Below are 53667 nucleotides of genomic sequence, written 5' to 3' on the forward strand. Positions count from 1 at the left end.
GGGGCGATGCCAAGGCGGGGGCGATCCTCATCATCACGTTGGAAAAGGGAGTCAATTCCGGCGCGTTCGAGCGCGGAATCGGGCCGGACGGGGCCGTTCAGCTGCTTCGCGTTGGGCCGCAAACCATTGAAGGTCCATCAGAAATAACCGAATATTGGCGGCGGAGACGCAGCCGCGATCCCGATTTATGGGTGATCGAACTGGATATCGCGTCGGCGGAACGATTCGCCGCAGAAACGATGTTGTCGGGTTGACTTGAACGCACCCGGCACCGAAAGCCCGCGCTCAGTCACGCGCGTTGTGCCGTGCCGGGTGCGATCCGGCTAGGTTACGCAGTCGGGGGGACGTCCGGGGCGATCGCATTTTCTTGATCCGATCAGCTTCCGCACACCACCGCATTTTTCGAAGTTTTAATGACGTTTTTCACTCGCGCCGCAGCCATCGCGGCGATGTCCCTGACCATCACCAGCCTGATCGGCGCCAGCACGCCGGGCTTTGCCTTTGAGCTCGACAGGTCCCTTAAACTCCCGACCGTCGTTCCAGTTCCCGTTGCCAGCCCCACACCCGAAGCCGCCGCCATGCCGGCGCCGCTCGCGGAAGCTGCCGACTCCGTCGCCAAGACCGACGCCAATATTCCCACCATTGTCCCTGCCGAGCAGGCCGATGAAGACTATGACAGCCTGGCCGACGCCGTTGCCGCGCAGGATACCGATGCGCGCGACCGTGACCTGACCTGCATGGCGGGCGCCATCTATTTCGAAGCCAAGGGTGAGCCGCTGTCGGGCCAGCTCGCGGTCGGCGAGGTCATCCTCAACCGCACCAAGTCGGGCCGCTTCCCCAAGTCGATCTGCTCGGTCGTGACTCAGCCGGGCCAGTTCTCGTTCGTTCGCGGCGGCCGCGTGCCGGTCATTGCCAACAATGCCGCCTATCGCACCGCCGTGGCCGTCGCCCGCGTCGCGATGGCCGATGCCTGGGACAGCCCGGCGCCGAACGCGATGTACTTCCACGCCCGCCGGGTTTCGCCGGGCTGGCGCATGACCAAGATCGCCGCGATCGGCAATCACGTCTTCTATCGTTGAGGCGATAATACTCCCTTCAACGATGCGCGGATTTGACCCGCGTTCGTGAAATGTTCTAGATCGGGGGTATGCTGCAGCGTCCCCCCGAATCATGTGTAGACGCCCCCGGATCGCCGCTCTGCGCGGCGGATGTGGCGCGGGGCACGGTGCGCATGCTGCTCCGCCACGATCTGGTCGCCATGGCCGAGGTGCCGCTCGATGGCGGTCGGCGCGCCGACCTGATGGCGCTCGATTCGCGCGGCACTATCATCATCGTCGAGATCAAGGTGTCGCGCGCCGATCTGCTCGGCGACGGCAAATGGATGGATTATCTTGCCTGTTGCGATCGCTTCTACTGGGCGATCCCGGCTGGCTTCGATGCGTCGCCGCTGGACGGCGAGGCTTTCCTGCCGGCGCGTACCGGGGTGATCGTCGCCGATCGCTACGACGCGGCGATCATCCGCGAAGCGCATACCGATCCGCTGTCCAGCGCGACCCGCAAGCGAAACACGCTCGCCTTCGCGCGGCGCGCCGGCCGACGACTGACCGGATTGATCGACCCCGAGGCCGGGGCGCTGCTTTGAGGATATTCTAGAGGCTGGGGCCCGATACGGCGCGGCGGGCCTTTTTGGGGTTCTCGGCCATCAGCTTGGCCATCGCCGTGGATCGCGCGTCTTCCGTCGCATAATCGCGCGCCGATTTGCCGGCAATGACGTCGGACTGGTCGGGATCCGCCCCGGCGGCGAGCAAGGTGCGCGCCAGGCCGAGATCGCGCCGCTGGACGGCGCGGATCAGCGGGGTCTCGCCGCTCGAATTGGCGAGATTCACATTGGCCTTCTTGTCGAGCAGCGCCTGGATTAGATCCACCTCGCCAAGGCTCGCGGCCACCAGCAACGGGGTATTGCCCTTGCCGTCGCGGATATTGGGGTCGGCGCCCTGCGCCAGCAGATAGCGAAGATAGGTCGCGTCGCTGCGCTTCACGACGATGTGCAGCGCGCCCTCTCCGGTCGAAATGTCGCGCGTGTTGAGCACCGTCGTACCTGGCACCCGCAGCATCTTCTCGACATCGGAACCCTTGGCGTCCTTCACCGCCTGGAGGAATTTATAGCCTTCGGACTGGTTCTGCGCCTGAGCGGGAATGGCGGTGCCGAGCAACGCGGCGGTAAACGCGATGCCGAATGTACGAGCGATCATCTGGTGGACGGGCCCCTGTAATGCCGGAGGCGCCTTGCGATGGCGCCTTCGGGTCCAACTTGCGCGGAGGCCCTTAACAGATCATGGCTGGCCACGCCATGAACGAGATAGCCCGCGTGCCCGCAATCATCCTCCGCCGAACCCTCGTCGCCCTGCTGCTGATCGCGCCCCTCGCCGCCTGTTCGGGTTCCGGCGCGCCGGCCAGGCCGCCGCTCGACGGCGCGCGCATTGGGGGCCCCTTCACCCTGACCAATCAGGACGGCAAGCAGGTCACCGACCGCGATTTCGCGGGCAAATACCGTATCGTCTATTTCGGCTACACTTTCTGCCCGGACGTCTGCCCGGTCGACGCGCGCAATATCGGCCTCGGCCTGAGCGCGGTCGAGAAGAGCGATCCGGCGCTGGGCGCGAAGATCGTGCCGCTGTTCATCACGATCGATCCGGCGCGGGATACGCCCGAGGTGCTCAAGAGCTTCGTCGCTAATTTTCACCCGCGCATGGTCGGGCTGACCGGCAGCGCGACCGCGATCGACGCGACGGCGAAGGAATATGCGGTCTATTACAAGAAGGGCGAGTTGAGTCCGGGCGGCGGCTATATGGTGGATCACAGCCGGGTCGCCTATCTCATGGACCCCGAGGGCAAGCCGATGGCATTGCTGCCGCAGGATCAGTCGCCCGAGGCGATTGCGACCGAGATCAAACGCTGGGTGAAATGAGCGACCGCTTCTGGGAAACGACTCCGATCGACGCGCTGGACCGCGGCCAGTGGGAGGCGCTGTGCGACGGCTGCGGCAAATGCTGCGTCCACAAGCTGGAGGATGAGGAAACCGGCGAGCTGATGGCGACCAACGTTTCCTGCCGCCTGCTCGACCGCAAGACGGCGCAATGCTCGGATTACCGGCATCGCCACGCCTATGTCAGCGAGTGCGTGCGCCTGACGCGCGACAATGTCCGCGAGATCGACTGGCTGCCTTCGACCTGCGCCTATCGTCTGCGGGCGGCGGGCGAAACGCTGCCCCGCTGGCATTATCTGGTCTGCGGGGATCGCGACGCCGTTCACCGGGCCGGTGAGTCCGTGAAGGGCTGGACCGTCTCGGAAGACGATGTCGGCGATCTGGAGCATCATCTGATCGACCGCCAATTGTGAGCGCGCCGGTCGAGGTCGTCCGCAACGCCCGGGCTCGCCGCGCGAAGCTGTCGGTCGATCCGGCCAGCGGCCGGGTGCGGCTTACCTTGCCGACTCGCGCGCCGGTCAAGCCGGCGCTGCTCTGGGCCGAAGGGCAGAAGGCCTGGATCGATGCCCAGCGTGCGCGCCTCCCGAGTCCGAGGCCGCTCGCGCCGGGCGGCGTGGTGCCGTTCGGCGATAGCTGGTTGACGATCGACTGGAGCGAGGGCGGGCCCCGGCGAATCGAGCGCGACGGCGATATCCTGCGGTGCGGTGGCTCTCGCGAGGGTCTGTCGCGCCGGATCGAGACCTGGCTCAAGCGTGAGGCGCTGCGTATCCTGAGCGCCGAGACCGCCGAATTCGCGGCGCGCGCCGGCGTCGGCGTCACCAGGGTCGCGATCGGCGATCCGCGCGGACGCTGGGGAAGCTGCACGTCAAGCGGGGCGATCCGGTACAGCTGGCGGTTGATCCTGGCGCCGGACTTCGTACGGCGGGCGACCGTCGCGCATGAGGTCGCGCACCGGGTGCACATGAATCACGGACCGGATTTCCACGCGCTGGTCGCACGGCTGGACGAAAGCGATCCGGCACGGTCCCGGGCATGGCTGCGCGCCAACGGCGCCGCGCTTCACTGGATCGGGCGCGAATCCTGAGGCCGCTCGGCCGGCCGGTCTGACGGCGGTATCGCAGGGGCGCGTTCGCGTTGTGGTGCGGGCCGCCCGGGCGGCGGGGTGCGGCCAAGCGCACGATCCATCCATTCCTGGTCGAGCCGCTCGGGTCGTTCCTCCGGCCGGGCGGTACGTGCGGCGCGTTCCTGTTGATCCGGCGGCAACGGGTTGCCGTCGGGGTCGACCAGGGGCGGCCCCGGATCGGACGGCGCGGTCGTGCCGGGTTCGACCGGATTGCCGTCCTCATCGACGAACAGGCCGTTATCGGGTTCGCCGAAATAGGATTCCTGATCCGGTTCGAGCTGCCATTCGGGCAGAGTAACCTGCGTGTCGAACGCTTCGACCGGGCGATTGGCAACGGCGGGTTTCATGAAGGCGGCAAAGGCGCGCGCTGGCGCGGTGCCGCCCTGCAGGCCGGGGACCGCCTTCGCATCGTCGCGACCCATCCAGACGCCGGTGGTGAGGCCGCTGGAAAAGCCCAGGAACCAGCCATCCTTGTTCGACGTGGTCGTGCCGGTCTTGCCGGCAACCGGACGGCCGATCTGCGCTGCCTTGCCGGTGCCGGTATTGACCGCGGTCTGCAGCAGGTCGGTCATCTGCGCCGCGACATAGGGCGCGACCAGCACATGGCTGCGGTCGACCTGCTGGGCATAGATCGTCTCGCCATTCGCGGTCACCTTGGTGATGCCATAGGGCGTCACGGCGACTCCCTTGTTGGCGACGCTGGCAAAGGCGCGGGTCATGTCGAGCAGCCGCACGTCCGAGGTGCCGAGCACCATCGCTGGATGCGTGTCGACCTTGGTCGTGATGCCGAAGCGCCGGGCCATGTCGGCGACGGTGCTGAAACCGACTTCCTGGCCGAGCTTGGCGGCGATGGTGTTGACTGAATAGGCGAAAGCGGTGCGGATCGTCATCTCGCCGCGATTGGCGCCCGAGCTGTTGCGTGGGCTCCACCCGTTGATCGAGATCGGTTCGTCGACCAGCGTATCCTCGGGCTTGTGCCCTGCCTCGAGCGCCGAGAGATAGACGAACAGCTTGAACGCCGATCCGGGCTGGCGGACCGCCTGAGTCGCGCGGTTGTAGATCGAGGAGACATAATCCTTGCCGCCGACCATCGCGCGCACCGCGCCGTCGCGGTCGATCGCAACCAGCGCGCCCTGGGCGTTGGCCGGCGCGTTGGCGCGGATCGCTGTATCGGCATCGCGCTGCATGTTGAGGTCGAGGGTGGTCCACACCTCGAGCGGCCGGCTCGTCTCGTCGATCAGCAGCTCGAGCTGGGGCAAGGCCCAGTCAGTGAAATAGCGCACGCTGTTCTGTTTGGGCTCGGGCGCCAGCGCGACGCTTTTCGGATCGGCCGACGCGGCTTCGGCGGCGGTGATCTTGCCCGTTTCCTGCATCAGGTCGATCACCACGCCGGCGCGGCCCACCGCGGCCTCGGCATCGGCGGTCGGCGAATAACGCGAGGGCGCCTTGACCAGGCCGGCGATCACCGCGGCTTCGGACAGGGTCAGCTTGTCGGCGCCATGGCCGAAGAATTTCCGCGCGGCGGCATCGATGCCGTATGCGCCACCGCCGAAATAGACCTTGTTGAGATAGAGTTCGAGGATCTGGTCCTTGGTGAACTTGCGCTCTATCGCCAGCGCGAGCAGCGCTTCGCGCGATTTGCGGCCGACATCATATTTGTTCGACAGGAAGATGGTGCGCGCGACCTGCTGGGTAATGGTCGACGCCCCCTGGAAACGCCGGTCGGTGCCGCGATTGACGAAGGCGAGCTTCACCGCGCGCATGACGCCGATCGGGTCGATGCCGAGATGCGAGCGGAACCGGCGATCCTCCACCGCGACCATCGCATCGCGCATGACCGGCGGAATCCGGTCATAGGGCAGCCATTCGCCATAGCTCGGCCCCATCGACACGATCACCGTGCCGTCGGCGGCATGGACGCGGATCATCTGGCCGTTGGGCGAGGACTTCAACTCCTCGAAGCTCGGCAGCTGCCCGCGCTGGACATAGACCGCGACGACCAGGGCGATCAGCCCCAGCAGGATGAGCACGCCCGAGATGCGCAGCGCCAGCATCAGCCGGCGACGCCAGATCGGGGACGGGGATGGTCGGGAACGGCTGGCCATGGGGCTCCGCGGGGATAGGCTCTATTGAGGAAGCAAACAAGCGACCTGCGCATGAGCATGTGGTGCAGGCGCGATGAAGCGCGGGTGAACTGATTTCGTCAGGCGACCGAGTCGCCACCGTTTTCCGGCGTGCGACCGCGGAAATCGAGGCTGAGCGAGTTCATGCAGTAGCGCAGGCCGGTCGGCGGCGGGCCATCGGGAAAGACATGCCCGAGATGCCCGTCGCAGCGGGCACAACGTGCCTCGGTCCGGATCATGCCGTGGCTGACGTCGCTATGTTCGGTGACGCGTTCGGGTGCGATCGGCCGGGTGAAGCTGGGCCAGCCCGATCCCGACTCATATTTATCGGCGCTGTCGAACAGCGGCGTGGCACAACCGGCGCAGCGATAAATGCCGTCGGCCTTGTTGTTGGTGTAGCGGCCGGAAAAGGCGGGTTCGGTGCCGGCCTCGCGCAGGACATGATATTGTTCGGGGCTGAGCCGCTTGCGCCACTCGCCCTCGGAAAGAGTGAACTGATCCATGGTCCTCAGCTTTCCCGCGCGCTGGCGGAACGGTCAAGGTGCGAATGGTTGATCCGGGTCAGGCGCGCGACAACATCGACCAGCAGCGGCAGAGTCCGCGCGACTGGGACCATTGCGGCGGCCATGCCGGGGCGTTCGGCGAGGCCGCGAATCAGCCCGGCAAGACCGATCGGCCGGGCGAGATCGCGGGCGAGCCGATGCTGGAAGGAAATCGCGGCGGCCGCGCCGCCGCCTTCATGGGCCCGCGCGGCGCGGATGCCGCTTGCGATAGCGATGCCCATGCCTTCGCCGGCCAGCGAGGGAATCACACCGGCCTGGTCGCCCAGTCGGAACAGGCCCGCCACGCCCTCGCGGACGCGCCAGCCATAGGGAATGTTGGCGACCGCATCGATCGTCTCGCCGCCGCGGCGCCAGGCGAGCCGTTCGGCCAGCCTCGGCGATTCCGCCGCGATCGAATCGAGCAGCCGCTCGGGGTCGCCCGACTCGGCCAGGCGGGACCGGTGGACCGCCAGGCAGCAATTGGCGCTGCCATCCTCCTGCAGCACGATTCCCATATAGCCGCGGTCGAACAGATGCAGTTCGATCGCGTCGCCGATCAGCCGGTCGAGTGCCGGTGCGGGGGACAGCCGGATGCGCAGGCCCAGGCTCGGATCTCCGCCGCGCGCTTCGGCCGGGCGCGCAAGGCCGCGAATGTCGTGCTTGCCGCTGGCCAGGAACAGTGCGTCCGCCGCGATCGTGCCACCGTCCTGCAGCCGCGCGGTGGTCCCCTCGATTGCCTTGACGGCGATGCCGCGCTCGATGGCCGCGCCGGCGCGTGCCGCCCGGTCGAGCAGCAGCGAGTCGAGATGAAGGCGCGACACCCCGATCGCCGGACGCGGCAGGCGCGCTTCCGCCGTCCGCGCGCCGGCGAACAGCCGGACCCGGGTGACGCGGGCCTGGCCGAGCGCGTCGGGCTCGATCCCCAGGCTGCGCAGCGAGTCGAGCGTCCGCCAGCTGAGGAAACCGCCACACAGCGCGTCGCCGGTTTCGCGGCTGCGCTCAACCAGCAGATGCGGGATGCCCGCGCGGGCAAGCAGGATCGCCGCGCTCGCCCCTGCCGGCCCACCGCCGACGATCAGCGCAGGCGTTCGACGCACAGCCTGAAGGGAAAGGCGCGGTAGATGCGGGCCTCCACCCCAGCCTCGGCAAGGATCGGCGGCCATTCCGACGGCCGATAGGACCGGGCGATCGACAGCGTGCCGTCGAGTCGCACGATCCGGTGCCAGCCCGCGATCCGGGCGAGGATCGGGAAACCCCAATGCGCGAAGCCGTGGCGGTGGAGATCATTGACCAGCCAGCCGCGCCGGGTCTCGCTGTCCATGAAACGGAGAAAGGCGATCAGCTGAGCATGAGTCATGTGATGCGCGACCAGGCTCGAGACAACGAAATCCCAGTTGCCGCCGGCAAGGCCGGCATAGTCGCCGGTGACGTAGTGGATGCCTAGATCGGCGGGCGTATGAGCGGTCGCGGCGAGCGCGCTGCGCGGGTTGAGGTCAACGCCCGTCAGGTCGGCGGCGAGGCCCCGCTTCCGCGCCCAGCGCGCGATCCGGCGGAGCATGTCGCCGTCGCCGAAACCCACATCGAGCAGGCGGAAGGAGGTCATGCCCCGCGTCGCGCGGGTCAGGAAATCGAGTGTCGGGCGCCCGGCCATGGTGACGATATTGACCTTCGCGAGGTCGCCCACGACCTCGGCATAGGTCGCCGGGTCGAGGTCGTCGGCGTCCATCAGCTCCTCGGCGATGGCCCGGGTCGCGAGGCTCATGCCGCGCTCCGGAAGCCGAAACCCTCGGCGGCGAGGCCGGGGCCGAAAGCAAGCGCGACGCCGTCCCTGACCGGCGGACCTGCCAGCAGCCGCGCCAGCACGAACATCAGGGTGGCGGAGGACATGTTGCCATTGTCGGCCAGCACGCCGCGGGAGGCGGCCAATGCTTCCGGCGACAGGCCAAGGCTGTGTTCGACCGCGTCGAGGATCGAGCGTCCGCCGGCATGGACCGCCCAGCCATCGATCTCCCCCGGCGCACGTCCGCCGGTCGCGGCCGAAGCGAAACGGGGATCGGCGAGGCCGGCGGCGATCCGGCCGGGCACTTCGCCCGACAAATGCATCGCAAAGCCGCTGTCGGTCACGTCCCAGCGAATCAGGTCCTGCGAATCGGGCAGGGTGGTGGCGAAGGGCTGGCCAATCATGAAACCCGTCGGTTCAGCGGTGACCATCGCCGCGGCGGCGCCGTCGCCGAATTGCAGCATCGCCAGCAGCGGCTCGACCGCGCTTTCCGCCTGGAGGTGGAGCGTCGAGAGCTCCACGCACAGCACAAGCACCCGCGCGTCGGGCTCGGACCGGACGATGTGACGCGCCGTCCGCAGCGCCGCGACCGCCGCGTAGCAGCCCATGAAGCCGATCAGCAGCCGCTCGGTGGAGGCCGGCAGGCCGATCCGCCGCGCGATGATCTGGTCGACACCGGGCGCGACGAAACCGGTACAGCTGGCGACGACGAAATGCGTGATGCCGGCGATCGGCCGCTGCGCGGCGAGCGCTTCGATCGCGGCGATGCCCAGCGTCGGCGCCTCCTCGGCATAGAGTCGCATGCGCTCGGCGGTGCCGGGCAGATGCGGCTTGGCATAAAAGCCCTCGGCTGAAACCGGCGATCCGCCGCCATTGGTACGCCTCAAGACCGACCAGCGATGCTCGATGCCCGATCGTCCCGCCATGCGCGCAAACAGCTTCGCGGCGCGTTCATCCTCGATCCGGCCCTGCGCCCAGGCGATGAAGGCGTGGTGGATGTCGTGATCGGGGACGGCAGTGCCGATCGCATTCAGATAGGCGGCTTCGGACAAGATCGGCTTTCGAGGAGCGCGAAGGGATCGCGCTTTCAGTTGCACAACGCCACTCTATCGTGGACGATCCGTTGACGCCAAAGCATTATACGAAGGTTCGGGGCCGGCCAAATCGGCCGGGTCGACCATGCCGGAGAACGGGAAAGGGACGGACAAATGTCCGTCCCCGCCGATCAGGGTCTGGCCCTGCAGAAGAAAGTGGTGCGGCCGAGAAGACTCGAACTTCCACGGGCTTTCGCCCACAACGACCTCAACGTTGCGCGTCTACCAGTTCCGCCACGGCCGCACGTGAAACACCGCCGGACAAGCCCCGGCAGCTGGTAGGGGAGCGCCCCTAGCAAGGCATTGCGGCAATGGCAACTGCTCTATCCCGCACAGCGTTCGATCGCTAGCAGGGCGCGATGCCCGGCTCGCCCCTCTCCTATCCGATCGGTGACGAAACGCGGCGAATCCTCGGCCTTGCCTGGCCGGTGATGCTGACCAGCCTCAACTGGACGATCCTCCACGTCACCGATGTGGTCGTGGTCGGGCTGGTCGGCACGGAAGAAGTCGCGGCCCTGGGCGCGAGCCGGTCGCTGACTTTCGTCGCGATCGTCGCCGGGCTCGCGGCCTTGTCCGGGGTGCTGGTCCACGCCTCGCGCGCTGACGGCGCGGGCGATCTCAGGCGCACCGGCGCGGTGCTGCGCGAGGGCCTGTTGCTCGCGCTGGTGCTGGGCAGCCTGGCCGGGCTGGCGCTGTTGCTCTTTGCCGCGCCGATGCTGGCTGGCATGGGGGTGGCGGATGCGCTGGTCCCCCGGGCGGCGCGCGTCGTCCAGGTGATGGCGCTTTGCTTTCCGTTCCAGCTGATCATCGTCGCGGCCAGCTTCTTCCTCGAAGGGGTCAGCCGTCCGCGCCGGGTGACGACGGTCAATCTCGCGATTCTCCCGCTCAATGCCGTACTCGCCTGGGCGCTGTCCGGCGGTCATCTCGGGCTGCCGGCGCTGGGCGCGGTCGGGGCGGCGGCGGCGACCGCGATCGCCTCGGCGATCGGCGCCTTCGGCATGATCGGCGCTGCCTGGACCTTGCCGCGGGCGACGCTGCGCGGCGTGCACGACCTCTCCCTCGCGGCATGGCGGGGCGTCCCCGCCGGCGCGGTACGGCTGGCGGCGTTCGGGGTGGTGCCGGCGATCGCGTCGGGGCTCGAGCTGGCGGGCTTTTCGATCCTGATCGCGCTGTCCACCCGGCTCGGCGATGCGGCGGCCCATGCCTTCCAGATCGTGTTCGCGATCCACAACGTCACCTTCTCTGTCGCGCTCGGCCTGGGATCGGCGACGGGCGTGCGAGTCGGCAATGCGGTCGGCGAGGGCGTGCCGCGCCAGGCCCTGCCGCGCACGGTGATCGCCGCGTCGATCGCGGCGCTGCTCACCGCGCTGCTCGCCCTGCTGCTGGTGATCGGGCGCGCCGGTGTCGTCGCGTTGTTCCCGGCGACGGGCGAGGTGCACATGCTGGCGCTGGCGATGGTGCCCTTATGGGCGCCGTTCATCCTGTTCGACGGGGTGCAGGTGGTGTTTGTCTATGCGCTGCGCTCGCTCGGCGACCAGGTCGTGGCCGGGGCCAACAGCATCATCGCCTTCTTCCTGGTGACGGGCGGGGCGGGCTGGGGGTTGATCCATCTCGGATGGGGCCTGACCGGGCTGGTCTATGCGTCGGGCATCGGCATGGTGGCGGCGACCTTGCTCCACGGCGGTCGCTTCGCCCTGGTCAGTTGGCGGATTCGCCGGAAAAGCTCAGCACCAGCTGCTTCGAATTGACCGGCACGTCGAGCTTCGCGCTGTTGAACTCGACCGAGCCGTGCGGGGCCAGCGACATCGTTTCCGGCCGGATGACCCAGCTATAGACCAGCCGTTTCTGGGCGTCCTTCAGCTCCACCCGGATATCGGGGACGCGCTGGCGCTGGTCCGTCGGGTTCACCACCTTGCCGCTGATCGCGAACATCTCGCTGCCATTGGCGAGGTGGCGGCGGTCGATCGGATTGTTGACGATCCTGAGCGGCGTTTCCGGGGTGACGATCGGCAGGCCGAATTGCTGGGCGATCCCCGGTGCGCCGAGATAGAGGATCGCGGCGGCCCCCGCCAGGATCGCCAGACCCGCCACGAGGGCGGCCAGTATCCAGCGCTGCGCGCTGCTGCGGCGCCGGGTGAAGGGCGGCTGGTGCGCGAAGGCATCATAGTCGGGCGCGGTGCCCGGCGGCGCGATGTCGACGTCCGGTTGAATGGGGGCGTGAACGGCGGGTTGAACGGGCGGCACGGCGGCAGCGGCGCGGGCCGGGCCGCCGGGGGCGAGGCGCGGCGCCGGCGCGTCGGCCGCTTCGGCGCGCGCGACCAGATCGAGCACCTGGCCCGGCTGGAACCAGCTATGCTTGCAGCTCGCGCATCGCACGGTCCGGCCTTCGGCACCGATCGCTGAATCGGGGACCATGTAGCGGGAATGGCATTGAGTGCATTCGAGGATCATCTTGGCCGCTTCCGGCGCTGCGGACGGCGCCGCGCCTGTCCCGAATCTAAGCACGCACCAGCGCGTCGTGGCAAGCCTTTCGGGCGAGGGCGCTCATGCCCATGCTTGTGGCGCGCGCCCGGAACGTGCGATGGCGGGGCCGGGGCATCAGTCATGAAGCGAGCGTTGCGCCGGTAATGGCGAATATCGTCCAGTTCGAAAATGTTGGGCTGCGCTACGGCACCGGCCAGGAGACGTTGTCCGACGTCAGCTTCACGCTGTCGACCGGCGCCTTCTATTTTCTCACCGGCACGAGCGGCGCCGGCAAGACCTCGCTGTTGAAGCTGCTCTACCTCTCGCAACGCCCGACCCGGGGGATGATCCGGCTGTTTGGCGAGGACGCGGTGACCCTGCCGCGCAAGCGGCTGCCGGGTTTCCGGCGGCGGATCGGGGTGGTGTTCCAGGACTTCCGGCTCGTCCCGCACCTCTCGGCCTATGACAATATCGCGCTTCCCCTGCGCGTCTCCGGCGTGCCCGAAAGCGATATCGACGCGCCGGTGCGCGAGATGCTCGCCTGGGTCGGCCTGTCCGACCGGGTCAAGGCCAGGCCGCAGACCCTGTCGGGCGGCGAGCAGCAGCGCGTGGCGATCGCCAGGGCCGTGATCGGCCGGCCCGAGATACTCGTCGCCGACGAGCCGACCGGCAATGTCGATCCGGACATGGCGGAACGCCTGCTCCACCTGTTCGACTCACTCAATCGTCTCGGCACCACGGTGGTCGTCGCGACGCATGATTTCCATCTGCTCAGCCGCATCCCCAATGCGCATATGATGCGGCTCGACAAGGGGCGTCTGCTCGATCCCACCGGATCGCTGCGCTTCCCGCCCCCGGCGGAGCCCGCATGAGCGTCCGGCTGATCTCCTCCTCCGCCGATCGCCGCCTGCTCGACGCGCGCCGGGGCACGCGCGCGATGATGTGGATCATGGCGATCATGCTGTTCCTCACCGTGCTGGCTGCCGCGCTGGGGCTCGGCACGCTGAGCGCCGCGAAGGGGCTCGACCGGCAGCTCGCCGGGCGGCTGACGGTGCAGATCGTCGAGCCGGGCGACCGCGCCCGCGACGATCAGACGGCAAGGGCGCTGGCGGCGTTGCGCCGCCTGCCCGACGTGGCGCGCGCCGTCGAGGTGAGCCGCGTCGAGCTGTCGCGATTGCTCGGTCCCTGGCTCGGGCCGGACGGGGCCGATCCCGATCTGCCGATGCCGGCGATGATCGATGTCGACCTCCGCGCCGCCAGCGATGCCGCCACTGCCCGGGTGACGAGCGCGGTGCGCGCGGTCGCGCCGGCGGCCCGGGTCGACCGGCACGAACGCTGGATGTCGCCGGTCAGCGATGTCATGACCATGGTCACCTGGCTTGCCGTCGGGCTGGTCATGCTGATCGCCGCCGCCACTGCGGCCGTCGTCATCCTCGCGGCGCGCGCCGGGCTGGAGACGCATCGCGACACGATCGAGGTGCTGCATATGCTGGGGTCGACCGACGCACAGGTCGCGCGCCTGTTCCAGCAGCGGATCGCGCTCGACACGTTGCTCGGCGGCGCATTCGGGACGCTGGTCGCCGCGGGGATCGTGCTGCTGGTCGGGATGCAGCTGGCGGCGTTGGGATCGGACCTGCTGGGGGAGATGCAGCTGTCGACGAGCGACTGGTTCCTGCTCGCCATGCTGCCGCTCGCCTTTGCCCTGCTCGCGGCCCAGGCGGCGCGGCTCGCGGTGCTCGGCGCGCTGAGGCGGATCCTGTGATCATCCGCACCCTGGGCGTGCTGGCGCTGCTCTGGGCACTGGGCTTCGGGCTGTTCCTGCTCGCCATGCCCAAACCGCTCGACCATGCGAAGACCGATGCCATCGTGGTCCCGACTGGCGGCGCGGGACGGATCGATCGTGGCATCGTGCTGCTCAAGGCCCATGCCGCGAAACGCATGCTGGTGACCGGCGTCGCGCCCGAAGTGCGGCCGGTCGAGCTCGCCCACGAATATCGTGAGGCGCCGTCGCTGTTCGCCTGCTGCATCGATCTCGGGCGCGAAGCGGTCGACACGCGGTCCAATGCCGAGGAGACGGCGGCCTGGGTGAAGCGGCATGGATATAAATCGGTGCGGCTGGTCACCTCGGACTGGCACCTCGCCCGGGCACGGCTGGAACTGACCAACGCGCTGGACGGCGACGTCGTGGTGCTGGGGGACGGCGTACCGAGCCACCCGCGCTTCGGCCTGCTGGTCGCCGAATACAACAAGCTGCTGCTTCGGGGCGTGGCGCTCTGGCTGGGGATCGGGACATGAGCTGGCTTCGCACGATCCTGTTCATGATCGTCTTTTACGGCCTTTCGGTGCCGATCGTGCTGCTGACCCCGATCACCGCGTTGTTCGGCCGCGAGGCGCTGATCGTCCACACCCATTTGTGGACGAAGCTCCATGGCTGGGCGACCGAGCATATCCTGGGCATCCACCGCCGGGTGGAAGGCACCATGTTCGCGTCCGGTCCGGTCATCTATGCCGCCAAGCACCAGGCGATGTACGAAACGCTCGAGCTGGGCCGCCTGCTGCGCACGCCCGCGATCGTGATGAAGCAGGAACTGGCCTCGATTCCGGTCTGGGGCTGGGCGGCGCGGCGTTACGGCGTCATCGTCGTCGATCGCGAGGCATCGGCGGGCGCGCTCCGGCGGATGGTGCGCGAGGGCCAGGCCGAGCTGGCGCTGGGGCGCTCGATCCTGATCTTTCCCGAGGGCACCCGCGTGCCGCCGGGCGAGCAGCCGCCGCTGCGGGCGGGTTTTGCCGGCCTGTACCAGATGCTCAAGATACCCGTGATTCCGGTCGCGATCGACAGCGGCAAGGTCTGGCCCAAGCACGGCCCCAAGCTGCCCGGCGTGGTGACCTTCCGCTTCGGCGAGCCGATTCCGCCGGGGTTGCCCCGCGCCGAGGCCGAGCGCCGGGTGCACGAGGCGATCAACGCGCTCGACAGATAGGATCAGTCGTGGGTGCGGCCGAAATCGGGCGCGGGGTCGTCCTGGCCCTGCTCGATGATACCGCGCCGGATCGCCCGGGTCCTGGTGAACAGGTCGAACAGCTCGTCGCCCTTGCCCCAGCGGATCGCGCGCTGCAGCGCCGACAGGTCCTCGGAAAAGCGCTGGAGCATGTCGAGCACCGCCTCGCGATTGGCGAGGAACACGTCGCGCCACATCGTCGGGTCGGACGCGGCGATGCGGGTGAAGTCGCGAAAACCGCCGGCCGAATATTTGATCACTTCGCTGCGGGTGACCTCTTCCATGTCGGAAGCGGTGCCGACGATGGTGTAGGCGATAAGGTGCGGCAAATGGCTGGTGATGGCGAGCACGCGGTCGTGATGGCCGGGCTCCATCGTCTCCACCTCCGCGCCCAGCCGTCGCCAGAATTCGCTGACGCGCTCGACCGCGACCGGATCGGCGCCCTCGGGCGGGGTGACAATGCACCATCTTTTGTGGAACAGGGTGGCGAACCCGGCTTCGGGCCCGCTGCGCTCCGTGCCCGCGACGGGGTGCGCCGGAACGACCGTCGCGCCGGGCAGCGCCTCGGCCAGGGCGCGGACGACATCCTCCTTGCACGATCCGACATCGCTGACGACGGCATCGGCGGGCAGGTCGGCGGCGATCTCCCTGCCCACCGCGCCCATCGCCCCGACCGGCACGCACAGGATGACCAGGTCGGCATCGATCACTGACGCGCCGGCGGTGTCGGTGATGTCGTCGAACAGCTGGAGCCGGTCGGCGATCGCGCGCACCTCGCCATCGGCATCATGGCCGGTCAGCCGCACCGTCGGCATCTGGGCGCGCACGGCGCGCGCGATCGAGGAACCGATCAGGCCGATGCCGATGATGGTGACGCGGGCGAAGGGAAGCATGGGCGTCCGCATGGCTCATGGCTTGCGCCAACGCAAGCTGACGCTCGATCGCGTATCTGTTACGGAGGCGACGAAGCGAGGGGATGATCATGCGGGGCAGCACGGTTTTCTGGCAGGCACTGGAATCGGCGCGCCGGATGAATCTGGCGGCGGCGGGGGAGAAACCGCCGGTCGAGGGCGCGCCGGGCATGAGCCGGCGCGCGCTGCTCAAGGCGATCGGCGCGGCCGGCCTGGTCGCCGCGGTACCACGCCCGCTTCGCGCCGCGCCCATCCATGGGCCGGTCGCGATCATCGGCGGCGGTATCGCCGGGCTGACGGCCCTGTGGCATCTCGCCGAGGCCGGCGTCGACGCACGCCTTTATGAGGCACGCCCGCGCCTCGGTGGGCGCATGTTCACGCACCGTCCGGCGGACGGCGTGCCGATGGAGATCGGCGGCCAGCTGGTCAACACCGACCATGACGACATGCACAAGCTGGCCAAGGCGTTCGGCATCGGCCTGATCGACCGCAAGGCCGAGGCGCACCGCACCATCGTGCTCGCCAACGGCGCCGTGCTGTCGACGGCGGTACTCGCCGAGGCGTTGCGCCCCATCGCGGCGCAGATCGCGCTGGATTCGGCTCGGCTCGACAAGGATTATGACCGGACGGCGCGCGAACTCGACCGCCTCTCGATCGCCGGATATCTCGACCAGCATGCCGAAAAATTGCCGGTGCCCTGGGTCCGACAGCTGATGGAGGCGACCAGCCGCACCGAATATGGCGTGGAGCCGGGCCAGGCTTCGGCGATCGAGCTGGTGTTCAACCTGCCGACCGTGGATGGCGAACAGGTCGATGTGCTCAGCCATAGCGACGAGCGCTATCTGATCGAGGGCGGCAGTGGTGCGCTGATCGCGGCGATGCAGGCGAAGCTCGCCAGCCGCATCGAGAACGGCAAAAGGCTGTTGCGGATCGACGCGCAGGGCGCCGGGGCGCGCCTGACCTTCCTCGACGGCACCGCCGCCAGCGCCGGGGCCGTGATCGTCGCGGTGCCGGCGCCGCTGATGCGCCAGATCGATTTCCACGTGCCGCTGCCGCCGCTGTGGCGCCGGTTCATCGCCGAGGTGGAGCTGGGCCATAACGAGAAGGTCCAGGCGGTCATGACGTCGCGCCCCTGGGAGGGGCCGATGGGGCGCGGCGGCGAACTGTGGCAGACCGACGCCTCGGCCGGTGCGGCGCTCGGCTGGGACGGCGGCATTCGCCCGGCAGCCGATGCCGGCAGCGTGTGGACCTGGTTCCTCGGTGGCGACGAAGTCAGCGCGGCCGATGCGATGGACCCCGGCCAGCTCGCCCGGCGCTTCGCCACGATGGCGGAAGGAGGCGTTCCCGGCTTCGGCGCGGCGATGAGCGGCGTGGTGCGGCGTACCGGCTGGCACCGTGATCCGCTGACGCTCGGCGCCTATGTCAATTTCCGGCCGGGCCAGCTCACCCGTTTCGGGGAACTGATCTGGGTCGAGGGCGAAAGCGGGCCGAGGCACCATGCGCTGTCCGGCCGGCTCCAGTTCGCCGGCGAGCATCTGTCGGATGCCTATCCGGGCTATATGAACGGTGGCGCGCAGACCGGCCGGATGGCGGCCCAGGCGATCATGGCCGCGCAGCACGCCTGAACAGCAGAGCCTGAACGCCAAAGCTTGAATGGTGCCGCGTCGCGGCCTAACGCACTTCCTCCGTTCGCCCTGAGCTTGTCGAAGGGCTGTTCTTCTATTCGACGCAGGAAAAGCAGTGCTTCGACAAGCTCAGCACGAACGGGTCGGGGAATTGGCCGTCGGTTTGCGGAAATCAGATGACGGCTGATCAACGTTTCGGTCTGGATCGCCATGTCACCCTGCCCGGGCCGTTGAAGCTCGATGGCGGCGCGCTGCTGTCGCCGGTCGATATCGCGTACGAGACCTATGGCACGCTCGACGCGGACGGCGGCAACGCGATCCTGATCTGTCACGCGCTGACCGGTGACCAGAATGTCGCGAGCAACCATCCGATCACGGGCAAGGCCGGCTGGTGGACCCGGCTGGTAGGGCCGGGAAAGCCGGTCGACCCCGATCGTCATTTCATCATCTGCAGCAATGTGCTCGGCGGCTGCACTGGCTCCTCGGGACCGGCGACGGTCAATCCGGCGACCGGCAAGCCCTGGGGGATGAGCTTCCCGGTCATCACCATCCGCGACATGGTGCGCGCGCAGGCGATGCTGCTCGACCATCTCGGCGTCGACAGCCTGGCGGCCGTAATCGGCGGATCGATGGGCGGCATGCAGGCGCTGAGCTGGTCGGCGACCTTCCCCGAGCGGGTGAAGGCAGCGATCGTCATTGCCTCGGCGGCACGCCATACGGCGCAGAATATCGCCTTTCACGAAGTCGGTCGCCAGGCGGTGATGGCCGATCCGAACTGGCGCGGCGGCGACTATTACGAGAATGGCGATCCTCCCGCAGCCGGGCTCGCCGTCGCGCGCATGGCCGCGCACATCACCTATCTGTCGGAAGCCGGGCTGACCGAGAAATTCGGCCGCCGCCTGCAAACGCGCAGCGCCAAGAGCTTCGGCTTCGACGCCGATTTCCAGGTGGAAAGCTATTTGCGGCACCAGGGGATCAGCTTCGTCGACCGGTTCGACGCCAATTCCTATCTCTATATAACCCGCGCGACCGACTATTTCGATCTCGCGGAGGAACATGGCGGCCTGCTCGCCAATGCCTTTCGCGCGAGCACGGCGCGCTTCTGCCTGATCAGCTTCGACACCGACTGGCTCTACCCCACGGCCGAATCGCGGTCGATCGTCCACGCGCTCAACGCGGCGGGCGCGCCGGTCAGTTTCGTCGAACTCAACAGCCCGTTCGGGCATGACGCCTTCCTGCTCGATTCGCCCGGCATGAACCGGGTGATCGACGGCTTCCTGAGGGCGGGCGCATGACGACATTCCGCCTGTCGACCGATCGCGCCGAGATGCAGGCGGACGCGATCCATGCCTATCTCGTCACGAGCTATTGGGCCGCCGGCATTCCGCGTGACGTGGTGGAACGGGCGATCCGCGGCTCCTTCTGCATCGGTGCCTTCGACGGCGACGCGCAGATCGGCTTCGCGCGCGTTGTCAGCGACGGGGCGACCTTCGCGTACCTCGCCGATGTCTATGTGCTCGAACCCTATCGCGGCCAGGGTATCGCGCGCGCGATGGCGGCGGCGCTTCAGGCGCTGCCCGATCTTCAGGGGCTGCGGCGCTGGCTTCTCGCCACGCGCGACGCGCATGGCGTGTACGAGACGCTCGGCTGGGAGCGGGTGACCGATACGGCGCTGTTCATGCAGCGCCATCGTCCCGACGTGTATGGGGCAACGACATGAGTCCGCGCTTCGATCCTTCTTTCCCTCTCCCCCTGTGGGAGAGGGAAGGGGCCTACGCCGAAGGCGTGGGAAGGGTGAGGGGGACACTCGCGAGCGTCTCGAACCTCATTCCCCCTCATCCGGCGCTTCGCGCCACCTTCTCCCACAAGGGGAGAAGGAAGAAATGAGCCTCCGTCCCGATCTCGCGATCATCGCCGACAATGTCGCGCCGGGCAGCCGCATTCTGGATGTCGGCTGCGGTGATGGGGCATTGATGGCCGCGTTGCGCGATGGAAAAGGCGTCGACGCGCGCGGGCTCGAGCTCGATGCGGGCAATGTCGCGGCGGCGGTCTCGCGCGGACTGTCGGTGATCCAGGGCGACGCGGATTCGGACCTGGCGGGCTATCCCGAGGCCAGCTTCGACTATGCCATCCTCAGCCAGACGTTGCAGACGACGCGGCGCCCGGACGTGGTTCTCGATCATCTGCTCCGGATCGGTCGGCGAGCCTTTGTGTCCTTCCCCAATTTCGCGCACTGGCGCGGGCGCACCTCGCTGATGTGGGGCGGGCGGATGCCGGTGACCCGGCTGCTGCCCGAACAATGGTACGACACGCCCAATATCCACCATGTCACGATCGACGATTTCCGCGCCTTCGTGAAAGGCCGCGGCATCACGGTCGAGGGGGCGTGGTTCCTGTCGGGCGACAAGCGCACGACCTCGGCGGCGGCCAATTTCTTCGCCGAACATGCGGTATTTCTGCTGAAGAATTGATTTCGATCAGGAACTCTTCAGTGCCGTCAGGTGTTCGCGGCAGGAAACCTTAGAGGAATCCATGCCGACTACCGCCCTTATCGTTGAAGACGAGATCTTTGTGGCGCTCGATCTCGAGCGAATCCTCACGGATGCCGGCTATCATGTGAAGGCGATCGCGGCCGACCGCAGCGGCGCGATCGAGGCGGCCGACGACTGTCATTTCGCCCTGGTCGACGTGAACCTGCGCGACGGCCCGACCGGGCCCGATCTCGCCGCCACGCTGGCGCGGGATTACGGCGTGAAGGTGATTTTCGTGACCGCCAACCCGGCCCAGATCGGCGCGGGCGAAGGCGCGCTCGGCTATATCCGCAAGCCCTTTTCGGAGGCGGCGATCCTGGCCGCCGCGGCGATGGCCAGCGCCGGCACGCCGCATGGCGCGGCGGCCAATGACGATCTGGTGCTGCTGGACCGCGACATCAGCGGCGGCTGAACGCGCGCGCCGGCACCTTTATCGTCACCACCAGGCCCTCCGGCCGCCAGTCGCGGTCGATCGTGCCCCCCAGCTGCCGTACCGCGCTCATTTCCATCAGCTGCGATCCGAAACCCGTCATCCCGTCGGGTGACGTCACCGCAGGCCCGCCGCTTTCCCTCCAGCGCAGGACCACGCCCGCCTCCCCGGTCGCGATGTCGAGGAAGATTCGGCCGGTGTCGTTGACCAGCGCGCCATATTTGGTCGCGTTGGTCGCGAGTTCATGGAACAGCAGGGCGAGCGGTGTCGTCGAACGATCGTCGATCTCCACATCGCTGCCGCTGATGACGATGCGTTTCTGATTGGCCGACTGATAGGGACGAAAAAGCTCGCCCAGCAGGCCATGCAGGCTGTCCTGCGCTACCGCCGGCCGTGACTTCGCGCTGTGCGGCCGGACGAAATCATGCGCCCGGCCGAGCGCGGTGATCCGCGCACGCAGATCCTCGGCAATACTCGCCAGTTCGGGCTTGGTCCGCGCGGCGAAGCCGACCAGCCCGGCGATCACGGCGAAGATGTTCTTGATACGGTGGCTCAGCTCCTGCGCGATCACTTCGCGCTCCTCGCTGGCTTCCTTCTGCTCATGGATATCGGTGCAGGTGCCGAACCAGCGCACGATCGCATCCGATTCGTCGCGTAGCGGCAAGGCGCGGCCGAGCGTCCAGCGATAGTCGCCATCGGCGCGGCGCAGACGATATTCGATCTGATAGGGATCGCCCGTCGCGAGCGAATGACGCCAGGACTCCCAGGCGCGGGGCTGGTCTTCGGGGTGGAACATGCCGTTCCACTGCTCGCCGTCGGTCGACCCTTCGGGCATGCCGGTAAACTCGTACCAGCGTGCATTGTAATAATCGTGATAGCCGTCGGGCAATGTCGACCAGACCATTTGCGGCATGGCATCGGCGAGCACGCGGAAACGGTGTTCGCTTTCGTTGAGCGCGCGGCTGGCGGCGCTCTCGCTGGCGCGCCAGGCCGCGGCGTCGCGACTGTCGCGCAGACGCGCCATCACCGCGTCGGCCAGGGTGGCGAGCCCCTGATGCTGCAATGACGTCAGTCCGTCACGGGGGTTGGTGTCGATCACGCACAGCGCGCCGAGCGGTACGCCGTCATCCGAGAGCAGCGGCACGCCGGCATAGAACCGGATGAACGGCGCGCCGATGACCTGCGGATTGTCGGCGAAGCGGGGATCGCGCGTCGCGTCGGGCACCACCATGATGCCCCGCGCCCGCATTGTGACGGTGCAGAAACTCGTCTCGGGCGGGCCTTCGGGCGCGTCATAGCCGGTGCGGGCGATGAAATGCTGGCGGTGCCGGTCGACCAGATTGACCAGGGCGACCGGCGCCGCGCACAGCGCCGCGGCGAAATCGGTGATCCGCTTCAGCTCCTCGCTGTCGCGCAGCGATTCGATGTCATGCGCGGCGATCGCGCTGTCGCGCACCGTCTCGTCGATCGTCCCGGTGGATGGTGCGGCCGACCGGGCCGATGGTGTCTCGCTCATGAACCGATGAACGCGCGAAACGCTCAGAAGGGCACGTCGTCGTCGAGATCGTCCGCAAAGCTGCTGCTGCCGCGATTGGCGGGCGCGCCGCCGCCACGGCTCGCGCCGCCTCCATAGCCGCCCGACGATCCGCCGCCGAAATCGTCATTGCCGCCGAAATCGTCGCGCTGGCCGCCACCATAGCCGCCGCCGCCCGAACCGCCGCCGCCACCGGGCGCGCCGTCGAGCATGGTCAGCACGGAGTTGAAGCCCTGCAGCACGATTTCGGTCGAATATTTGTCCTGGCCCTGGGCGTCCTGCCACTTACGGGTCTGCAGCGCGCCTTCGATATAGACCTTGCTGCCCTTGCGCAGATAGCGTTCGGCGACGTTCGCCAGACCTTCGTTGAAGATCGCGACCGAATGCCATTCGGTCTTTTCCTTGCGCTCGCCGGTGTTCTTGTCCTTCCAGGTATCGGACGTGGCGATGCGCAGGTTCACCACCTTGCCGCCGTTCTGGAAGGAGCGGCTCTCGGGGTCGCGCCCCAGATTGCCGACGAGAATGACCTTGTTGACGCTGCCCGCCATATGCTTCTTCCTACAAACCGAGTCCGATAGCGGCCCAATAGGTCGCCCCTGCAGCGATGTAGGCGAGCGCGAACAAATAGCCAACCATGAACGCCGGCCATTTCCAGCCATTGGTCTCGCGTCGGGTAACCGCGATGGTCGAGATGCACTGCGGCGCGAAGACGAACCACATCAGGAAGGCGAGCGCCGTCGGCAGGCTCCAGCGGCCGCGCAGGCGATCCGCCAGCCTGGTCTTGCCCGCCACATCCTCGGGATTGTCGATCGAATAGACCGTGGCGATCGCGCTGACCGCTGCCTCGCGCGCCGCCATGGCGGGCAGCAGGGCGAGCGCGATGTCGTGATTGAAGCCGATCGGTTTCACCACCACTTCGATGCCCGAGGCGATGCGCCCGGCGATCGAATAATCGCTCTGCCTCTGTCCCGCCGGGGCGACCGGATAGCTCGCCAGCGCCCAGAGCAGCACCACCGTCAGCGCGATGGTGGTGCCGGCGCGCTTCAGGAAGATGAGTGCCCGGCTCCACAGGCCGATCAGCACGTCGCCCAGCCGCGGCCATTGATATTTCGGCATCTCCATCATGAAGCCGGACGAGGCGCCCTGGGTCACCGTCCGCCGCAGCACCAGCGCGGCGACGAACGCCCCGACGATGCCGAGCACATACAGGCCGAACATCACCAGCCCCTGCAGCCCGACGAACGGCAGCACCTGGGTGTTGGGAATCAGCGCGCCGATGATCAGCGTATAGACCGGTAGCCGTGCCGAGCAGGTCATCAGCGGCGCGATCAATATGGTGGTCAGCCGGTCCTTCTCGTCGTCGATCGTGCGGGTCGCCATGATGCCGGGCACGGCGCAGGCGAAGCTCGACAGCAAGGGGATGAACGCACGGCCGGACAGGCCGACATGCGCCATCAGCCGGTCCATCAGGAAGGCGGCGCGGACCATATAGCCCGATGCCTCGAGCACCAGGATGAAGGTGAACAGGATCAGGATCTGCGGCAGGAACACCACCACCGCGCCCACGCCGGCGATCAGCCCGTCGACGACGAGGGAGCGCAGAAAGCCGGCCGGCAGCTCGCTGCTCGCCAGCGTCGAGAGCCAGGCCATGCCCGATTCGATCCACCCGATCGGCGCCTGGGACCAGGCGAATACCGACTGGAACATGACGAACAACAGGCCGAGCAGCAGGATCGGCCCGATCACCGGGTGAAGCGCGATCGCGTCGAGCGCATGGCCCCAGCGCCGGGTCGGGGTTTCGGACACCGTCGCCGCCACCGCGATGGTGCGGGCGCGGCGCTGCAGGGTGACGATGTCCTCCTGCATGCGCCCGTCGCCTGCGCGCAGCGGCGTGGCCGCGCCGTGCACCAGGATGTCGCCCAGCCGCGCCTTTAGGTCCTCCAGCCCGCGGCGCCGGACCGCGACGGTCGGCACCACCGGCACGCCCAGCTCGCGCGACAGCCGTTCGGGATCGAGGATCAGCCCGTCGCGCTCGGCCAGGTCGAACATGTTGAGCGCGACCACCACCGGCAACCCGAGCGCGATCAGCTGGAGCGTGAAGCGCAGATGATTGTCGAGATTGGCGGCATCCACCACCACCACCAGCGCATCCGGCAGCCGCTCGCCCTCCTGCGTGCCGGTCACCACGTCGCGCGTGACGCGTTCGTCGGGGCTCGAGGGGTCGAGGCTATAGGCGCCGGGCAGGTCGACCAGCTCGACCGGGCGGCCGTCGGGCAGGGCGAGGCGGCCCGAATGCCGCTCTACCGTCACGCCGGGATAATTGCCGACCTTCTGGCGTGCGCCGGTCAGCGCGTTGAACAGGGCACTCTTGCCGGCATTGGGATTGCCGACCAGCGCCACCAATGGCGCAGCGTTCATGGGATGCTCAATCTAGCCGGCGATGGGGGAAACATGGATCGCGCCCGCCACGGCGCGGCGGAGCGCAACGGTCATCCGGCCGATGCGACAGGCGATCGGGCCCTTGCCCAGGGTCGCGCGGTGCAGCACCTCGACGCCGACGCCTTCATCGAAGCCAAGCTCGCGCAGGCGCCGTGCCTCGGGCACGCTCAACTCTGTCCAGGCGATCGCGGCGACGGTCGCGCGTTGCCGATGCGGCAATGATTCGAGGCTGAGGGGCGTTGACACCAGTCCGCAATAAGGCCGTTGCGATTGATTATCAATAACCAGTCGCGCGATTCACACGACCGGGTAACGGAGGCGTCCGATGAAGCGCGACAGGCTCGGCCGGTGCTCGGTGCGCGCCAGGAAACCGGCCTTGGCCTTTTCGAAGCGCATGATCCCCTCGATCCGCCGGCCGAGAAAGGCGCGGGTATCGGCCCAGCCGTCGCTGTCGTCGTCGAGGAACACGGTCAGGGTCGCGGCGTAGACGCCGGCCAGGATGGTGCGCTTGGTATAGTGATTATAGTCGGTCGCGGTATCGCCCGCCGCCCGCCACATCAGGTCGGACGCGCGCCAGCCCAGCGTCGCGCCGCGCACGAGATTCTGCGGCATGACGAGGATCGCCAGCGCCCGGCGCAATGCTTCGCGATTCGGCGCGGCCTCGGCGAGGCGCGCCTCGATCAGCGCGGTGATCTTCGCGCGGATCTTCATCGTCGCGAGGCGTTCGGGCGGCAGTGCGGCGGCCATCGCCGCGTCGATATGGGCGAACCAGGCGTCGATCATGTCGACCGCGCCGCCGGGAAAGGCGACCTTCGCCACGTCACGGTCGACCCCGGCCGACTCCGCGGCGGCGTCGCGGGCGGCGTCGTTCCAGCCGTCGAACGCGGCATTGGCCGCGATCAGCGGCGCCAGCGCCGCGCGAATCTCGTCGAGCGTCGGGTCCTCGGGCAGGGCAGCCATCATGCGTCTCCTCGCTCCCTATCTAGACCCGGCTTCTGCCGGCGCAAGCGCCGCCGGCCTGTCGCGCACCAGCACCAGCGCGACCGCGACCAGCACCGCCCCGACCAGGTCGGGCAGGCCGAGCCGCTCCTGATAGACGACCCAGCCGACCGTGGCAGCGACGGCGGGCTGCACCAGCAGCGCGATGCCGACGATCAGCGGCGACATCCTGCCCAGCGCATAGATCAGCAGCCCCTGCCCCAGCACCTGGCTGACCAGCGCCATCGCGATCAGCGGTGCCCAGTCGTGCGGCCAGATGCGCTCGCCCATGGCCAGCGCGATGGCCAGCAGCGGCAGGATGCTGGCGCCCGTCGCCAGGCCCAGGGCCGGCAATGACGCCATGCCGTCGCGGATACGCAGCATGAAGACCAGATAGACGGTGTAGAGCAGGCCGGCGAACAGGCAGAGCAGGTCGCCGACCAGATTCCTCGGATCGAGCTGATAGGATCGTCCCATCAGCAGCGCCGCGCCGATCGTCGCAAGGGCGAGCGCGATCCCCTGCATCCGGGTCGGCAGCGCGCGTGCCGCGAGAAAGCCATAGACCGGGAAGAACAGCGTCGCGGAATTGCCGAACAGGGTCGCATTGGCTAGGGTCGTCTTGAGGATGCCGATATGCCAGGCGCCGAGATCGGCGGCGAAGCAGATTCCGGCCAGCACGAACAACAGGCCCAGCCCCCTGCCGATGCGGTGCGGCCGCCAGCCGCCCGCGACGGCGGCGGCGAGCAGGATCGGCGTCGCCAGCGTGATGCGCCAGAAGGCCGAGGCGACCGGCCCGGTATCCGCCATGCGCACGAACCACGAGCCGAAGGCGAGCATGATGTTCGCCGCGATCAACGCGGCAAACGCCAGCCGCGGAGAGCCCGGACTTTGCGCTGCGACAGTTTTTCTTGGAGAGGCGGGCTGGTGCATGCGGCCCCTTAGCGTTCTATGTCTGGCGCGTCAGGTAGCAAAAGGAAACTCAGTTTCATGCCCAGCCTCTTCGATTCGATTCAGCTCGGCGCGATCCACGCGCCCAACCGCGTGCTGATGGCCCCGCTCACTCGCGGCCGCTCGACCCGCGAGCATGTGCCGCAGCCGCTGATGGGCGAATACTACGCCCAGCGCGCCGGTGCGGGGCTGATCATTTCCGAAGCGACCGGCATTTCGCGCCAGGGCCTTGGCTGGCCCTTCGCGCCGGGCCTGTGGACCGACGAGCAGACCGAAGCCTGGAAGCCGGTCGTCGCCCAGGTCCATGCCGCGGGCGGGCGGATCGTCGCCCAGCTCTGGCACATGGGCCGCATCGTCCATTCGAGCCTGATCGGCGCGCAGCCGGTCTCCGCTTCGGCGACGACCGGGCCGGGCCAGGCGCATACTTATGACGGCAAGCAGGATTATGAGGAGGCGCGGCCGCTCCGGCTCGACGAATTCCCCGGCCTGCTCGACGATTACGAGCGCGCAACGCGCAACGCGCTGGTGGCGGGCTTCGACGGCGTGCAGATCCACGCCGCGAACGGCTATCTGATCGACCAGTTCCTGCGCGACAATTCCAACTTCCGCGACGATCATTATGGCGGCCATCCCGAAAATCGCGTGCGCCTGCTGCGCGAAGTGACCGAGCGTGTCGCCAGCATCGCCGGGGCCGACCGCACGGGCGTGCGCCTCTCGCCCAACGGCAATTCGCAGGGCGCGAAGGACAGCAATCCGGAAGCCGTGTTCGTGCCCGCCGCGAAGATGCTGTCCGAGATCGGGATCGCCTTCCTCGAACTGCGCGAGCCCGGGCCCGACGGCACGTTCGGCCGGTCGGACCAGCCCAAGCTCTCGCCCGAGATCCGCCAGGCCTTTTCCGGTCCGCTGGTGCTCAACTCGGATTATCTCGGCGAGGATGCGCAGGCAGCGCTCGATTCGGGCGTGGCGGATGCGATCAGCTTCGGCCGCACCTTCCTCGCCAATCCAGACCTGCCGGTCCGTCTGCAAAAAGGCGCGCCGCTCAATCCGGACAATATGGCGACGTGGTACAGCCAGGGGTCCGAGGGCTATACCGACTATCCGGCGCTCGAGGACGTTGCGGCGGAGTAAAATTCCCTCCGTTCGTGCTGAGCTTGTCGAAGCACCGCTCTTCCTTCCGACGGTGGAGAGAAGAGCAGCCCTTCGACAGGCTCAGGGCGAACGGTGGTGGGTGGTCACCCCAGCGGCACGAACCGCACCGGCAGCCCATCCTTCGGCCGGGGAATCGGCCAGGCCTGCCACTCGGCGCCCGCCCCCTCGTCCAGCTCGATCCGGTAGCGGCTCAATAGCTGCGCCATCAGGATGCGGATCTGCATCGTCGCGAAATGCAGGCCGATGCACATATGCGCGCCGCCGCCGAACGGCACCCAGGCATATTTGTGCCGGCCCTTGCTGACCTCCGGCGAGAAGCGCATCGGATCGAATGTCTGCGGGTCGGGCCAATGCTCGGCCATCTTGTGGGTGAAGGCCGGGCTGATGCCGACCATCGTCCCGGCCGGGATATGATAGCCGCCAAAGTCGAAGGCCTTCACCGCGCGCCGCGGGATCGACGGAACCGGCGGCACCAGCCGCAGCGCTTCCTTGAAGGCATACTCCGTCAGCACCAGCCGGTCGAGCTGGCCGTACGGCAGCCCTTCCGCGTCGTTGAGCCCCAGCCCGGCAATCTCCTCGCGCAGGCGGTCCTGCCATTCGGGGTGGCGGCCGAGCAGCATGACCAGGCTCGTCGCTGACGAGGTGATCGTGTCGTGCGCCGCCATCATCAGGAAGTTCATATGGTCGGCGATCGCGTCGTCCGACAGCGGCTGGCCCGCCTCGTCGGTCGCGCGGCAGAATTGCGAGAAGAAATCATGTCCCTCCCCGCTGCGCCTGTTGGGGATCTCGCGCCGGAACAGCTCGACCAGATAGGCGCGCGCCTTCACACCCCTGCTCATGATCGTGCCGGGCAGCGGCACGCGGATCGGCGCGACCGATGCCTGGACCTCGTCGACGAACGCCTGGTTGATCCGGTCGGCTTCCGGCCCGAGCGGCATGCCGAGAAAACTGTCGGCGGCGAGGTCGAGCGTCAGTGCCTTGATCGCGTCGTAGAATCGCAGCGGCCGGTTCGCCCAGCCGGTAACGGTCCTCGTGATGCCGCTATTCAGCGCCTCGGCATAATGGCGCATCGGTTCGGGCTTGAACGCGACCGACATCACCTTGCGGTCGGCGCGGTGCTTCTCGAAATCCATCAGCATCAGCCCGCGCGGGAAGAGCAGGTTGAGCATCGGGCCCCAGCCCTGTTCGGACGAGAAGACCTTGTCGCGGTCGAACAGCACCAGTTCGTTGGCGTCGGCGCCCATCAGGGTGACGGAAGGGCCGCCAAAGGCATGGTTGCGATAGACGGTGCCATATTGCGCCACCATGCGATGACCGAATCCGACCGGATCGCGCAGCAGTTTCAGCGTGTTGCCGATGAAAGGCAGCCCATTCTCGCCCGGAATCGCGGCGATCGCCTGCGGCTTCTGCCGCGGCAGCCAGTGGGGATTCGCCTTGAAAGTGTGGGCCAACGCCATCGCCGAATCTCCCTTACTTACATTAGTATAAGTAAGGGTGGGACTTCGCTCAACCTGCCTTTTCGAGGGCGTCGAGCCAGCGCGTGATCGCCGGGCGCGCAGTGGTGTTGGCGTTGCTCGCGATCATGCCGACCAGCACAAAGGCGACGACGAAGCCCCATGGCGTGGCGAACATCACCACCGCCATCGCCATTGCGGCCAGCACCGCGCCGAGCAGCCAGCGCCCGAGCCGTTTCGCGCCGGCGGGTGCGAGCACGATGTCGCGCGGGCCGTTGACGTCGTAATAATTGGCGGTGGTCAGGATCGGGTTGCCCGTGCTGTCGGTCGATCCGGCACAGAGCCCGAGGACGAGGATGGCACCCAGTGTCTCGATCAACCCGCCAGTCGGCAGGCGTGGCACGCCGGTGCCGGCCGGCCGGCCAGCGGTAGCCGGCAATGACCGCTTCGGAGTCCCGGGCATCGACACCATCGACGCTTCCGATCGCGGCGGCCTCTTCTCCGCCCAGGTGTCAGTGACGATCAGCCGGCCGTTGCGCTCGACGATGCGATAGCGCGGCGGGGGCGGCTGCATGTCGGCCATGGTCAGCCGAAGCGGTCCTTCAGCGCCAGCATCGCCAGCGCCGCCTTGGCCGCTTCGCCGCCCTTGTCCTTCTCGGTGCGCCGCGCCCGGGCCAGCGCCTGGGCTTCGTTCTCGACGGTCAAGATGCCGTTGCCGATCGCCACGCCGTCCATCGACAGCGCCATCAGGCCGCGCGCGCTTTCGCCGGCGACGATCTCGAAATGATAGGTCTCGCCGCGGATCACCACGCCCAGCGCGACGAACGCGTCATAATCGTCGGTCTCGGACGCGAGCGCGATCGCACCCGGAATCTCCAGCGCGCCCGGGACGGTGATCGTCTCGTGGCGATGCCCGGCTTCCTCGATCGCGGCACGCGCGCCCTCGAGCAGCAGGTCGTTGAGATGGTCGTAGAAGCGTGCTTCCACGATCAGGATTTTCGCCATCATTCGCCTCCGGTGCCGGGGATTGCCCGTTCGCCGACGATCGACAGGCCGTACCCGTCAAGCCCGACTAGGGTGTGGTGGGTATTGGTCAGCAGCACCATGTCCTGCACGCCCAGTTCGGCGAGGATCTGCGCGCCGACGCCGTAATCGCGCAGCTCGGCGGCCTCCGGCGTGCCGATCGTCTTGCCCTCGGCGCGCAGCCTGATCACGCGGGTGAGCGAATCCTTCATCGGCCGGTTGATCACGACGATGACGCCGGCACCTTCCTCGGCGATGGTCTCCATCGACTGCGCGAGCAGGCCGGAGCGCTCGGATTCCTCGCCGAACGCATCGGCGAACATCGACAGGCTGTGCATGCGCACCAGGGTCGGCTTGTCCGGGTCGATCTTGCCCTTGACCAGCGCGATCTGCTCGTCGCCGGTCGCCTTGTTGAAGAAGGTCATCGCCTTCCAGTCGCCGCCCCATTTGCTGTGGAACACCATCTCGGCGCGCTTCTCGACGAGATGGTCGTGGCGGCGGCGATAGGCGATCAGGTCGCGGATCGTGCCGATCTTGAGATTGTGGAGCTGCGCGAAGGAAACGAGATCGTCGAGGCGCGACATCGTCCCGTCCTCGTTCATGATCTCGCAGATCACGCCCGAGGGGTTGAGGCCGGCCAGCCGCGACACGTCGACCGCGGCCTCGGTATGGCCGGCGCGGACCAGCACGCCGCCCTCGCGTGCGACCAGGGGGAAGACATGGCCGGGCGTCACGATTTCCTCGCGGCTCTTCGACGAATCGATCGCCACCGCGACGGTGCGGGCGCGGTCGGCGGCGGAAATGCCGGTGGTCACGCCGTCGCGTGCCTCGATCGAGACGGTGAAGGCGGTCTCGTGGCGCGTGCCGTTGTGGCGGCTCATCAGGTCGAGCCCGAGCTCGTCGACGCGCTTCTTGGACAAGGCCAGGCAGATCAGGCCGCGGCCATGCCGCGCCATGAAGTTGATCTTCTCCGGCGTCGCCATCTGGGCGGGGATGACCAGGTCGCCCTCATTCTCGCGATCCTCGTCATCGACCAGGATGAACATCCGGCCGTTGCGCGCTTCGTCGATGATTTCCTCAGGGCTGGAGAGGAAGCCGTGGCGCAGGCGGGCCAGCTCAGGCTTTTGCACGATAATGCTCCATGCGTTGCAGGTAGCGGGCGAGCACGTCGATCTCGATATTGATCGGATCGCCGGCCGCGAGGCTGCCGAAAGTGGTGACGGCCGCGGTATGCGGGATGATGTTGACGCCGAAGGTCACGCCGGCGGGCGAATCCTCCACGTCGTTGACGGTCAGCGAGACGCCGTCGAGCGTGACCGATCCCTTGGGCGCAATGAACGGGGCGATCTCGGCGCCGGCCGTGATCCGCACGCGGTGCGATCCGCCTTCCTCGACCACCGAGGTGACTTCGCCGATGCCGTCGACATGGCCGGTGACGATATGGCCGCCCAGCTCCTCGCCCAGCTTCAGCGCGCGCTCCAGGTTGAGCTTGCGCCCCTCGGTCCATTGCCCCTGCGCCGTGCGGCTGATGGTTTCGCCCGACACGTCGACGGCGAACCAGTTGGGCCCCTTATCGATGACGGTCAGGCACACGCCCGAGCAGGAGATCGAGGCACCGAGATCGATCGTCGCGGTGTCATAGCTGGTGCCGATCACGACGCGCGTGTCGGCCAGCGCCTCGACGCGCTCCACGGTGCCGATATCGGTGACGATTCCAGTGAACATCAAACCTGTCCTTTGGCGCGCTCGTAGACCTCGACTCGGTCGCTGCCAAGCCGCCGCGCGTCGTGCAGCGTCCAGCGGCCATGCGCCGCGGCGAGATCGGCCAGGCCGATATCGGGCAAGGTGCGGCCCGCCCCGATCAGGATCGGCGCGCGGTACAATAACAGCCGGTCGACCAGGTCGGCGGAAAGGAACGCCGCCGCCGTCGCCACGCCGCCCTCGACCAGCAGATGGTCGATGCCCTTCAACTGGTGAATATCGGCGGGATCGTGCAGCACTTCCCAGCCGTCGGGCGCATTGCCATGCGACAGCAGCAGCAGCCGCCGCGGGCTCCGCCCCTCCAGCCCCGCCAGGCGGACATCGAGCGTCGGCGCATCCGCCGTCAGGGTCGCGTGCCCGACCAGGATCGCTTCGTGCCGGGCCCGCTCGACATGGGCATGCGCTCGCGCCTCCGCGCCGGTGATCCATTTGCTGGTGCCGTCGCCCATCGCCACCGCGCCGTCGAGCGACAAAGCGAGCTTCAGCGTCACCTGCGGCCGGCCCAGCGCCTGGCGGATGAGGAATCCGGCCATCGCGCGGCGCGCATCGCCGTCGCGAAGATCGGTCGTGACCTCGATCCCCGCGCCGCGCAGCCGCTCGATGCCGTCGCCGTCGGTGCGGGGGTCGGGATCGCCGAGCGCGATGATCACACGCGCCACCCCGGCCGCGATCAGCAGGTCCGAACAGGCCGGGCCGCGCGGCGATTGATGCGCGCAGGGTTCCAGCGTGACGTAGCAGGTCGCGCCGCGCGCTCTGTCGCCGGCTTCGGCCAGCGCCATCGCCTCGGCATGCGGACGCCCGCCCGGCTGAGTCCAGCCCCGCCCGACGACGCGCCCGTCCCGCACGATGAGACAGCCGACATTGGGGTTGGGCGCGGTCAGCCCCTTGCCGCGCTCGCTCAGCGCGAGCGCCGCCCCCATCCAGCGCGCGTCGGCAATCGTCAGAATCCGTACTTCTTCAGCTTGTCGTCGAGGCGCTTATAGGCAGCCTGGGTCTCGGCCTGCTGCTTCTTCACCTCGTCGGCTTCGGCCTTTTCCTTCGGGCCGTCGATCTTCTGCTGCGCGATGATCTGCTCGTCGGTGCGGTTGGCGGGCCATTGCTCCGCATAGACGATGTTCGGGCGGTATTCCTTCTGGACCTCGGAATTGTTCGCGATGGCGAACATGATCGTCCAGGTCACGATGATGGCCAGGACCAGGAAGACCAGCTCATAGGTCTTGCGCGACGCCAGATACTGGCGAAGGTCGCGATAGGCGCGCAGGGGCGAGATGGTGCGCAGGAAACTCATCGCGACAAGATAGGCGCAGGGCCGGCGGGATGCCAGCCCTGCAAGGTCTCCCGATCGTGCCGGACGTCCAAGGTTATGCCCGGCGCGATCGGAAGGGGGTCATTCGTCGTTCATGACGAAGCTGACGGCCATGGTGCGCCAGGCCTCGACCGCGACGCCGTCGCGCGTGCCCGGGGTCAGGCGCCATTTCTCGAGCGCGCGACGCCGCGTCGCCTCGAAGAAGGAGTCGCTCGCGGCGCTGACCTTCTCGACCTGCTTCACCCGGCCGTCGGTGCCGACCAGCACGCGGACCACCACCCGGCCCTCGCGACCGAGGCGTCGCTCGTCGCTGGGATAGTCGGGCTGATAGTTGAAGCGTGGGTTGATCCCGGGCGCGACGATCGCCGGCGGTTTGGGCGGGACAGTGAGTATTTCGCCGACGGTGCCGCTGGTCGTGCCTTCGGTGATGTCGACCGTGTTCGTGCCGGGGGTGATCGTGAAGCCTTTCGGCGTGTCGATCGTGACTTCCTGGCGCGGCGGGACGATCTGCGTTTCCGCCTTCTTCAGCACCTCCTGCTTCTTCGGCAGGGGCTCGGGGTTGGGTGGCGGCGGCGGTGTCTCGGTGATCGGGTAGAGCGTGATCGACGTTGGGATCTTCTTCACGAAATCGGGCGCCGAGAAGATCATCCCGGTCATGATCCCGCCGACCAGCAGCGCCGAGAGGCCAAGGCTGGCCGGGTCCAGTTTCTTCTGTTTGGTATAACGGTCTGCGTACATCGCCTGCCTCCATCGTCTCCTTGGTGGGCGGTCGAGTCTGTCGCTCGATCTCAACGGCGATGATACAACATTACTATCTAGATACAAGATATCATTTCACGCCGGTGGCCAACACCATGTCGCCTTCCCCGGCGAAGGCCGGGGCCCAGTCGGGGGACGATCATGGCGAGGCGCTGCGCGCCGTTACAACAACCTGTCCGACTGGACCCCGGTCTTCGCAAGGGGAAGCAGGAAGGGACCTGCCAAAGCGTCGCGGCGAACTCAGCCCGTCAGCCGCTCGACCGCCCGCTCGCGCCCGATCAGCGGCAGCAACGCCTTCATGTCCGGCCCATGATCGAGCCCGGTCAGCGCGCGCCGCAACGGCAGGAACAGCGCCTTGCCGCTCCGACCGCTCGACTGTTTCAGCGCCCCGGTCAGCGCATGCCAGGGGTCGGCGGCCCAGTCGATCGAGCCCGCCACCCGCGCCGCCTCGGCCAGGAAATCCACGTCCGCCGGGTCGGCCGGCGAGTCGATCGGCCCTTCGATCACGCGCCACCAATCGCCTGCCTCGGCCACCACGGTCAGATTGGGCCGCACCGCTTCCCACTCGATCCGCCCCATCCCGTCGGGCAGGCGCCCGGCGACCGAGTCGAAATCGAGCTGATGCACGATGCGCGTATTGACCGCGCTCAGCTCCGCTTCGTCGAACCGCGCCGGCGCGCGTCCGAAGCGCCCGAAATCGAACGTCTCGATCAGCCTGGCCGTCTCGACCAGCGGCTCGACCGGATCGCTCGTGCCGATCCGCGCGAGCAGCGCGCGCACCGCTTCGGGCTCGATCCCGGCGTCGCGGAACTGGTCGACCCCGACCGATCCGAGTCGCTTGGACAATTTGCCCTCGCTCCCGACCAGCAATGCCTCATGCGCAAAGGCAGGCGGCGCGCTGCCCATCGCGGCGAACATCTGCAGCTGCAACGCGGTATTGGAGACATGATCCTCGCCGCGCACGACATGAGTCACGCCCATCTCGGCATCGTCGATCGCCGAGGGCAGCATATAGAGCCACGACCCATCGGCGCGGCGGATCACCGGGTCGCTCATCGTCGCCGGATCGAACCGCTGGTGCCCGCGGATCAGGTCGTCCCATTCGATCGCGGCGCCATGGTCGAGCTTGAAGCGCCAGTGCGGCGCGATCCCCTCGGCCTCGAACGCCGCGCGCTGGGCATCGCTCAGCGCCAGTGCGGCGCGGTCATAGACCGGCGGCAGGCCGCGCCCCGCCGCGATCTTGCGTTTCAGGTCCAGCTCCTGCGCGGTTTCATAGGCGGGATAGACATGGCCGGCCTCGCGCAGTGCCGCGAAGCGCGCCTCGTAGAGCGAAAAGCGCGCCGACTGCCGCTCCTCGCCGACCGGATCCAGCCCGAGCCAGGCGAGGTCGGCGCGGATCGAGTCGACGAAATGCTCCTGGCTGCGCTCGGCATCGGTATCGTCGATGCGCAGCATGAAGCGCCCGCCCTGCTTTTGCGCCCATAGCCAGTTGTGGAGCGCGGTGCGGATATTGCCGACATGCAGCCGGCCGGTCGGGCTCGGCGCGAAACGGGTGAGAACGGTCATGGGTGCGGCTGTAGACGCCCCGCCGGGCGGCAACAACCGGCGACGCCCGGCGTCGATCGTGATATTAAAGGCGCAAAGGGGGAGGACGCGGTGCACCAGATCAACATCGCCGCCGCGGTCGCCGCCGGCATCGTCGGCTATTTCCCCGGCGCGCTCTGGTATTCGAAGGTCCTGTTCCTGCGCCGCTGGGCGCGCGCGATGGGCATCGACATCGACAACCCTCCCGCCGGCAAGGGGAACCATGGCCTGAAGATCGCGATCGGGGTCGCGACCTCGATCGTCGCCGCGATCGTCTTCGCGCTGATCGCCGGACCCGCGCCCGGCCTCTGCCACGCGCTGCCGCTCGGCCTGGCCTGTGGCGGCCTGATCGGCGCGGCTTTCGCGATTCAATATGTCTTCGAGGGCCGCAGCCTGGCCTTTTGGGCGATCAATGCCGGCTATCATGCCGTGCAATTCGCGCTGTTCGGGCTGGTCATCGGGCTATGGCCATGAGCGTCCGGGCGCGACTCGGCGCGCAACGGGCCTTTCCCCTCGGCGAAGTGCTGGCTAAGAGCGCCCGGCAACGGCCAGGTCCGCCGGTGAGGATATGCGTATGAAACTGATGACGGGCAATTCGAACCTGCCGCTGGCGCGGGCGATCTCGGACTATCTCGAAATTCCCCTCACCAATGCGAGCGTCCGCCGCTTCGCCGATGAGGAAGTGTTCGTCGAGATCCAGGAGAATGTCCGCGGCGAGGACGTGTTCGTGCTCCAGTCGACCGGCTATCCGGCCAACGACAATCTCATGGAGCTGCTGATCTGCATCGACGCGCTCCGCCGCGCCTCGGCCAAGCGCATCACTGCCGTGATCCCCTATTTCGGCTATGCCCGGCAGGACCGCAAACCCGGGCCGCGCACCCCGATCTCGGCCAAGCTGGTCGCCAATCTGATCACCGTCGCGGGGGCCGACCGCGTGCTCTCGGTCGATCTCCATGCCGGACAGATCCAGGGTTTCTTCGATATCCCGACCGACAATCTCTACGGCGCACCGGTCATGTCGGCCGACATCCTGACGCGTTTCGGCGACCGCAACCTGATGGTCGTGTCGCCTGACGTGGGCGGCGTGGTCCGCGCCCGCGCGCTGGCCAAGCGGCTCGACAACGCCCCGCTCGCGATCGTCGACAAGCGCCGCGAACGCGCCGGCGAATCCGAGGTGATGAACATCATCGGCGAAGTGGAGGGGCGTTTCTGCATCCTGATCGACGACATCGTCGATTCGGCCGGCACCTTGTGCAACGCCGCCGCCGCGCTGAAGGAAGCGGGTGCCGAGGGCGTGGTCGCCTATGTCACGCACGGGGTCCTGTCGGGCGGCGCGGTGGCGCGGGTCGAAGGGTCGTCCCTCGAGGAACTGGTCATCACTGATTCAATCGGCGGCCATGATGTGGTGATGAACGCGAAGCGCATCCGCCACTTGACCATCGCGCCGCTGCTGGCCGAGGCGATCAAGCGGATCGCGGACGAGACCTCGGTCTCGTCGCTCTTTGACTAGGTGAAGAAAGCGACGCCCGGTCGGGCGATGACGGGCGGAATCCGCGTCAAATAAAGCGCACAGTAATGCCGATAGGGGTCGCGTAATTCCGCGACTATTCGCGGATCGACTGCAAGTGGGTGCGATCCGACGCCCGGGAACTCGGCCGCCGCCCGCCATGACGTCGCACTGTAACGCTGTTGGACCGGTCGACAGCACGCAAGATCAGCCCCGATTCAGCCCCCTCGCAAGTGGGTCGCGAAATTCGACGGATATTGGGCGGTCTCCCAATAACGAGGCGCGGAAGAGGCTCGTGTGACTGTCGGATAGAGGCGCCGTTGCTTCAGGCGAGGCCGTCCCAGACGAGTTTTACGCCGACCAGCACCATCAGCAGATAGATCGCGGTGTAGAAGCGCGTCGGGGACACGCGTCGCACCAGCCACACGCCCGCCAGGGTCGAGGCGATCGCCACCGGCAGCAAGGTCGCCGCCGCCAGCAGATTCTCGCGGCTGAACTGGCCGAGCGCCCAATAGGCGGGGACCTTCAGCCAGTTGGTGACCGCGAAGAAGATCGCGGTGGTGCCGACCAGCACGTCGCGCTCGAGCCGTTTCGGCATCACCCAGATCTGGAAGGGCGGCTGTCCGGCGTGGGCGATCTGGCTGGTGAAGCCCGAGGCAATGCCGAACAGGGTGCCGACCCAGCCGGGCGATCGTGCCGGTGCCGCGATCGCCCCGCGCCGGTCGACCCATAGCCGATAGCCCCCGAACAGGATCGAGATCGCGCCGACCACGCCCAGCACCGCGCTCTCCGACACCCGCGCCGCGAAGAACCAGCCGAGCGCGATGCCGATCAGCGATCCCGGCAGCATCCAGCCCAGCACATGCCCGTCCCATTGCTTGCGGAACGCCCACACGCCGACCACGTCCTGCACGATCAGGATCGGCAACAGGATCGCCGCCGCCCTGACCGGGGAGATCGCCAGCGCCAGGATCGGCAGCGACAAGGCGCCCATGCCGACGAACCCGCCCTTGGACAGACCGATCAGCGTCACCGCCGGCACCGCGAGCGCGTAGAAATACCAGTCGGGAATGGTTCAGCTCCGCTCGGCGATGCGGGCGAGATGTGCGGTGATGCGCAGCAGCACGATCAGGATCGCCGCGGCGAAGCCGGCGAGCGCCAGCACGGCATAGGTCAGCGCCTCGAGCAGTTGCGCGCCGGCGTCCTGCGCGGTTGTACCCGGCACCGCGACTCGCTCAAGCGGCTGGCCGGCAGGGACCGGCGTTCCGGGCTCCGCACCGCCCGGCGCCGGCGCTTCCCGCACCGCTTCAGGTGGCGGCGCGCGGGGATCGGGCGCGCTCTCCGCCGCCGGCATGCCGCTGCGCAGAGTGCCGTTGCCGCGCGAGGCGGATTCGAGCGAGGCTAGAATCGCGAAGGTGGCAAGCCCGCTCAGGACCAGCAACAGGGTGCGGCCGATCCAGTCGAACATCTAGCGCTCCGCTCCCTCGCCCGCCGGCGCGCGCATTCCCGCATGGCCGCGGCGTTTTAGCTCCGCCTTCAGCGCCTCGGGCTTCGGCGCCCAGAGGAAGCCGAAGCTGACCGTGCCGGCCTTGGTCTCGACGACATGGTGCAGCCGGTGCGCCTGGATGATGCGCTTCATATAGGTCGATTTCGGCAGATAGCGGTGGTTCAGCCTCTTGTGGACGATGACGTCGTGAAACCCGAAATAGATCGCGCCATAGGCCGCGATCCCCGCGCCGATCCAGGCGAAGCCCGGCCACCAGCCGAGCTGGACCCCGCCGAGCAGCAGCACGAAGGAGGGCACGGCGAAGATCGCCGCGTAGAGATCGTTCAGCTCCCAGGCGCCGGTGCGCGGGCGATGATGGCTCCTGTGCAGGAACCAGCCCGGTCCGTGCATGATCCAGCGGTGCGCGACATAAGCGAAGCCCTCCATCCCCAGAACGGTGGCGAGGAACAGGATCAGGCCGATTGTCCAATGCATGCGGTACGATATAGCCGTGCCCGACCGGAGTTGCACGACAGGATGGATGAAATGCGCTTCTTGCCGATCGGCGTCTTGCTGCCGCTGCTGATATCGGGCTGCTCGACGCCGGAGACGATGACGCGCGAGGGACTCGTCAGTGCCGGCATCTCGCAGCCGGTCGCCGGATGCATGGCCGCCCGCATGGTCGATCGCCTGTCGCTGCTGCAGCTTCGCCGCCTCGCCGGGCTGGGCAAGGCGGAGCGCGCACGCGATCTCGACGAGTTTCTCTACCGGGTGCGCTCGCTCCGGGACCCGGAGATCGTCGGCGTGACGGCCAGCTCGGCCGCGCTTTGCGTCACTGGTCTGGCCCGCTGACGCTTGCGGGGGTGGATTCGCCGTCCACCCTGTGCTTAAGGCTCCAGCATCCCCGATCTTCGAAAGGCATGTGAGCCCCATGAACATCCACGAATACCAGGCCAAAGAGCTTCTCGCGAAATTCGGCGTGCCCGTCCCGGCAGGCTTTGCGGCGCTCAGCGTGGATGAAGCAGTGGCCGCGGCAGGCAAGCTGCCCGGGCCGCTCTATGTGGTGAAGGCGCAGATTCACGCCGGCGGCCGCGGCAAGGGCAAGTTCAAGGAGCTCGGCCCCGACGCCAAGGGCGGCGTCCGGCTCGCCCGCACTGCCGACGAAGTCCGCGCGGCGGCGACCGACATGCTCGGCAACACGCTGGTGACGATCCAGACCGGCGAGCACGGCAAGCAGGTCAACCGCCTCTACGTCACCGACGGCGTCGACATCGCCAAGGAATTCTACCTCGCGCTCCTCGTCGATCGCGCCACCGGCCGAGTCGCTTTCGTGGTGTCGACCGAGGGCGGCATGGACATCGAGACCGTCGCGCATGACACGCCGGAAAAGATCCAGACCTTCGACGTCGATCCCGCGACCGGCTTCATGCCGCATCACGGCCGCGCCGTGGCGAATGCGCTCGGGCTCAAGGGCGATCTCGCCAAGCAAGCCGCTAATGTCGCGTCGAAGCTGTACGACGCCTTTATCGGCACCGATGCCTCGCAGATCGAGATCAACCCGCTTGCCGTCACCGACGACAACAAGCTGCTGGTGCTCGACGCCAAGGTCGGTTTCGACACCAATGCGCTGTTCCGCCACAAGGACCTGATGGAGCTGCGCGACGAGACCGAGGAGGATCCTTCGGAGCTCGAAGCGTCCAAGTACGACCTCGCGTACATCAAGCTCGACGGTGACATCGGCTGCATGGTCAACGGCGCCGGCCTCGCCATGGCGACGATGGACATCATCAAACTGAACGGCATGTTCCCGGCCAACTTCCTCGATGTCGGCGGCGGCGCCAACAAGGAGAAGGTGACGGCGGCGTTCAAGATCATCCTCGCCGATCCGGCGGTGAAGGGCATCCTGGTCAACATCTTCGGCGGCATCATGAAGTGCGACATCATCGCCGAGGGCATCGTCGCCGCGGCGAAGGAAGTGAACCTCTCGGTGCCGCTGGTCGTTCGGCTCGAAGGCACCAATGTCGAGGAGGGCAAGAAGATCCTTTCGACGTCCGGTCTCGCGATCGTCCCCGCCAATGATCTGGGCGATGCCGCCCGCAAGATCGTCGCCGAGGTGAAAGCGGCCGCCTGAACCTTTTCCCTCCCCGGGAAGCGTTCGGTCACAGGAGTGGATTGCAATGAAGGTGCTGGTCCCGGTCAAGCGCGTGCTTGACTATAACGTAAAGCCCCGGGTGAAGGCCGACGGGACGGGGGTCGACCTCGCCAACGTCAAGATGAGCATGAACCCGTTCGACGAGATCGCGGTCGAAGAGGCGATTCGGCTGAAAGACAAGGGCGTCACGGAGATCGTGGTCGTCTCGATCGGCGAGCAAAAGGCCCAGGAAACGCTGCGTACCGCGCTCGCCATGGGCGCCGACCGCGCGATCCTGGTCGTCTCGGAAGAGAAGGTCGAGCCGCTCGGCGTGGCCAAGCTGCTTGCCAGGATCGTCGAGGAAGAAAAGCCGGATCTGGTGATCCTCGGCAAGCAGGCGATCGACGACGACAACAACCAGACCGGCCAGATGCTCGCCGGCCTGCTCGGCGTTGGCCAGGCGACCTTTGCCTCGAAGGTCGAGCTGACCAGCGACTCGGTCACCGTGACGCGCGAAGTCGATGGCGGCTCGGAGACCGAGACGCTGAAGCTTCCCGCGATCATCACTACCGATCTTCGCCTCAACGAGCCGCGTTATGCCTCGCTGCCCAACATCATGAAGGCCAAGTCCAAGCCGCTCGCGCAGAAGACGCCCGCCGATTACGGCGTCGACATCTCCCCGCGCCTGACCACGCTGAAGGTCGTCGAGCCCGCCAAGCGTTCGGCCGGCGTCAAGGTCGCCGATGTCGATGAACTGGTGGCCAAATTGAAGGCGATGGGAGTGGCGAAATGAAGACGCTCGTCTGGGTCGAACATGACGGCAAGGCCGTCAAGGACGCCACGCTCGCCGTGGTCACCGCCGCGTCGAAGCTCGGTGACGTCCATCTGCTCGTCGCGGGCCAGGGCGTCGATAGCGTCGCTGCCGAAGCCGCGAAGATCGCCGGCGTGGGCAAGGTCCATCTCGCTGACGACGCTGCCTATGTGCATGCGCTCGCCGAGAATGTCGCGCCGCTCGTCGTCGCACTGATGGGCGATCACGACGCCGTGCTGTTCCCGGCCACCTCGAACGGCAAGAACATCGCCCCGCGCGTCGCTGCGCTGCTCGACGTGATGCAGATCAGCGACATCCTGTCGGTCGAGGGGCCGGACACGTTCACGCGTCCGATCTATGCCGGCAACGCCATCGCCACGGTGCAGACGAAGGACGCCAAGCTGGTCATCACCGTGCGCGGCACGGCGTTCGACAAGGCGGCGACCGAGGGTGGTTCGGGCACGGTCGAGGCCGTCGCCTCGACCGGCGACACGGGCCTGTCGACCTTTGCCGGCGCCGAGATCGCCAAGTCCGAGCGTCCCGAACTGACCAGCGCGAAGATCATCGTGTCGGGCGGCCGCGCGCTGCAGAACTCGGAGAATTTCCACTCGATCATCGAGCCGCTCGCCGACAAGCTCGGTGCCGGCGTCGGCGCCTCGCGCGCCGCGGTGGACGCGGGCTATGTGCCCAACGACTATCAGGTCGGCCAGACCGGCAAGATCGTCGCCCCCGAAGTCTATATCGCGATCGGCATCTCCGGCGCGATCCAGCATCTGGCGGGCATGAAGGACTCCAAGACGATCATCGCGATCAACAAGGACGAGGACGCCCCGATCTTCCAGGTCGCGGACATCGGCCTGGTCGGCGATCTGTTCAAGATCGTGCCGGAGCTGACGGAGAAGCTCTGATATTATCGATGGACACGGACCGCCTGTTCGTTCTCACAGGCGGTCCGGGTTCGGGCAGGCAAGACGACGCTGATCGAGGCGCTCGCCACGGCGGGCGTCGCGACCAGCCCCGAAGTCCGCCGCGCGTCGGGCCGTACTGGCCCCGTTTTTCATTATGCTCGCGCGCGCACCGAAATCCTGACAGTCCAATCTACCAGGGCAGCGGGGAACCGTCTGTATTGACGAAGCAGCCATTGAGCGCGGGCGTCGCCACCTCTTCCACGAAGTTCACAATCTCCACCGCCGCTTCATCGGGGCTCAGAGGCGCCTGCTCGCCTCCCATATCGGTCCTGACCCAGCCGGGATTTAGAGCTGTCGCCACGAAACCCTCTGGACCCCACTCGGCCGCGAGGTTGCGGACAATCTGGTTGAGCGCGCTTTTGCTTGCCCGATACGCCAGCATTGATCCGTCGGTGTTTCCAGACAGGGAGGCGTTGCCGGTGCTCATCATGACTATCAGCTTCCCCTCGGCAGCTAGCAACTGATGCCGCAAGGATTTCGCCAAGACCATCGGCGCTACGACGTTGACAGACAAAGTCGCTACAAAATCGTCGGGATCGAACTCACGTGTGTGGAAGGCGCGTGGTCCGAAACTCGCCGCGTTGCAGATGAGGACGTCAACAGGCCGTTGGATGCTGGCGCAGGCCGTCTCCACAGCTTTGTGATCGGCCATGTCGCAATGATGGAAGGATAGGCGCTCATGTTCCTCCGTTGCCCATGGTGGGGGGGAACGCCCAATGCCCACCACAAACCATCCAGCGCGCAGAAAAGCGCGTGCGACAGCCTCCCCAATGCCTCGATTTACTCCGGACAGAACAACCGTTTTCATGCGTTTTCAGGCAACAGCTCAAGGGCTCCCGCCTCACCGCGGCTGTCGTAATAAGCGACAGCGCCTTTCGCGAAATAATGACTCACGATCGAGAGGCGTGTTTTCTCCCGGTCGATGCGCGGACTGCCACCGTGTACAAGATTCTCATGCCAGACAAGTATCTGTCCAGCTTTGGGTCGATAGGCCGCACGTTCGTAGCCGCCTTCCTCCAACAGTCGGCGTACCTCCGCGTCAAAGATTACATAAGAGGAGTAATCTTGATCCACCTTCTCCAAGCCTAGGTCGCCGGCCCGTAACCTCTGGGATTTGTGGCTACCAGGATAAACGAACAACTCGCCCGAGTCCGGCTGAACGTCTTCCAACGCGATCCAGACACCGCACATAAAGCCGGCAGGATAGGGCGTGAGATGAATCGTGTCCTGATGAGCGTTCTGCTCCGAACCATTTACATAGGTTAAAGTCTGGCAAGCACTAGGCGTGTCGCGAAAGTGCGACTTAAGAAATGCCATAACTTCCGGATAAAGCCATATCTTTCTGCCAGCTTCAAGTCGGTGTGCTTCGTGGATGCGCTGGCTGGTCCCTTTCTCGTAATGCAGGCGGCCACTTTCGATTGCTTCGTCAAGCTCGATCGTGAACTCCTCGATCAGATCCGGTGGCAGCTGTTCGGGCAGAATGCAAAAGCCCCACCTCTCTAAATGGCGGTGCGCCCTTTCCATGTCGGCGGGTGGATCGAAGCTCAAGGGAACCTCGATAGGCTCAATTTCGTCAAACCACGCCCTGGCCCTGCCCTTCTCGTAAGGGAAGATCTTGCTATCGATCACGCGCGGTTGGATCGCGCCGGTGCCGTGAGCGCGCAGATCTTCCGCAACCTGGGCACCCAGCGGAGTATTGTTGTTCACAATGAGCGGCTTTGCGGGAAATGCCGCCCTGCTGCCGTCCGCGAAATCAACCGACACTATAGCGTTCGCAGGGCCGTTCGGCAGTAGATGCGTCATCAGATTGACTTCGATGCGCAAATCGCTCGGCGAGGAAGAGACAACGCACTCTGCCGCTCCGAACGAAGCTTCGGAACCACCTACCGAAACATTGATGCGCACTGGATCGGAGCTGGCTTCCCAGACGTGGCCCACCAGCCTTATAAGTCCAAACACCCGCACTTGATCCGACCTGTTCCCTATCCCGAGACCAGACATTCCAGGCGTGCCCATCGTGGCATTCTCCATTTGAGGTGTCTTTTTGTTTGACGGGACAGTGCTACGCAATCGCCGCAGCAAACCCAACTTCACACCATTTCTACCATGTATCCGCGCTCCTAAAGCAGCAAGCCCTCCGCCAGCTAACATTTCGAAAATCGATGAATCCGTCGGTATAGGGATCGGAAAAGCCTGCTGTAGATCGACCCGATATCGATAAAGGACGCGATATGAGTTATCAATCGTTCTACGTCCGCAAGCTTGGCGTAAATCTGCTTGAGCGCTGTCGCCCGGCCCTTGCGGTCCTTCCAGGAGGCGAAGTCATCTCGCGCAGAAAGTCCGCATCCGGGCTCTTCCGCAGAAACGCTTGCAGGTCCATCGTGTCGTTGGTCATCGGGATCTCCGCTGGTTCGAGTGTCGCAATCCAACCCTAATCGAGATCATCGACGGCCGCCTGCGCCTGCCGTGAGCACGCCGTCGACGGTCTGGCGGCGCCGTATGGTTGCGGCGGTCGCGCATCGCGTCGGCACAGGCGAGCGATCGCCCAGCACCCCCGTCTCCGCGCCGGATCAGCCCGGCTTGCGGAACTTGTAGATGAACTGGTCGATGTGGCCGCGGATCTTCTCGTCGAACACCGGCAGGCTGTGGTCGTCGGCCGGATTGTTCAACACCTTGCTCTCGCCGACGAACTTGAAGCCGGCCGCGATCACCTGGAGCTTCACTGTAGTGGCGTCGATGCGATGGAGCGTCTTGGTGGTGGTCAGGCCGGCGCCGGCCGCACTGGCGTGGTCGATCACGAGATAGGTGCCGCCCGGCTTCAGCAGCCTGAACACACCGTTGTTCACTGCCGCGAGCGCGGCCTCGCCACCCGAATTGGCGACGTCGTGATAATTCTCTACCGTCATGAACAGGTCGACCGGCGTGTCGCTGCTCGGGATGTCGGTGGGGCCGACCACCGGCGTGACGTTCGCCAGGTTCTTCGCCTTCAGCGCGTCGATCGTCGCGGTTGCCCGCGCGCCCGACACTGCCGGCCACATCGGATAGACATGGCCCTTGGGGCCGACCACGCCGGTCAGGATGCGAGTCCAATATCCCCGGCCCGGCAGATAATCGATCACCGTGTCGCCCGGCCCGACGCCGGCGAAGATCAGCGTCTCGGCTGCCTTGCGCCGGGCATCGTCGACGGCCTGGTCGGTCCGTGCCGGATCGGCGAGGGCGGCGGTGACGGCCTTTCTGGTCTCGGCCGCCGGATGGTCCTTCGCGATTGCCGCCGTCGCCATCAGCGCCACGATCGCGGCGCCCGTCAATGCTACCCTCATGCCCGTCTCCCTAGATTTGGATCTTCTACACGTCCAGATTCACCACGCTCAGCGCATTGTCCTGAATGAACTCCCTGCGGGGCTCAACGACATCGCCCATCAGCCGGGTGAAGATCTCGTCGGCCACATCGGCCTGTTCGATCTCGACGCGGAGCATCGACCGGTTCTGCGGATCGAGCGTGGTTTCCCACAGCTGCTCGGCATTCATCTCGCCCAGGCCCTTGTAGCGCGAGATCGCCAGGCCCTTGCGGCCGGCGAGCAGGATCGCGTCAAGCAACTGGCTCGGCCGCGCAACCATCGTCTCACCCTTGCCGAGCGCGGCGGGGGCGTCATCCTCTTCCTCGGCCGCATCCACTTCGGCCTGCGCCGCCGCAGCGGCCTTGGTCGAGACGAGCTTGGCGGTCTGTACGAACGCATCGCCCTGTTCGGTGGCAAGCGCGTGCAGCTTGCGCGCTTCGGCCGAACCGAGGAACGCTGCCTCGATGATGTGATGATCGGTGACGCCGCGCCAGATACGCTTGAACTGGATGCTGCCTTCCTCAGTGACCGAGGCCGACCAGCGCGCGTCCGCATCCGCTGCGTCGAGCCCGCGCACCACCGTTTCGAGCAGCTCGCCACGCGCCTGATTGGACAGGGTCGGATCGAGCACGCCGCTCATCGCCAGCGCCTCGACCATGGTCGGGTCGTAGCGGCGCGGGACATAGCGCATCAGCGTGCGCATCCGCCGGGCATGATCGACCAGCGACCGCAGATCGGCCCCGCTGCGCGCACCGCCCGCGCCTTCGAGCACGCTCGACGCAACGCCGTTCTCGACCAGATATTCGTCGAGCGCGTTGTCGTCCTTCAGATAGACTTCGGATCGACCGCGCGTCGCCTTGTACAGTGGCGGCTGGGCGATGAAGAGGTGCCCATTGGTGATGATCTCGGGCATCTGCCGGTAGAAGAAGGTCAGCAACAGGGTGCGGATATGCGCACCGTCCACGTCGGCGTCGGTCATGATGACGATCTTGTGGTAGCGCAGCTTCTCGACGTTGAAGTCGTCGCGGCCGATGCCGGTGCCCATCGCCTGGATCAGCGTGCCGATCTCGCGGCTCGACAGCATCCGATCGAAGCGCGCGCGTTCGACGTTCAGGATCTTGCCGCGCAACGGCAGGATCGCCTGGAAATGCCGGTCGCGGCCCTGCTTCGCCGATCCGCCGGCCGAGTCGCCCTCGACCAGGAATAGCTCGGACTTGGCCGGATCGCGCTCCTGGCAATCGGCGAGCTTGCCGGGCAGCGAGGCGATGTCCATCACGCCCTTGCGCCGGGTCAGCTCGCGCGCCTTCTTGGCGGCCTCGCGGGCAGCGGCGGCGTCGATGATCTTGGCGACGATCGACCGGCCATGCCCGGGATTTTCCTCAAGCCACTCGGCCAGCTTGTCCGCCATCAGGCTTTCCAGCGGCTGGCGCACTTCGGACGAGACCAGCTTGTCCTTGGTCTGCGAACTGAACTTGGGATCGGGCAGTTTGACCGAAACGATCGCGGTCAGGCCCTCGCGCATGTCGTCGCCGGTCAGCGTGACCTTCTCCTTCTTCAGGAGCCCGGACTTCTCGGCATAATTGTTGAGCGTGCGTGTCATCGCGGCGCGGAACGCGGCGAGGTGCGTGCCGCCATCGCGCTGCGGGATGTTGTTGGTGAAGCAGAGGACATTCTCGTAATAGCTGTCGTTCCACTCCAGCGCGACGTCGATCGTCACATCGTCGCGGGTGCCCGAGATCGCCACCGGGTCCGGCATCAGCGGAACCTTGTTGCGGTCGAGATATTTCACGAACGCCGCGATACCGCCCTCGTAGAACAGCTCGATCGTCTTCAGCTCTTCGTGCCGCGCGTCGTTCAGGAACAGGCGCACGCCCGAATTGAGGAAGGCGAGCTCGCGGTAGCGATGTTCGAGCTTCTCGAAATCGAACTCGACGATCTTGAAGGTGGCGGGGCTGGGCAGGAAGGTCACCCGCGTGCCCTTGCGACCCGGCGCCGGGCCAACGATCTTGAGCGGCGCCACCGCGTCGCCGAACGCAAAGCGCATATAATGCTCGGTCTCGTCGCGCCAGATCGTCAGGTCGAGCCATTCGCTGAGTGCATTGACCACCGAGACGCCCACGCCGTGCAGGCCGCCGGATACCTTATAGGCATTGTCGTCCGAGGTGTTCTCGAACTTGCCGCCGGCATGGAGCTGAGTCATGATGACCTCGGCCGCCGACACGCCCTCTTCGGAGTGGATGCCGGTTGGGATGCCGCGGCCATTGTCGGTCACCGAGACTGAGCCGTCGGGGTTGAGCGTGATGTCGATGCGGTCGCAATGCCCGGCCAGCGCCTCGTCGATCGCGTTGTCGGAAACCTCGAACACCATGTGGTGGAGGCCCGAACCATCGTCGGTATCGCCGATATACATGCCGGGACGTTTGCGGACCGCGTCGAGGCCCTTCAGCACCTTGATTGAATCAGCGCCGTAATCGTTCGTGTTGGGATCTTCTGCCATGCCAAGCATATAGGGATTGAGGCACGGAAACGGAAGCAAAATGCCATTGCTGGACGGCCGCCCGCGCCCGGCGGACGACCGTCCCGAAACATCCGGTTTTCAGCAGCTTAATCGGCGCGGGCGAAGCGGTCCGCACGCTGGCCGAGCAAGGTCACTTCGACCCGGCGATTCTGCCGCATGCCGGCTGCCGTGGCATTGGTGGCGACGGGATCCGCCTCGCCATGCCCGACCACCGCGAACCGCGCCCGCGTCACGCCCAGCTCGTCAAAGGCGGTGCGCACGCTGGCCGCGCGACGCTCCGACAGGTCCTGATTGTGCGCATCGGTGCCGCGGCTGTCGGTATAGCCGTCGATCGCGACGCGCACACCCGGTTCGGCGCGCAGATAGGAAGCGAGCGGCCGCAGCTTCTCGATCGCGCCGGGGCGCAGCACCGCGCTGTCGGTCTTGAACAGCACGTCTTCCTGCAGCCGAAGCGTGGCGCCGCGCGACGTCTGGCGGAAGCCATAGCCGCGCATCGCGCCGCGATCCCATCCGCCGCCACGTTCCTCGACCACGACGGTGCGGTCGCGCGAGCTCCAGTCGAACCGGTCGCGGCGAGCGCCGGCGACCTGAGCGAAAGCGCGATTGGCGGCGTTGGCCTCGCGCGGGCTGACCCGTCCGTCATGGTTGAAGTCGAAATTGCGCATCACGAAGGCGCGGCCGCGATTGGTCGCGCGCAATTCGCGGTATAGGATCGGCACGCCGGCGCCGACCAGGCCGTAGTCGCGGTCGCCCGGGCGTCCGCCACCCCAGTCCCAGCGATCCTGGGCAAGGGCGGGGCTGGAGCCCGCGGTAAGCGCGGTCGCGGCGATGGCTATGGCTATGGCTATCATTGGGTTCTTCACTGTTCTTCTCCATGGCCCCCGCCATGAAGAGGTTTCTGCCACCCGTCGCTTGAACGCGGTGTGAGCCGACCCGACAGGCGAGGTTCAGCGTGCGCCCTGGCCGATCGTCATGCGGAACGCGTCGGGCCCGACCTCGTCGAACAGGGCGGATTCAGTGCCCGTCATCCATATCTGGCCCTTGCCCGCGAGCCGCTCGAACAGCGCGGCGCGGCGGAACGGATCGAGGTGCGCGGCGACTTCGTCGAGCAGCAGGATCGGCGCCTGGCCGGTGCGTTCGGCCACGAGATCGGCATGAGCGAGCACCACGCCGAGCAGCAGTGCCTTTTGCTCGCCGGTCGAACACAGGGCGGCCGCCTGGCCCTTGCCGAGATGCGTGACGGCAAGGTCGGTGCGATGCGGCCCGACCAGCGTGCGCCCGGCGGCAGTGTCGCGGCGGCGACCCTGAGCGAGATCGCTGGCGAGCGTATCGCCCGCGCCGGTCCAGCCTTCCAGCGCGAGGCCGGCGCGGGCGAACGGGCTCTCCGGCTGCTCCGCCAGCCTTGCGGCCAGCGCGGCGACCGCATCGCGGCGTGCCGAATCGATCGCCGCGCCATGCTCGGCCATCTGCGCTTCGAGCGCGTTCAGCCATTCCGGGTCGGCCGGGCGCCCGCCGTCATTCGCTTCGGTAAGCAGCCGGTTGCGCGCGCGCATCGCTGCTTCGTAGCGGTTGGAATGGACCGCGTGGCCCGGGTTCAGCGCAAGGGTCAGCCGGTCGAGGAAGCGCCGCCGTTCGCTCGCGGGCTCGACGAACAGCCGGTCCATCGCCGGGGTCAGCCACAGGATGGTCAGCCATTCGGCCAGCGCCGTCGCGGCAACTGGCGCGCCCTGGATTCGGACGATGCGGCGCTCGGGTGCGGAGGGCTGGGCGCCGGTGGCGATACTGACCTCCCCTCCCGCTTGCGGGAGGGGTCGGGGGAGGGCCTGTCCAGTTAAGACGGCGTCTGTTGACATGCCCTCCCCTAGCCCCTCCCGCAAGCGGGAGGGGGACGGAGAAACCGATAGAAGCGTTGCCGCTACGCCAAACCCGCCGCTACCCCCCTGCCGCGCCATCTCGCCCAGCGCCGCGCGCCGCAGCCCACGGCCCGGTGCGAGCAGCGACACGGCTTCCAGGATATTGGTCTTGCCCGCGCCATTCTCGCCGGTCAGCACGACGAAGCCCCGCCCGGGCTCGATCGCGGTGTCGGCGTGATTGCGGAAATCGGTGAGGACCAGGCGCGACAGCATTGCCAGCGCCTTAGCCCAGTTCGTAGCCAGCTAGCGAGTGCCGCGGATCAGGCGGCGAGTTGCTCAGCGGCGGCCTTTTCCTTGCGCGCGCTGAGATAGGACGCCATTTCCGCGCCCAGCTCGCGCTGCGCATGCAGATAGGCGGTCGGCGTCACGATGCCGAGCCGCGCGCGTGCCGCATCGAGCGGTTCGTGCATCAGCTTCAGATAATCCTCGCCCGAGATCCACTTGGCCTTGCGGCCGTTGCGATAGCCCTCGATCACGGCCTTGGCGAACAGCGTGCCGCCGGTAACGCGCAGGCTCTTCAGCGCGGCCGCCCCGCCGATGAACGCCCAGCCAAGCCCGCCGACCTGGGCATAGCTGAACGCGACCAGCGCCGCCTCGCCCATGCTTTCGTCGGCCTTGTAGCCGGTCAGCACATGCCAGATGTCGTGGGTGTCGCGCGTCCGCCGCCCGAACCAGGCATAGGGGTGGCGCATGTCCTCCTCGCGATTGATCTTGCTGATATCGGCAAGCCCGTCGGCGGAATAACCGGTCGTCTCGAGGAAGGTACGATAGGCCGCGCCGACCGTGCCCGGCGCGAACGACGCGACAAAGGCCTTGTCGACGAAACGCTCGGCCAGCTCGACTCGCTCATAGGCCATGCGCCCGCCTTTTTCGGTGGCGATGAAACGCCCGTAATTGTTCGCGGTGCTGCCGACATTCAGGGCGCGCATGATGCGGAACACCTGAGTCGTGTCATCGCCATTGGCCAGCAACTTGCGGATCGCGTCGAACGCCGTCCGCCAGTCGCGACGTCCGGTGGTACCGGGAAAGGGAGGAAGCTTAGCCATCGACTCGATCCTTACTGACAAGAGTGTCAATAGCTCGCCGGAGCCGACGGGTCAAGCTGCCCCCGAGTCGATGTGCACGAAGACGCAAAGGGACATTGTGAGCGGATGGGCCGCCATGAAACGACTCATCTTCATGCCGTCGCGTGATCCATTCCGAACGTATCTGACACGACGCGGCCAGTCAGGACGGATTGAGTTCCAACACCTACCCGGCCAGCGAGAATGTCACAGCATCATCGGCCCCGGAATCGGTCAGGGGCGACGAAGAAGCAGAGATTACGCTATAGCGCAGATGCCCGCGGTCACACCCGCATCGGCATCAATACGTACAGCGCGGACGACTTGTCGTTCTCGCGGATCAGGGTCGGCGCGGCGGCGTCGGCGAGGTGGACCTCGATCGTGTCGCCGTCGAGCTGGCCGAGAATGTCGAGCAGGTACCGGCTGTTGAAGCCGATCTCGAACGGCATCGCGGCGTAATCGCCCGGCACTTCCTCGGCGGCGGTGCCGTTTTCGGGGCTCGTCACCGACAAGGTGATCTTGTCGCGGTCGAGCGCCATCTTCACCGCGCGTGTCTTCTCGGTCGCGATGGTCGACACGCGGTCGACGCCTTCCTCGAAGCTGCGCGGATCGATCTTCAGGATCTTGTCGTTGCCGGTCGGGATGACGCGGCTGTAATCCGGGAAGGTGCCGTCGATCAGCTTCGACGTCAGCAGCGCCTGGCCCAGGTCGAAACGGATCTTGGTCGGCGACAGCGATACGCCGACCGATCCGTCGATCTCGTCGAGCAGCTTGCGCAGCTCGGCGACGCATTTCCGCGGGATGATCACGTCGGGCATGCCCTCGGCGCCGTCAGGGCGCGGCATGGTCACGCGGGCGAGGCGGTGGCCGTCGGTCGCGGCTGCCTTCAGCACTGGCAGCGGGTCGTCCGAGACGTGCCAGAAGATGCCGTTGAGGTAATAACGCGTCTCTTCGGTCGAGATGGCGAAGCGGGTCTTGTCGATGATCTGCTTGAGCGTTTCGGCGGGCAGCTCGAACGAGACGGGCAGCTCGCCTTCCGCGATCACCGGGAAATCGTCGCGCGGCAGGGTGCCGAGCTGGAATTTGGCGCGGCCCGCCATGATCGTCATCTTGCCGTCGGCGGCGGCAAGGCTGACCTGGCTGCCTTCGGGCAGCTTGCGCGCGATGTCGAACAAGGTGTGGGCGGAAACGGTGGTCGCGCCGGGCTGGTCGACCGCAGCGGAAACGGTCTCGTTGATCTGCAGGTCGAGGTCGGTCGCCATCAGCTTGAGGCCGCCGTCCGACGTCGCTTCGATCAGCACGTTGGACAGGATCGGGATCGTATTCCGGCGCTCCACCACTGACTGAACGTGGCTGAGGCCCTTCAACAATGTCGCGCGTTCGATCGTCGCCTTCATCTCATTCCCCCGGGCCGCCGCCCATTTCCGTCCCTCCGAGCATGCGCACCGGGGGCAATCCTACGTCTCCTTTCCTTAACGATAAAAGGGGCCGGGGCAAGCGCCCCGACCCCTTGTTTTACGCCTGTAAACAGACGGATTGAGTCGGAAAGGTCAGAAACGATAGCCGATACCGGCCAGCACCTGATTGCGGTTGGCGTCGATGTCATAGTCCTTGGCTTGGCTGTAATGCGAGTAGCGGTATTCCGCCTTCACATAGGCTCGCGGGGTGACATTATATTCGACGCCGGCGCCGAGACGGTAGCCGTCGAGGTTGGTATGATCCTCGATGCGGGCCGTGCCGACGGTATAGTCGGTGTTGATCCGGGCGTTGGTGTAACCGGCCTTGGCGTAGATCAGCGCACGGGGCGACGCGACGAAGCCGATGCGGCCGCCGGCATAAAGGTCGCGACCGGCACCGATGCGGATCCGGTCGCCCGCGGTCAGGATATCGGTGGCACGGACCTTGGTGGTCGAACCGGTGATCTCACCCTCGACGCCGAGCACGACACCGCCGACCTGCGCGTCATAACCGAGCGCGCCGCCATAGACGAAGCCGTCCTTGCCGGTCGAATCGTCGCCGCCGCCGCTGAGATTGTCGTAGCCGCCGAGCGCTTCGACACGCACGCCGGTGAAGGGGGCCTTTTCCGAATCCTGGGCGAAGGCGGGGGCTGCCAGGCCAAGACCGAGAGCGGCGGTGGCGGCGGTGAGAACAAGCTTACGCATACGATGACTCCATTGGACAGCCGGCGATGTTGAGCCGGGAAGCGTCAAATAGGGGGGCGCGACCGAGCTTGCATGAACCTCAGATAAACAAGGAAATCCGTTGCTTTTGCGCCACACGGGGTTGAAATGCGGCCGATGGATTCCAAGGCAGCGGGCAGCCCGAGACGACGGGGCAGGGACTTTATCGCGCGGCACGGCGAAACCGTGTTCAACATCGCGGGAAGATTGCA

Annotated in this window: 59 protein-coding genes and 1 tRNA gene (2 of these 60 running past the window's edge); 24 read left to right on the plus strand and 36 right to left on the minus strand. The window is 66.8% G+C overall.

Going from position 1 to position 53667, the window contains the following annotated elements; genetic code table 11:
- The 3 genes from ACZ1I2_RS02430 to ACZ1I2_RS02440 all read left to right on the plus strand — a co-directional run.
- A protein-coding gene (locus ACZ1I2_RS02430; protein ID WP_465175249.1) for a DUF1491 family protein crosses the window boundary here: on the plus strand, positions 1 to 254 show its 3' portion. The gene continues 88 nt to the left of window position 1, outside the view; 254 of the gene's 342 nt are visible here — the last part of the coding sequence; its start codon lies off the left edge, out of view; it ends in the stop codon at positions 252 to 254.
- 159 nt (positions 255 to 413) lie between these two features.
- A complete protein-coding gene (locus ACZ1I2_RS02435) occupies positions 414 to 1079 on the plus strand; it encodes a cell wall hydrolase (protein WP_465181566.1) in 666 nt (221 codons plus the stop codon).
- 68 nt (positions 1080 to 1147) lie between these two features.
- Positions 1148 to 1642 (plus strand): MmcB family DNA repair protein, encoded by a 495-nt coding sequence (locus ACZ1I2_RS02440; protein WP_465175247.1) that lies wholly within the window; start codon positions 1148 to 1150, stop codon positions 1640 to 1642.
- 7 nt (positions 1643 to 1649) lie between these two features.
- On the opposite strand, the gene ACZ1I2_RS02445 is transcribed toward ACZ1I2_RS02440, so the two are convergent.
- Positions 1650 to 2252 carry an ankyrin repeat domain-containing protein gene (locus ACZ1I2_RS02445; protein ID WP_465175246.1) on the minus strand — a complete coding sequence of 201 codons (603 nt, stop codon included), beginning with the start codon at positions 2250 to 2252 and terminating at the stop codon, positions 1650 to 1652.
- A gap of 98 nt (positions 2253 to 2350) precedes the next feature.
- On the opposite strand from ACZ1I2_RS02445, the gene ACZ1I2_RS02450 reads away from it, so the two are divergent.
- The 3 genes from ACZ1I2_RS02450 to ACZ1I2_RS02460 are packed head-to-tail and all read left to right on the plus strand — an operon-like array spanning position 2351 to position 4070.
- Positions 2351 to 2968, plus strand: coding sequence for an SCO family protein (locus tag ACZ1I2_RS02450; RefSeq protein WP_465175245.1), 618 nt, complete (start codon positions 2351 to 2353; stop codon positions 2966 to 2968).
- The gene (locus ACZ1I2_RS02455) at positions 2965 to 3399 is read left to right on the plus strand and encodes a YcgN family cysteine cluster protein (RefSeq protein WP_465171185.1); all 435 of its coding nucleotides are present in this window, start codon (positions 2965 to 2967) and stop codon (positions 3397 to 3399) included. Before ACZ1I2_RS02450 ends, ACZ1I2_RS02455 begins: the two co-directional genes overlap by 4 nt.
- Positions 3396 to 4070, plus strand: a complete 675-nt coding sequence (locus ACZ1I2_RS02460) for a M48 family metallopeptidase (RefSeq protein ID WP_465171184.1) — start codon at positions 3396 to 3398, stop codon at positions 4068 to 4070. Before ACZ1I2_RS02455 ends, ACZ1I2_RS02460 begins: the two co-directional genes overlap by 4 nt.
- On the opposite strand, the gene ACZ1I2_RS02465 is transcribed toward ACZ1I2_RS02460, so the two are convergent.
- From ACZ1I2_RS02465 to ACZ1I2_RS02490, 6 genes are all read right to left on the minus strand, one after another.
- Positions 4046 to 6214 carry a transglycosylase domain-containing protein gene (locus ACZ1I2_RS02465; RefSeq protein ID WP_465175244.1) on the minus strand — a complete coding sequence of 723 codons (2169 nt, stop codon included), beginning with the start codon at positions 6212 to 6214 and terminating at the stop codon, positions 4046 to 4048. The genes ACZ1I2_RS02460 and ACZ1I2_RS02465 overlap by 25 nt on opposite strands.
- Positions 6215 to 6312: 98 nt before the next feature.
- Entirely contained in the window at positions 6313 to 6735 is a 423-nt protein-coding gene (gene msrB, locus ACZ1I2_RS02470) for a peptide-methionine (R)-S-oxide reductase MsrB (RefSeq protein WP_465171182.1), read from the minus strand.
- Between the two features lie 5 nt (positions 6736 to 6740).
- Positions 6741 to 7871: an NAD(P)/FAD-dependent oxidoreductase gene (locus ACZ1I2_RS02475; protein WP_465175243.1), complete on the minus strand. Its 1131-nt coding sequence runs from the start codon at positions 7869 to 7871 to the stop codon at positions 6741 to 6743.
- Positions 7850 to 8536 carry a methyltransferase domain-containing protein gene (locus ACZ1I2_RS02480; protein ID WP_465171180.1) on the minus strand — a complete coding sequence of 229 codons (687 nt, stop codon included), beginning with the start codon at positions 8534 to 8536 and terminating at the stop codon, positions 7850 to 7852. Before ACZ1I2_RS02480 ends, ACZ1I2_RS02475 begins: the two co-directional genes overlap by 22 nt.
- A complete protein-coding gene (locus ACZ1I2_RS02485; protein WP_465174018.1) occupies positions 8533 to 9609 on the minus strand; it encodes a type III polyketide synthase in 1077 nt (358 codons plus the stop codon). Before ACZ1I2_RS02485 ends, ACZ1I2_RS02480 begins: the two co-directional genes overlap by 4 nt.
- A gap of 196 nt (positions 9610 to 9805) precedes the next feature.
- Positions 9806 to 9892: transfer RNA gene (locus ACZ1I2_RS02490), tRNA-Leu, on the minus strand.
- 115 nt (positions 9893 to 10007) lie between these two features.
- Between ACZ1I2_RS02490 and ACZ1I2_RS02495 the strand changes: the two genes are divergently transcribed.
- Entirely contained in the window at positions 10008 to 11396 is a 1389-nt protein-coding gene (locus ACZ1I2_RS02495) for an MATE family efflux transporter (RefSeq protein ID WP_465171179.1), read from the plus strand.
- Here ACZ1I2_RS02495 and ACZ1I2_RS02500 read toward each other — a convergent pair.
- Positions 11347 to 12063, minus strand: coding sequence for an MJ0042-type zinc finger domain-containing protein (locus tag ACZ1I2_RS02500; RefSeq protein WP_465181567.1), 717 nt, complete (start codon positions 12061 to 12063; stop codon positions 11347 to 11349). The genes ACZ1I2_RS02495 and ACZ1I2_RS02500 overlap by 50 nt on opposite strands.
- Before the next feature lie 212 nt (positions 12064 to 12275).
- Between ACZ1I2_RS02500 and ftsE the strand changes: the two genes are divergently transcribed.
- From ftsE to ACZ1I2_RS02520, 4 genes are read left to right on the plus strand one after another with little or no spacing between them, the layout of a single operon-like run.
- A complete protein-coding gene (gene ftsE, locus ACZ1I2_RS02505; RefSeq protein WP_465175241.1) occupies positions 12276 to 12983 on the plus strand; it encodes a cell division ATP-binding protein FtsE in 708 nt (235 codons plus the stop codon).
- Positions 12980 to 13873 (plus strand): cell division protein FtsX, encoded by an 894-nt coding sequence (locus ACZ1I2_RS02510; RefSeq protein ID WP_465175240.1) that lies wholly within the window; start codon positions 12980 to 12982, stop codon positions 13871 to 13873. Before ftsE ends, ACZ1I2_RS02510 begins: the two co-directional genes overlap by 4 nt.
- Positions 13870 to 14406: a YdcF family protein gene (locus ACZ1I2_RS02515; protein WP_465175239.1), complete on the plus strand. Its 537-nt coding sequence runs from the start codon at positions 13870 to 13872 to the stop codon at positions 14404 to 14406. Before ACZ1I2_RS02510 ends, ACZ1I2_RS02515 begins: the two co-directional genes overlap by 4 nt.
- On the plus strand, positions 14403 to 15089 hold the full coding sequence (locus ACZ1I2_RS02520) for a lysophospholipid acyltransferase family protein (RefSeq protein WP_465171174.1): 687 nt from the start codon (positions 14403 to 14405) through the stop codon (positions 15087 to 15089). Before ACZ1I2_RS02515 ends, ACZ1I2_RS02520 begins: the two co-directional genes overlap by 4 nt.
- Positions 15090 to 15091: 2 nt before the next feature.
- Here the strand turns inward: ACZ1I2_RS02520 and ACZ1I2_RS02525 are convergent, their stop codons facing one another.
- Positions 15092 to 16000, minus strand: a complete 909-nt coding sequence (locus ACZ1I2_RS02525) for a prephenate/arogenate dehydrogenase family protein (protein ID WP_465174017.1) — start codon at positions 15998 to 16000, stop codon at positions 15092 to 15094.
- An 89-nt stretch (positions 16001 to 16089) separates the two neighbouring features.
- On the opposite strand from ACZ1I2_RS02525, the gene ACZ1I2_RS02530 reads away from it, so the two are divergent.
- The 5 genes from ACZ1I2_RS02530 (at position 16090) to ACZ1I2_RS02550 (ending at position 20586) form a co-directional block, all read left to right on the plus strand.
- Positions 16090 to 17643 carry a flavin monoamine oxidase family protein gene (locus tag ACZ1I2_RS02530; RefSeq protein WP_465171173.1) on the plus strand — a complete coding sequence of 518 codons (1554 nt, stop codon included), beginning with the start codon at positions 16090 to 16092 and terminating at the stop codon, positions 17641 to 17643.
- Positions 17644 to 17819: 176 nt separating this feature from the next.
- Complete coding sequence (metX, locus tag ACZ1I2_RS02535) at positions 17820 to 18938, plus strand: homoserine O-acetyltransferase MetX (protein WP_465171172.1); 1119 nt, start codon at positions 17820 to 17822, stop codon at positions 18936 to 18938.
- The gene (locus ACZ1I2_RS02540) at positions 18935 to 19363 is read left to right on the plus strand and encodes a GNAT family N-acetyltransferase (protein ID WP_465171171.1); all 429 of its coding nucleotides are present in this window, start codon (positions 18935 to 18937) and stop codon (positions 19361 to 19363) included. Before metX ends, ACZ1I2_RS02540 begins: the two co-directional genes overlap by 4 nt.
- 163 nt (positions 19364 to 19526) lie before the next feature.
- Entirely contained in the window at positions 19527 to 20114 is a 588-nt protein-coding gene (gene metW, locus ACZ1I2_RS02545) for a methionine biosynthesis protein MetW (RefSeq protein WP_465175238.1), read from the plus strand.
- 61 nt (positions 20115 to 20175) lie between these two features.
- Positions 20176 to 20586: a response regulator gene (locus tag ACZ1I2_RS02550; protein WP_465171169.1), complete on the plus strand. Its 411-nt coding sequence runs from the start codon at positions 20176 to 20178 to the stop codon at positions 20584 to 20586.
- On the opposite strand, the gene ACZ1I2_RS02555 is transcribed toward ACZ1I2_RS02550, so the two are convergent.
- The 6 genes from ACZ1I2_RS02555 to ACZ1I2_RS02580 are packed head-to-tail and all read right to left on the minus strand — an operon-like array spanning position 20573 to position 26485.
- Entirely contained in the window at positions 20573 to 22120 is a 1548-nt protein-coding gene (locus ACZ1I2_RS02555; RefSeq protein WP_465171168.1) for a sensor histidine kinase, read from the minus strand. The genes ACZ1I2_RS02550 and ACZ1I2_RS02555 overlap by 14 nt on opposite strands.
- A gap of 23 nt (positions 22121 to 22143) precedes the next feature.
- Complete coding sequence (ssb, locus tag ACZ1I2_RS02560) at positions 22144 to 22686, minus strand: single-stranded DNA-binding protein (RefSeq protein ID WP_465171167.1); 543 nt, start codon at positions 22684 to 22686, stop codon at positions 22144 to 22146.
- 10 nt (positions 22687 to 22696) lie between these two features.
- Positions 22697 to 24556 (minus strand): ferrous iron transporter B, encoded by a 1860-nt coding sequence (feoB, locus tag ACZ1I2_RS02565; RefSeq protein WP_465175237.1) that lies wholly within the window; start codon positions 24554 to 24556, stop codon positions 22697 to 22699.
- 12 nt (positions 24557 to 24568) lie between these two features.
- Positions 24569 to 24823 carry a FeoA family protein gene (locus ACZ1I2_RS02570; RefSeq protein WP_465171165.1) on the minus strand — a complete coding sequence of 85 codons (255 nt, stop codon included), beginning with the start codon at positions 24821 to 24823 and terminating at the stop codon, positions 24569 to 24571.
- Positions 24824 to 24874: 51 nt separating this feature from the next.
- Positions 24875 to 25540: a COQ9 family protein gene (locus tag ACZ1I2_RS02575; RefSeq protein WP_465181568.1), complete on the minus strand. Its 666-nt coding sequence runs from the start codon at positions 25538 to 25540 to the stop codon at positions 24875 to 24877.
- 15 nt (positions 25541 to 25555) lie between these two features.
- Positions 25556 to 26485 carry a DMT family transporter gene (locus ACZ1I2_RS02580; protein WP_465175235.1) on the minus strand — a complete coding sequence of 310 codons (930 nt, stop codon included), beginning with the start codon at positions 26483 to 26485 and terminating at the stop codon, positions 25556 to 25558.
- A 57-nt stretch (positions 26486 to 26542) separates the two neighbouring features.
- Here ACZ1I2_RS02580 and ACZ1I2_RS02585 point away from each other — a divergent pair, with 57 nt between their 5' ends.
- Complete coding sequence (locus tag ACZ1I2_RS02585) at positions 26543 to 27631, plus strand: alkene reductase (RefSeq protein ID WP_465175234.1); 1089 nt, start codon at positions 26543 to 26545, stop codon at positions 27629 to 27631.
- 104 nt (positions 27632 to 27735) lie between these two features.
- Here the strand turns inward: ACZ1I2_RS02585 and ACZ1I2_RS02590 are convergent, their stop codons facing one another.
- The 9 genes from ACZ1I2_RS02590 to gltX form a co-directional block, all read right to left on the minus strand.
- The gene (locus tag ACZ1I2_RS02590) at positions 27736 to 29109 is read right to left on the minus strand and encodes a cytochrome P450 (RefSeq protein ID WP_465171161.1); all 1374 of its coding nucleotides are present in this window, start codon (positions 29107 to 29109) and stop codon (positions 27736 to 27738) included.
- Between the two features lie 49 nt (positions 29110 to 29158).
- The gene (locus tag ACZ1I2_RS02595) at positions 29159 to 29689 is read right to left on the minus strand and encodes a hypothetical protein (protein WP_465175233.1); all 531 of its coding nucleotides are present in this window, start codon (positions 29687 to 29689) and stop codon (positions 29159 to 29161) included.
- Positions 29690 to 29691: 2 nt separating this feature from the next.
- Positions 29692 to 30111, minus strand: coding sequence for a 6,7-dimethyl-8-ribityllumazine synthase (ribH, locus tag ACZ1I2_RS02600; protein WP_465171159.1), 420 nt, complete (start codon positions 30109 to 30111; stop codon positions 29692 to 29694).
- On the minus strand, positions 30111 to 31259 hold the full coding sequence (gene ribB / locus ACZ1I2_RS02605) for a 3,4-dihydroxy-2-butanone-4-phosphate synthase (protein WP_465175232.1): 1149 nt from the start codon (positions 31257 to 31259) through the stop codon (positions 30111 to 30113). The genes ribH and ribB overlap by 1 nt, the downstream gene beginning before the upstream one ends.
- Positions 31246 to 31854: a riboflavin synthase gene (locus tag ACZ1I2_RS02610; protein ID WP_465175231.1), complete on the minus strand. Its 609-nt coding sequence runs from the start codon at positions 31852 to 31854 to the stop codon at positions 31246 to 31248. The genes ribB and ACZ1I2_RS02610 overlap by 14 nt, the downstream gene beginning before the upstream one ends.
- Positions 31854 to 32810, minus strand: a complete 957-nt coding sequence (ribD, locus tag ACZ1I2_RS02615) for a bifunctional diaminohydroxyphosphoribosylaminopyrimidine deaminase/5-amino-6-(5-phosphoribosylamino)uracil reductase RibD (protein ID WP_465175230.1) — start codon at positions 32808 to 32810, stop codon at positions 31854 to 31856. The genes ACZ1I2_RS02610 and ribD overlap by 1 nt, the downstream gene beginning before the upstream one ends.
- A gap of 20 nt (positions 32811 to 32830) precedes the next feature.
- Entirely contained in the window at positions 32831 to 33178 is a 348-nt protein-coding gene (locus ACZ1I2_RS02620; RefSeq protein ID WP_465171155.1) for a hypothetical protein, read from the minus strand.
- A 99-nt stretch (positions 33179 to 33277) separates the two neighbouring features.
- Positions 33278 to 33934 (minus strand): TonB family protein, encoded by a 657-nt coding sequence (locus ACZ1I2_RS02625; protein ID WP_465171154.1) that lies wholly within the window; start codon positions 33932 to 33934, stop codon positions 33278 to 33280.
- A 261-nt stretch (positions 33935 to 34195) separates the two neighbouring features.
- Positions 34196 to 35521, minus strand: coding sequence for a glutamate--tRNA ligase (gene gltX / locus ACZ1I2_RS02630; protein WP_465175229.1), 1326 nt, complete (start codon positions 35519 to 35521; stop codon positions 34196 to 34198).
- A 90-nt stretch (positions 35522 to 35611) separates the two neighbouring features.
- Between gltX and ACZ1I2_RS02635 the strand changes: the two genes are divergently transcribed.
- Positions 35612 to 36013 (plus strand): DUF1761 domain-containing protein, encoded by a 402-nt coding sequence (locus ACZ1I2_RS02635; protein ID WP_465175228.1) that lies wholly within the window; start codon positions 35612 to 35614, stop codon positions 36011 to 36013.
- A gap of 100 nt (positions 36014 to 36113) precedes the next feature.
- The gene (locus ACZ1I2_RS02640; RefSeq protein WP_465171152.1) at positions 36114 to 37049 is read left to right on the plus strand and encodes a ribose-phosphate pyrophosphokinase; all 936 of its coding nucleotides are present in this window, start codon (positions 36114 to 36116) and stop codon (positions 37047 to 37049) included.
- 322 nt (positions 37050 to 37371) lie between these two features.
- On the opposite strand, the gene ACZ1I2_RS02645 is transcribed toward ACZ1I2_RS02640, so the two are convergent.
- The 3 genes from ACZ1I2_RS02645 to ACZ1I2_RS02655 all read right to left on the minus strand — a co-directional run bounded on the left by ACZ1I2_RS02645 (position 37372) and on the right by ACZ1I2_RS02655 (position 39027).
- Positions 37372 to 38040, minus strand: a complete 669-nt coding sequence (locus ACZ1I2_RS02645; RefSeq protein ID WP_465181649.1) for a sulfite exporter TauE/SafE family protein — start codon at positions 38038 to 38040, stop codon at positions 37372 to 37374.
- An 81-nt stretch (positions 38041 to 38121) separates the two neighbouring features.
- Positions 38122 to 38514: a hypothetical protein gene (locus tag ACZ1I2_RS02650; RefSeq protein WP_465175226.1), complete on the minus strand. Its 393-nt coding sequence runs from the start codon at positions 38512 to 38514 to the stop codon at positions 38122 to 38124.
- The gene (locus ACZ1I2_RS02655; RefSeq protein WP_465175225.1) at positions 38515 to 39027 is read right to left on the minus strand and encodes a sterol desaturase family protein; all 513 of its coding nucleotides are present in this window, start codon (positions 39025 to 39027) and stop codon (positions 38515 to 38517) included.
- A gap of 51 nt (positions 39028 to 39078) precedes the next feature.
- On the opposite strand from ACZ1I2_RS02655, the gene ACZ1I2_RS02660 reads away from it, so the two are divergent.
- From ACZ1I2_RS02660 to ACZ1I2_RS02675, 4 genes are all read left to right on the plus strand, one after another.
- The gene (locus tag ACZ1I2_RS02660; RefSeq protein ID WP_465171148.1) at positions 39079 to 39384 is read left to right on the plus strand and encodes a hypothetical protein; all 306 of its coding nucleotides are present in this window, start codon (positions 39079 to 39081) and stop codon (positions 39382 to 39384) included.
- A 79-nt stretch (positions 39385 to 39463) separates the two neighbouring features.
- The gene (gene sucC, locus ACZ1I2_RS02665) at positions 39464 to 40663 is read left to right on the plus strand and encodes an ADP-forming succinate--CoA ligase subunit beta (protein ID WP_465171147.1); all 1200 of its coding nucleotides are present in this window, start codon (positions 39464 to 39466) and stop codon (positions 40661 to 40663) included.
- 46 nt (positions 40664 to 40709) lie between these two features.
- Positions 40710 to 41456, plus strand: coding sequence for an electron transfer flavoprotein subunit beta/FixA family protein (locus ACZ1I2_RS02670; protein WP_465171146.1), 747 nt, complete (start codon positions 40710 to 40712; stop codon positions 41454 to 41456).
- Entirely contained in the window at positions 41453 to 42382 is a 930-nt protein-coding gene (locus tag ACZ1I2_RS02675) for an electron transfer flavoprotein subunit alpha/FixB family protein (protein WP_465175224.1), read from the plus strand. The genes ACZ1I2_RS02670 and ACZ1I2_RS02675 overlap by 4 nt, the downstream gene beginning before the upstream one ends.
- Positions 42383 to 42572: 190 nt before the next feature.
- Here ACZ1I2_RS02675 and ACZ1I2_RS02680 read toward each other — a convergent pair whose 3' ends face one another.
- The 9 genes from ACZ1I2_RS02680 to ACZ1I2_RS02720 all read right to left on the minus strand — a co-directional run bounded on the left by ACZ1I2_RS02680 (position 42573) and on the right by ACZ1I2_RS02720 (position 53437).
- A complete protein-coding gene (locus ACZ1I2_RS02680) occupies positions 42573 to 43250 on the minus strand; it encodes an SDR family NAD(P)-dependent oxidoreductase (RefSeq protein ID WP_465171144.1) in 678 nt (225 codons plus the stop codon).
- On the minus strand, positions 43247 to 44473 hold the full coding sequence (locus ACZ1I2_RS02685; protein ID WP_465171143.1) for a phytanoyl-CoA dioxygenase family protein: 1227 nt from the start codon (positions 44471 to 44473) through the stop codon (positions 43247 to 43249). The genes ACZ1I2_RS02680 and ACZ1I2_RS02685 overlap by 4 nt, the downstream gene beginning before the upstream one ends.
- Before the next feature lie 539 nt (positions 44474 to 45012).
- On the minus strand, positions 45013 to 45762 hold the full coding sequence (locus ACZ1I2_RS02690) for a class I SAM-dependent methyltransferase (RefSeq protein WP_465175223.1): 750 nt from the start codon (positions 45760 to 45762) through the stop codon (positions 45013 to 45015).
- Positions 45763 to 45787: 25 nt separating this feature from the next.
- Positions 45788 to 48277 (minus strand): DNA topoisomerase (ATP-hydrolyzing) subunit B, encoded by a 2490-nt coding sequence (gene gyrB / locus ACZ1I2_RS02695; RefSeq protein ID WP_465175222.1) that lies wholly within the window; start codon positions 48275 to 48277, stop codon positions 45788 to 45790.
- A 107-nt stretch (positions 48278 to 48384) separates the two neighbouring features.
- Positions 48385 to 49149: an OmpA family protein gene (locus ACZ1I2_RS02700; RefSeq protein ID WP_465175221.1), complete on the minus strand. Its 765-nt coding sequence runs from the start codon at positions 49147 to 49149 to the stop codon at positions 48385 to 48387.
- Between the two features lie 96 nt (positions 49150 to 49245).
- Entirely contained in the window at positions 49246 to 50424 is a 1179-nt protein-coding gene (recF, locus tag ACZ1I2_RS02705; protein WP_465175220.1) for a DNA replication/repair protein RecF, read from the minus strand.
- A 47-nt stretch (positions 50425 to 50471) separates the two neighbouring features.
- Entirely contained in the window at positions 50472 to 51257 is a 786-nt protein-coding gene (locus ACZ1I2_RS02710) for a Coq4 family protein (protein ID WP_465175219.1), read from the minus strand.
- A gap of 302 nt (positions 51258 to 51559) precedes the next feature.
- The gene (dnaN, locus tag ACZ1I2_RS02715; protein ID WP_465175218.1) at positions 51560 to 52672 is read right to left on the minus strand and encodes a DNA polymerase III subunit beta; all 1113 of its coding nucleotides are present in this window, start codon (positions 52670 to 52672) and stop codon (positions 51560 to 51562) included.
- A gap of 153 nt (positions 52673 to 52825) precedes the next feature.
- Positions 52826 to 53437: an outer membrane protein gene (locus tag ACZ1I2_RS02720; protein ID WP_465175217.1), complete on the minus strand. Its 612-nt coding sequence runs from the start codon at positions 53435 to 53437 to the stop codon at positions 52826 to 52828.
- A 135-nt stretch (positions 53438 to 53572) separates the two neighbouring features.
- On the opposite strand from ACZ1I2_RS02720, the gene ACZ1I2_RS02725 reads away from it, so the two are divergent.
- On the plus strand, positions 53573 to 53667 hold the beginning of the coding sequence (locus tag ACZ1I2_RS02725) for a histidine phosphatase family protein (RefSeq protein ID WP_465175216.1). The gene runs 562 nt beyond the window's last position; only the first 95 of its 657 coding nucleotides appear in the window; the start codon lies at positions 53573 to 53575; the stop codon falls past the right edge of the window.

The sequence above is a fragment of the Sphingomonas sp. BL-S-29 genome (assembly GCF_055521495.1).

Excerpts from the sequence above, each read along its gene's own strand:
- msrB (WP_465171182.1), bottom strand. The coding sequence starts at position 6,735 with ATGGATCAGTTCACTCTTTCCGAGGGCGAGTGGCGCAAGCGGCTCAGC.
- ACZ1I2_RS02595 (WP_465175233.1), bottom strand. The coding sequence starts at position 29,689 with ATGGCCGACATGCAGCCGCCCCCGCCGCGCTATCGCATCGTCGAGCGC.
- ACZ1I2_RS02455 (WP_465171185.1), top strand. The coding sequence starts at position 2,965 with ATGAGCGACCGCTTCTGGGAAACGACTCCGATCGACGCGCTGGACCGC.
- ACZ1I2_RS02525 (WP_465174017.1), bottom strand. The coding sequence starts at position 16,000 with ATGCTTCCCTTCGCCCGCGTCACCATCATCGGCATCGGCCTGATCGGT.
- ribH (WP_465171159.1), bottom strand. The coding sequence starts at position 30,111 with ATGGCGAAAATCCTGATCGTGGAAGCACGCTTCTACGACCATCTCAAC.
- ACZ1I2_RS02620 (WP_465171155.1), bottom strand. The coding sequence starts at position 33,178 with ATGAGTTTCCTGCGCACCATCTCGCCCCTGCGCGCCTATCGCGACCTT.
- ACZ1I2_RS02580 (WP_465175235.1), bottom strand. The coding sequence starts at position 26,485 with ATGCACCAGCCCGCCTCTCCAAGAAAAACTGTCGCAGCGCAAAGTCCG.
- metW (WP_465175238.1), top strand. The coding sequence starts at position 19,527 with ATGAGCCTCCGTCCCGATCTCGCGATCATCGCCGACAATGTCGCGCCG.
- ACZ1I2_RS02645 (WP_465181649.1), bottom strand. The coding sequence starts at position 38,040 with ATGGGCGCCTTGTCGCTGCCGATCCTGGCGCTGGCGATCTCCCCGGTC.
- ACZ1I2_RS02575 (WP_465181568.1), bottom strand. The coding sequence starts at position 25,540 with ATGATGGCTGCCCTGCCCGAGGACCCGACGCTCGACGAGATTCGCGCG.
- ACZ1I2_RS02435 (WP_465181566.1), top strand. The coding sequence starts at position 414 with ATGACGTTTTTCACTCGCGCCGCAGCCATCGCGGCGATGTCCCTGACC.
- gyrB (WP_465175222.1), bottom strand. The coding sequence starts at position 48,277 with ATGGCAGAAGATCCCAACACGAACGATTACGGCGCTGATTCAATCAAG.
- ACZ1I2_RS02680 (WP_465171144.1), bottom strand. The coding sequence starts at position 43,250 with ATGAAAACGGTTGTTCTGTCCGGAGTAAATCGAGGCATTGGGGAGGCT.
- gltX (WP_465175229.1), bottom strand. The coding sequence starts at position 35,521 with ATGACCGTTCTCACCCGTTTCGCGCCGAGCCCGACCGGCCGGCTGCAT.
- metX (WP_465171172.1), top strand. The coding sequence starts at position 17,820 with ATGACGGCTGATCAACGTTTCGGTCTGGATCGCCATGTCACCCTGCCC.
- ACZ1I2_RS02710 (WP_465175219.1), bottom strand. The coding sequence starts at position 51,257 with ATGGCTAAGCTTCCTCCCTTTCCCGGTACCACCGGACGTCGCGACTGG.
- ACZ1I2_RS02550 (WP_465171169.1), top strand. The coding sequence starts at position 20,176 with ATGCCGACTACCGCCCTTATCGTTGAAGACGAGATCTTTGTGGCGCTC.
- ACZ1I2_RS02530 (WP_465171173.1), top strand. The coding sequence starts at position 16,090 with ATGCGGGGCAGCACGGTTTTCTGGCAGGCACTGGAATCGGCGCGCCGG.
- ACZ1I2_RS02495 (WP_465171179.1), top strand. The coding sequence starts at position 10,008 with ATGCCCGGCTCGCCCCTCTCCTATCCGATCGGTGACGAAACGCGGCGA.
- ACZ1I2_RS02625 (WP_465171154.1), bottom strand. The coding sequence starts at position 33,934 with ATGTACGCAGACCGTTATACCAAACAGAAGAAACTGGACCCGGCCAGC.
- feoB (WP_465175237.1), bottom strand. The coding sequence starts at position 24,556 with ATGAACGCTGCGCCATTGGTGGCGCTGGTCGGCAATCCCAATGCCGGC.
- ACZ1I2_RS02610 (WP_465175231.1), bottom strand. The coding sequence starts at position 31,854 with ATGTTCACTGGAATCGTCACCGATATCGGCACCGTGGAGCGCGTCGAG.
- ACZ1I2_RS02440 (WP_465175247.1), top strand. The coding sequence starts at position 1,148 with ATGCTGCAGCGTCCCCCCGAATCATGTGTAGACGCCCCCGGATCGCCG.
- ACZ1I2_RS02670 (WP_465171146.1), top strand. The coding sequence starts at position 40,710 with ATGAAGGTGCTGGTCCCGGTCAAGCGCGTGCTTGACTATAACGTAAAG.
- ACZ1I2_RS02675 (WP_465175224.1), top strand. The coding sequence starts at position 41,453 with ATGAAGACGCTCGTCTGGGTCGAACATGACGGCAAGGCCGTCAAGGAC.
- ACZ1I2_RS02540 (WP_465171171.1), top strand. The coding sequence starts at position 18,935 with ATGACGACATTCCGCCTGTCGACCGATCGCGCCGAGATGCAGGCGGAC.
- ACZ1I2_RS02450 (WP_465175245.1), top strand. The coding sequence starts at position 2,351 with ATGAACGAGATAGCCCGCGTGCCCGCAATCATCCTCCGCCGAACCCTC.
- ACZ1I2_RS02510 (WP_465175240.1), top strand. The coding sequence starts at position 12,980 with ATGAGCGTCCGGCTGATCTCCTCCTCCGCCGATCGCCGCCTGCTCGAC.
- ACZ1I2_RS02590 (WP_465171161.1), bottom strand. The coding sequence starts at position 29,109 with ATGGCGTTGGCCCACACTTTCAAGGCGAATCCCCACTGGCTGCCGCGG.
- sucC (WP_465171147.1), top strand. The coding sequence starts at position 39,464 with ATGAACATCCACGAATACCAGGCCAAAGAGCTTCTCGCGAAATTCGGC.
- recF (WP_465175220.1), bottom strand. The coding sequence starts at position 50,424 with ATGCTGTCGCGCCTGGTCCTCACCGATTTCCGCAATCACGCCGACACC.
- ssb (WP_465171167.1), bottom strand. The coding sequence starts at position 22,686 with ATGGCGGGCAGCGTCAACAAGGTCATTCTCGTCGGCAATCTGGGGCGC.
- ACZ1I2_RS02585 (WP_465175234.1), top strand. The coding sequence starts at position 26,543 with ATGCCCAGCCTCTTCGATTCGATTCAGCTCGGCGCGATCCACGCGCCC.
- ACZ1I2_RS02655 (WP_465175225.1), bottom strand. The coding sequence starts at position 39,027 with ATGCATTGGACAATCGGCCTGATCCTGTTCCTCGCCACCGTTCTGGGG.
- dnaN (WP_465175218.1), bottom strand. The coding sequence starts at position 52,672 with ATGAAGGCGACGATCGAACGCGCGACATTGTTGAAGGGCCTCAGCCAC.
- ACZ1I2_RS02520 (WP_465171174.1), top strand. The coding sequence starts at position 14,403 with ATGAGCTGGCTTCGCACGATCCTGTTCATGATCGTCTTTTACGGCCTT.
- ACZ1I2_RS02465 (WP_465175244.1), bottom strand. The coding sequence starts at position 6,214 with ATGGCCAGCCGTTCCCGACCATCCCCGTCCCCGATCTGGCGTCGCCGG.
- ACZ1I2_RS02685 (WP_465171143.1), bottom strand. The coding sequence starts at position 44,473 with ATGGAGAATGCCACGATGGGCACGCCTGGAATGTCTGGTCTCGGGATA.
- ACZ1I2_RS02480 (WP_465171180.1), bottom strand. The coding sequence starts at position 8,536 with ATGAGCCTCGCGACCCGGGCCATCGCCGAGGAGCTGATGGACGCCGAC.
- ACZ1I2_RS02445 (WP_465175246.1), bottom strand. The coding sequence starts at position 2,252 with ATGATCGCTCGTACATTCGGCATCGCGTTTACCGCCGCGTTGCTCGGC.
- ACZ1I2_RS02650 (WP_465175226.1), bottom strand. The coding sequence starts at position 38,514 with ATGTTCGACTGGATCGGCCGCACCCTGTTGCTGGTCCTGAGCGGGCTT.
- ribD (WP_465175230.1), bottom strand. The coding sequence starts at position 32,810 with ATGGGGGCGGCGCTCGCGCTGAGCGAGCGCGGCAAGGGGCTGACCGCG.
- ACZ1I2_RS02640 (WP_465171152.1), top strand. The coding sequence starts at position 36,114 with ATGAAACTGATGACGGGCAATTCGAACCTGCCGCTGGCGCGGGCGATC.
- ACZ1I2_RS02690 (WP_465175223.1), bottom strand. The coding sequence starts at position 45,762 with ATGAGGGTAGCATTGACGGGCGCCGCGATCGTGGCGCTGATGGCGACG.
- ACZ1I2_RS02720 (WP_465175217.1), bottom strand. The coding sequence starts at position 53,437 with ATGCGTAAGCTTGTTCTCACCGCCGCCACCGCCGCTCTCGGTCTTGGC.
- ftsE (WP_465175241.1), top strand. The coding sequence starts at position 12,276 with ATGGCGAATATCGTCCAGTTCGAAAATGTTGGGCTGCGCTACGGCACC.
- ACZ1I2_RS02660 (WP_465171148.1), top strand. The coding sequence starts at position 39,079 with ATGCGCTTCTTGCCGATCGGCGTCTTGCTGCCGCTGCTGATATCGGGC.
- ACZ1I2_RS02500 (WP_465181567.1), bottom strand. The coding sequence starts at position 12,063 with ATGGTCCCCGATTCAGCGATCGGTGCCGAAGGCCGGACCGTGCGATGC.
- ACZ1I2_RS02555 (WP_465171168.1), bottom strand. The coding sequence starts at position 22,120 with ATGAGCGAGACACCATCGGCCCGGTCGGCCGCACCATCCACCGGGACG.
- ACZ1I2_RS02700 (WP_465175221.1), bottom strand. The coding sequence starts at position 49,149 with ATGATAGCCATAGCCATAGCCATCGCCGCGACCGCGCTTACCGCGGGC.